At 71.9% G+C, this 57,671-nt stretch carries 42 protein-coding genes and 1 pseudogene (1 of these 43 running past the window's edge); 36 read left to right on the top strand and 7 right to left on the bottom strand.

Annotation, left to right across the window (positions count from 1 at the left end; translation table 11 throughout):
- The 32 genes and pseudogenes from ACH34S_RS25915 to ACH34S_RS25760 all read left to right on the top strand — a co-directional run.
- On the top strand, positions 1 to 462 hold the 3' portion of the coding sequence (locus ACH34S_RS25915) for an ACP S-malonyltransferase (RefSeq protein WP_395955390.1). Its footprint begins 492 nt before the window's first position; 462 of the gene's 954 nt are visible here — the last part of the coding sequence; its start codon lies off the left edge, out of view; it ends in the stop codon at positions 460 to 462.
- Positions 463 to 499: 37 nt separating this feature from the next.
- A complete protein-coding gene (locus ACH34S_RS25910; RefSeq protein ID WP_395955389.1) occupies positions 500 to 1,804 on the top strand; it encodes an NAD(P)/FAD-dependent oxidoreductase in 1,305 nt (434 codons plus the stop codon).
- Positions 1,801 to 2,910, top strand: coding sequence for an amidohydrolase family protein (locus tag ACH34S_RS25905; RefSeq protein ID WP_395955388.1), 1,110 nt, complete (start codon positions 1,801 to 1,803; stop codon positions 2,908 to 2,910). Before ACH34S_RS25910 ends, ACH34S_RS25905 begins: the two co-directional genes overlap by 4 nt.
- Positions 2,907 to 3,236, top strand: a complete 330-nt coding sequence (locus tag ACH34S_RS25900; protein ID WP_395955387.1) for a Dabb family protein — start codon at positions 2,907 to 2,909, stop codon at positions 3,234 to 3,236. Before ACH34S_RS25905 ends, ACH34S_RS25900 begins: the two co-directional genes overlap by 4 nt.
- Positions 3,233 to 4,021 (top strand): SDR family NAD(P)-dependent oxidoreductase, encoded by a 789-nt coding sequence (locus tag ACH34S_RS25895; protein ID WP_395955386.1) that lies wholly within the window; start codon positions 3,233 to 3,235, stop codon positions 4,019 to 4,021. Before ACH34S_RS25900 ends, ACH34S_RS25895 begins: the two co-directional genes overlap by 4 nt.
- The gene (locus ACH34S_RS25890) at positions 4,014 to 5,045 is read left to right on the top strand and encodes a methyltransferase domain-containing protein (protein WP_395955385.1); all 1,032 of its coding nucleotides are present in this window, start codon (positions 4,014 to 4,016) and stop codon (positions 5,043 to 5,045) included. Before ACH34S_RS25895 ends, ACH34S_RS25890 begins: the two co-directional genes overlap by 8 nt.
- Positions 5,042 to 6,316 (top strand): beta-ketoacyl-[acyl-carrier-protein] synthase family protein, encoded by a 1,275-nt coding sequence (locus ACH34S_RS25885; protein ID WP_395955384.1) that lies wholly within the window; start codon positions 5,042 to 5,044, stop codon positions 6,314 to 6,316. Before ACH34S_RS25890 ends, ACH34S_RS25885 begins: the two co-directional genes overlap by 4 nt.
- Complete coding sequence (locus ACH34S_RS25880) at positions 6,313 to 7,527, top strand: beta-ketoacyl synthase N-terminal-like domain-containing protein (RefSeq protein WP_395955383.1); 1,215 nt, start codon at positions 6,313 to 6,315, stop codon at positions 7,525 to 7,527. Before ACH34S_RS25885 ends, ACH34S_RS25880 begins: the two co-directional genes overlap by 4 nt.
- A gap of 59 nt (positions 7,528 to 7,586) precedes the next feature.
- On the top strand, positions 7,587 to 7,817 hold the full coding sequence (locus ACH34S_RS25875; protein WP_395955382.1) for an acyl carrier protein: 231 nt from the start codon (positions 7,587 to 7,589) through the stop codon (positions 7,815 to 7,817).
- Between the two features lie 55 nt (positions 7,818 to 7,872).
- Complete coding sequence (locus ACH34S_RS25870) at positions 7,873 to 8,370, top strand: aromatase/cyclase (RefSeq protein WP_395955381.1); 498 nt, start codon at positions 7,873 to 7,875, stop codon at positions 8,368 to 8,370.
- Entirely contained in the window at positions 8,370 to 9,134 is a 765-nt protein-coding gene (locus tag ACH34S_RS25865; RefSeq protein ID WP_395955380.1) for a cyclase family protein, read from the top strand. Before ACH34S_RS25870 ends, ACH34S_RS25865 begins: the two co-directional genes overlap by 1 nt.
- A gap of 32 nt (positions 9,135 to 9,166) precedes the next feature.
- Positions 9,167 to 9,751 (top strand): annotated as a pseudogene (locus ACH34S_RS25860) (TIGR03086 family metal-binding protein); the annotation flags it as partial.
- Positions 9,746 to 11,143: an adenosylmethionine--8-amino-7-oxononanoate transaminase gene (locus ACH34S_RS25855; RefSeq protein ID WP_395955505.1), complete on the top strand. Its 1,398-nt coding sequence runs from the start codon at positions 9,746 to 9,748 to the stop codon at positions 11,141 to 11,143. The pseudogene ACH34S_RS25860 and the gene ACH34S_RS25855, both read left to right, overlap by 6 nt.
- A 204-nt stretch (positions 11,144 to 11,347) precedes the next feature.
- A complete protein-coding gene (locus ACH34S_RS25850) occupies positions 11,348 to 12,592 on the top strand; it encodes a cytochrome P450 (RefSeq protein ID WP_395955379.1) in 1,245 nt (414 codons plus the stop codon).
- A 39-nt stretch (positions 12,593 to 12,631) separates the two neighbouring features.
- Entirely contained in the window at positions 12,632 to 13,855 is a 1,224-nt protein-coding gene (locus ACH34S_RS25845; protein ID WP_395955378.1) for an MFS transporter, read from the top strand.
- Positions 13,856 to 13,862: 7 nt separating this feature from the next.
- Positions 13,863 to 15,140 carry a cation:proton antiporter gene (locus tag ACH34S_RS25840; protein WP_395955376.1) on the top strand — a complete coding sequence of 426 codons (1,278 nt, stop codon included), beginning with the start codon at positions 13,863 to 13,865 and terminating at the stop codon, positions 15,138 to 15,140.
- 25 nt (positions 15,141 to 15,165) lie between these two features.
- Positions 15,166 to 15,780: a disulfide bond formation protein DsbA gene (locus ACH34S_RS25835; RefSeq protein ID WP_395955375.1), complete on the top strand. Its 615-nt coding sequence runs from the start codon at positions 15,166 to 15,168 to the stop codon at positions 15,778 to 15,780.
- 188 nt (positions 15,781 to 15,968) lie between these two features.
- The gene (locus tag ACH34S_RS25830) at positions 15,969 to 16,661 is read left to right on the top strand and encodes a VWA domain-containing protein (protein ID WP_395955374.1); all 693 of its coding nucleotides are present in this window, start codon (positions 15,969 to 15,971) and stop codon (positions 16,659 to 16,661) included.
- Positions 16,662 to 16,685: 24 nt separating this feature from the next.
- Positions 16,686 to 18,137: a hypothetical protein gene (locus ACH34S_RS25825; RefSeq protein ID WP_395955372.1), complete on the top strand. Its 1,452-nt coding sequence runs from the start codon at positions 16,686 to 16,688 to the stop codon at positions 18,135 to 18,137.
- The gene (locus ACH34S_RS25820; protein ID WP_395955371.1) at positions 18,134 to 21,550 is read left to right on the top strand and encodes a DEAD/DEAH box helicase; all 3,417 of its coding nucleotides are present in this window, start codon (positions 18,134 to 18,136) and stop codon (positions 21,548 to 21,550) included. The genes ACH34S_RS25825 and ACH34S_RS25820 overlap by 4 nt, the downstream gene beginning before the upstream one ends.
- Before the next feature lies 1 nt (position 21,551).
- Positions 21,552 to 23,165 (top strand): hypothetical protein, encoded by a 1,614-nt coding sequence (locus tag ACH34S_RS25815; RefSeq protein WP_395955370.1) that lies wholly within the window; start codon positions 21,552 to 21,554, stop codon positions 23,163 to 23,165.
- Between the two features lie 5 nt (positions 23,166 to 23,170).
- Positions 23,171 to 25,600: an AAA family ATPase gene (locus tag ACH34S_RS25810; RefSeq protein ID WP_395955368.1), complete on the top strand. Its 2,430-nt coding sequence runs from the start codon at positions 23,171 to 23,173 to the stop codon at positions 25,598 to 25,600.
- Entirely contained in the window at positions 25,597 to 27,732 is a 2,136-nt protein-coding gene (locus ACH34S_RS25805; protein ID WP_395955367.1) for a DUF2357 domain-containing protein, read from the top strand. Before ACH34S_RS25810 ends, ACH34S_RS25805 begins: the two co-directional genes overlap by 4 nt.
- A 167-nt stretch (positions 27,733 to 27,899) precedes the next feature.
- Complete coding sequence (locus tag ACH34S_RS25800; protein WP_395955366.1) at positions 27,900 to 28,358, top strand: hypothetical protein; 459 nt, start codon at positions 27,900 to 27,902, stop codon at positions 28,356 to 28,358.
- A 65-nt stretch (positions 28,359 to 28,423) separates the two neighbouring features.
- Entirely contained in the window at positions 28,424 to 31,108 is a 2,685-nt protein-coding gene (locus ACH34S_RS25795; protein WP_395955365.1) for a tetratricopeptide repeat protein, read from the top strand.
- Complete coding sequence (locus tag ACH34S_RS25790; protein ID WP_395955364.1) at positions 31,105 to 36,132, top strand: CHAT domain-containing protein; 5,028 nt, start codon at positions 31,105 to 31,107, stop codon at positions 36,130 to 36,132. The genes ACH34S_RS25795 and ACH34S_RS25790 overlap by 4 nt, the downstream gene beginning before the upstream one ends.
- Positions 36,129 to 36,584 carry a hypothetical protein gene (locus tag ACH34S_RS25785; RefSeq protein WP_395955363.1) on the top strand — a complete coding sequence of 152 codons (456 nt, stop codon included), beginning with the start codon at positions 36,129 to 36,131 and terminating at the stop codon, positions 36,582 to 36,584. Before ACH34S_RS25790 ends, ACH34S_RS25785 begins: the two co-directional genes overlap by 4 nt.
- Before the next feature lie 28 nt (positions 36,585 to 36,612).
- A complete protein-coding gene (locus ACH34S_RS25780) occupies positions 36,613 to 38,754 on the top strand; it encodes an Hsp70 family protein (RefSeq protein WP_395955362.1) in 2,142 nt (713 codons plus the stop codon).
- Entirely contained in the window at positions 38,751 to 40,646 is a 1,896-nt protein-coding gene (locus ACH34S_RS25775; RefSeq protein ID WP_395955361.1) for an Hsp70 family protein, read from the top strand. The genes ACH34S_RS25780 and ACH34S_RS25775 overlap by 4 nt, the downstream gene beginning before the upstream one ends.
- A gap of 159 nt (positions 40,647 to 40,805) precedes the next feature.
- On the top strand, positions 40,806 to 41,996 hold the full coding sequence (locus ACH34S_RS25770; protein WP_395955360.1) for a hypothetical protein: 1,191 nt from the start codon (positions 40,806 to 40,808) through the stop codon (positions 41,994 to 41,996).
- The gene (locus tag ACH34S_RS25765) at positions 41,993 to 42,478 is read left to right on the top strand and encodes a hypothetical protein (protein WP_395955359.1); all 486 of its coding nucleotides are present in this window, start codon (positions 41,993 to 41,995) and stop codon (positions 42,476 to 42,478) included. The genes ACH34S_RS25770 and ACH34S_RS25765 overlap by 4 nt, the downstream gene beginning before the upstream one ends.
- Positions 42,479 to 42,485: 7 nt before the next feature.
- Positions 42,486 to 44,708: a hypothetical protein gene (locus ACH34S_RS25760; RefSeq protein WP_395955358.1), complete on the top strand. Its 2,223-nt coding sequence runs from the start codon at positions 42,486 to 42,488 to the stop codon at positions 44,706 to 44,708.
- Here the strand turns inward: ACH34S_RS25760 and ACH34S_RS25755 are convergent.
- Genes ACH34S_RS25755 through ACH34S_RS25740 form a run of 4 tightly spaced genes read right to left on the bottom strand, consistent with a single transcriptional unit; the run spans position 44,705 to position 49,924 of the window.
- Complete coding sequence (locus tag ACH34S_RS25755) at positions 44,705 to 46,051, bottom strand: hypothetical protein (protein WP_395955357.1); 1,347 nt, start codon at positions 46,049 to 46,051, stop codon at positions 44,705 to 44,707. The two genes, ACH34S_RS25760 and ACH34S_RS25755, sit on opposite strands and share 4 nt — an antisense overlap.
- Positions 46,048 to 46,923: a protein phosphatase 2C domain-containing protein gene (locus ACH34S_RS25750; protein WP_395955356.1), complete on the bottom strand. Its 876-nt coding sequence runs from the start codon at positions 46,921 to 46,923 to the stop codon at positions 46,048 to 46,050. Before ACH34S_RS25750 ends, ACH34S_RS25755 begins: the two co-directional genes overlap by 4 nt.
- Positions 46,920 to 47,609 (bottom strand): hypothetical protein, encoded by a 690-nt coding sequence (locus tag ACH34S_RS25745; protein ID WP_395955355.1) that lies wholly within the window; start codon positions 47,607 to 47,609, stop codon positions 46,920 to 46,922. Before ACH34S_RS25745 ends, ACH34S_RS25750 begins: the two co-directional genes overlap by 4 nt.
- A complete protein-coding gene (locus ACH34S_RS25740; protein ID WP_395955354.1) occupies positions 47,606 to 49,924 on the bottom strand; it encodes a GTPase-associated protein 1-related protein in 2,319 nt (772 codons plus the stop codon). Before ACH34S_RS25740 ends, ACH34S_RS25745 begins: the two co-directional genes overlap by 4 nt.
- Positions 49,925 to 50,408: 484 nt before the next feature.
- On the opposite strand from ACH34S_RS25740, the gene ACH34S_RS25735 reads away from it, so the two are divergent.
- From ACH34S_RS25735 to ACH34S_RS25720, 4 genes are all read left to right on the top strand, one after another.
- Positions 50,409 to 52,127 (top strand): substrate-binding domain-containing protein, encoded by a 1,719-nt coding sequence (locus ACH34S_RS25735; RefSeq protein ID WP_395955353.1) that lies wholly within the window; start codon positions 50,409 to 50,411, stop codon positions 52,125 to 52,127.
- The gene (locus ACH34S_RS25730) at positions 52,121 to 53,347 is read left to right on the top strand and encodes a sensor histidine kinase (RefSeq protein WP_395955351.1); all 1,227 of its coding nucleotides are present in this window, start codon (positions 52,121 to 52,123) and stop codon (positions 53,345 to 53,347) included. The genes ACH34S_RS25735 and ACH34S_RS25730 overlap by 7 nt, the downstream gene beginning before the upstream one ends.
- Positions 53,344 to 54,084, top strand: a complete 741-nt coding sequence (locus ACH34S_RS25725; RefSeq protein ID WP_395955350.1) for a response regulator — start codon at positions 53,344 to 53,346, stop codon at positions 54,082 to 54,084. The genes ACH34S_RS25730 and ACH34S_RS25725 overlap by 4 nt, the downstream gene beginning before the upstream one ends.
- A 92-nt stretch (positions 54,085 to 54,176) precedes the next feature.
- The gene (locus tag ACH34S_RS25720; RefSeq protein ID WP_395955349.1) at positions 54,177 to 54,665 is read left to right on the top strand and encodes a hypothetical protein; all 489 of its coding nucleotides are present in this window, start codon (positions 54,177 to 54,179) and stop codon (positions 54,663 to 54,665) included.
- Here the strand turns inward: ACH34S_RS25720 and ACH34S_RS25715 are convergent.
- The 3 genes from ACH34S_RS25715 to ACH34S_RS25705 all read right to left on the bottom strand — a co-directional run bounded on the left by ACH34S_RS25715 (position 54,592) and on the right by ACH34S_RS25705 (position 57,487).
- Positions 54,592 to 55,377: a BTAD domain-containing putative transcriptional regulator gene (locus ACH34S_RS25715; protein ID WP_395955348.1), complete on the bottom strand. Its 786-nt coding sequence runs from the start codon at positions 55,375 to 55,377 to the stop codon at positions 54,592 to 54,594. The genes ACH34S_RS25720 and ACH34S_RS25715 overlap by 74 nt on opposite strands.
- A 191-nt stretch (positions 55,378 to 55,568) precedes the next feature.
- Positions 55,569 to 56,837: a DEAD/DEAH box helicase gene (locus ACH34S_RS25710; protein WP_395955347.1), complete on the bottom strand. Its 1,269-nt coding sequence runs from the start codon at positions 56,835 to 56,837 to the stop codon at positions 55,569 to 55,571.
- A gap of 446 nt (positions 56,838 to 57,283) precedes the next feature.
- Positions 57,284 to 57,487, bottom strand: a complete 204-nt coding sequence (locus ACH34S_RS25705; RefSeq protein WP_131964235.1) for a cold-shock protein — start codon at positions 57,485 to 57,487, stop codon at positions 57,284 to 57,286.
- Positions 57,488 to 57,671 lie beyond the last annotated feature (184 nt).

The raw sequence follows: 57,671 nt of genomic DNA, 5'->3' as shown, positions 1-57,671 counted from the left end.
GCCAACTACAACGCCCCCCGGCAGACCGTCATCTCCGGCGACGCGGCGATCGTCACGGAGATCGGAGAGAGCATCCGGGCGGAGGCGATCGGCGCCGCCGAGCCGCTGCCCGTCGCGGGAGCGTTCCACTCACCGCTCATGCGGCCCGCGGAGAAAGAACTCACGGACACCATCGCCGCTCTGCCGCTGCGCCGCGGTCACACGCCGATGGTCAGCAGTATCACCGGCGAACCGATCAGCGACCTGGAACGGTACCGCGACGCGCTGGCCGGTCAGATCACCGCACCCGTGCACTGGACGCGGACGGCCCGGCGGATCGTCGCCCACCGGCCGCGCCGTGTCGTCGAGGTCGGTCCCGGAACCACCCTGTGCGGCTTGATCCGAAAAATCGATCGTCGGCAGAAAGCACATTCCTGCGGGGACACGAGCAATCTTCGTGCTCTCGCCGGCACGTACGCCTGAGGCATGACCAGGAACTCCACCGAGGGAGACAACTGACATGACCAAGACCTACGACGCCATCGTCATCGGAGGAGGGCCCTCCGGTACCACCACCGCCGGCCTGCTCGCCAAGGCCGGGCACGACGTCCTGATCCTGGAACGGGAGCAGTTCCCCCGGTATCACATCGGGGAGTCGCTCATCCCCGGGCTGAACTCCGTCATCGACGAGCTGGGCGTCCGGGACACCATCGAGGCCGCGGGATACATCCGCAAGGCGGGGATCTCGCTGCTCTGGGGCGCCAAGCGCGAGCTCTGGAGCATCGCCTTCGGGGAGAGCGGCCCCTACGACTACACCTGGCAGGTCAAGCGCGCCGAATTCGACCACGTACTGCTGGAGCACGCCCGCAAGCTCGGAGCGATGGTCATCGAGCAGGCGTCGGTGCGCGAGGTGACCACCGACGAGGACGGCCGGGCCACCGGCGTCACCTACACGATCGGCCGCGGCACGGAGCCGATCCGGGCCGAGGCCCGCTTCATCGTCGACGCCTCCGGCCAGTCGAAGATCCTCGGACGGAAGTTCGGGCTGGTCGAGATGCACGGGGACCTCAAGAACCTGGCCGTGTGGACCTACTACCAGGGCGGCGAGCGGCTCCCCGACAAGCTGAACGGGAACATCCTCGTCGAGAACCACCCGGACGGCTGGATCTGGGTCATCCCGTTCTCCGACGGTACCCAGAGCGTGGGGTTCGTCGGCCCGCACGACCGCATCGCCCAGGACACCCGGCCCGACCTGGAACTGCTCGAACAGAAGATCGCCACGTCGCGCGAGGCCAAGAAGCTGCTGCGGAACGCCACCCGGGTGGCGGGGTGCCGCACGACGAAGGACTGGTCCTACACCTGTTCCCAGTTCTACGGGCCCGGCTTCCTGCTGGTCGGTGACAGCGCCGCGTTCATCGACCCGCTGTTCTCGACCGGTGTCACGCTCGCGATGAAGGGCGGCAGCTCCGCCGCGGCGACCGTCTCCGCGATCCTGAAGGAGCCCGGCCGCGAGGAGGAGTTCGCGAAGGCCTACGACGACGGCATGCGCAAGTTCCTCGGCGACGTCCTGTCCTTCGTGCGCTTCTTCTACGACGCCAGCAAGGACGTCGAGGCGTACTGGGCCAAGGCCAAGGAGATGATCGACCCCATCGGCTGGATGACCGCCCGGGACGACTTCATCATCATGGTCTCCGGTCTCAACGCCGAACTCCCCGTGATGCAGCCGCACGAGGACGCGGCCCCGGACGGCGTCGCGGAAGGCCGCAACGCCAGGTCCCGCAACCGGGGCATGGAGTGGGCCAACGTCGACACGGTGAAGCAATGACGGTCGTCGACACGCACGCCCACGCGCTGCCCTCATGGGTTCAGGCGGCGTTTCTGGACTGGCTCGACGAGTCGGGCTCGACGGCCGAGGGGCCCCCGGGCCTCTGGCGGTCCCCCGCCTTCGACGAACCGGACCGGCACGTGGCCGACGCGCACCGGCACGGCATCGACATCACCGTGCTGACGCACAGCTCGAACGCCGTGGCCGCGCTGCACTCGGCCGCGGTGCGCGGCGCGCGGCGGCGCGGAGCCGCCGACACCATCGCGGCGGTCAACGACGAGATGCGGACATGGGCCACCCGGACCGGCGGCCGCCTCCAGGCCGCGCGCTGGGTCGACCCCCGGCTCGCCGGCTCGGCCGAGCGGGAGATCGAGCGGGCCGCCACCGACGGCGGCATCCCCGCGATCTCGATGAACACCGCCTACGCGGACCCGTCGACGGGCGAGCTGCGCTTCCTCGACGACCCGGCGTTCGAGCCGGTACTTGCCGCCGCGGAAGCGAGCGACGTCGTCGTGTTCGTGCATCCATCGGCGAAGTTCCGCCTCAAGGTCGAGCCGGCGTTGCCCGGCCCCGCGGAACATCTGCTGACCGGCACGCTGTCCATGCTGGTCGAGTCGACGGTCTGCATCTCCCGGCTGGTGCTGCGCGGCACGCTGGAGCGGCACTCCGCGCTGCGGACGGTGTTCGGCCAGCTCGGCGGCGTGCTGCCGCTCGCGCTCGGCCGGTTCGACCTGATCCACCAGCTCATCGCCGATTCGGACGGCACCGCCGTGCGGGCCTTCGGCGCGCTGCGCCACCTGCGCGACTACGTCGGCAACGTCTACGCGGACACGCACTCCGCCGACGCCGCCGGGCTGGAGTGCGCCCTCGCGGAACTCGGCGAGGAGCGGGTGCTGTTCGGCAGCGACTTCCCCGTGACGCCCGGTGTGCTGGGGCGTGCCGGCGCGCTGGAGACGCTGCGCAAGGCGTCGCTTCCCGCGGCGACGCTCCGCGCCGTCGAATCCGGCAACGCCCGGTCGCTGCTCGGGCTCGCCGGCGACCTGACCGGCCACGACTCGCCCGCATACGACAACTCGCCCGCATACGACGAGGGGCCAGCGGCATGATCGCGCACGTCGTCCTCTACCGGTACCCGGAATCGATGTCCGAGACGGACCGCGCCCTGTTCCGCGAAGACCTCGCCAAGGCCACCCGGAGCACGGGTGTGGTCGAACGGTTCACGGCGGGGCAGCACGTCCCGCTGCCGGCCGATGACGTGGCACCCGAGTCGATGTACTCCGTCGCCGCGCGCTGGGAGTTCACCGATCTGGAACAGCTGCGCGCCTTCTCCGAGCATCCGGCCATGAGCGGCGTGGTGGACGTCTGGGTCCGCCGGCACGGCATCGGCGTCGCTTTCGCGAACACCTTAGATGAACTGGAAATCCCGACATGACCGACTCCAATGATCTGACGGGCTCCATAGACCTGACGGGCTCCATTGACCTGACGGGCAAGGTCTGTCTCGTCACCGGCGCCGCCTCCGGGATCGGCCGGGCGACCGCCCGCACCCTCGCGGACGCCGGCGCATCGGTGGTGGCCGTCGACGTGGACGAACCGGGCCTGAAGTCCCTCGACCAGGAGACGACCCTGCTCGGCTTCCGCCACCTGGACGTCGCCGATCCCGACGCGGTGCGCGACGCGGTCGCGGAGGTCGTCGCCCGGGCGGGCCGGATCCACGCCTGCCTGACCTTCGCCGCCGTCGTCGACAACTGGGGGCCACCGGCCGAGCTCGACGACGCGCTGTGGACGCGGGTGCTCGACGTCAACCTGCGCGGCACCACGGCCGTCTGCCGCGCCGCCATCCCCTCGATGGTCGCGGGCGGATCGATCGTGACCTGCTCCAGCATCGCGGGCGGGCTCAAGCCCAGCCCGTCCCGGGCGCCCTACACCGCGGCCAAGGCCGGAATCGTCGCGCACACCCGGGACCTGGCCGTCGCCTACGGCCCGGCCGGAATCCGGGTCAACACCATCATCCCGGGATTCGTCGACACCCCCATGTCCCGAAAGCTGGTCCGCGGGCACGAGGCGCAGGCGGAGGCCGAGCAGGGCCGCATCCCGCTGCGCCGCCTCGGCACCGCCCAGGAGGTCGCGAACGTCGCCCGCTTCCTGGTGTCCGACGCATCTTCCTACGTGACCGGCGCCGCACTCGTCGTGGACGGAGGCCTGAGCCTTGTCTGAGCAAAGCACCCTCTCCGAGAAGACCACCACACCACCCACACCCGCCCGGATCTTCGATTTCGCCTGGGGGCTGGGGCGTACCGCCACCCTGGTCACGGCGCTCGACCTGGACCTCTTCACGGCCATCGCCGAGGGCAGCGACACGGTGGACGACCTCGTCCGCCGCACCGACGCCAGCAGGCGCGGCATGCACGCGCTGCTCACCGCGCTCCACGCGTCGGGGTTCGTGCACCGCGACGGCGACCGCTACCGGCTGGCCGACGACGCCGCGATGTACCTGGTGCGCGGCTCGCGCGCCTATCTCGGGGACATGCGGCACATCCACCGGCAGCTGAACTTCAAGATCTGGCCGCAGCTGACCGAGGCGGTGCGCAGCGGCGCGCCGTGCAAGGAGATCTTCGCCGAGCAGGCCGACGACGTCTGGGCCAGGATCACGCCCTACCTGGACGCGCTCGCGGTGGGCGCCGGGCGCTGGATGGCCGGCGTCGCCGGTGACCTGGTCCCGTCCCGGCCCCGGATCCTCGACGTGGGGTGCGGCTACGGCGGTTCCGGCCGCGCGCTGGCCGAGGGCTGGAACGGCAGCGTCGTGGGCATCGACCGGGAGATCTCTGTGACCGCGGCCCGGGACCTCGCCCGCGAGGCGGGCCTGGCGGACCGCACCGAGTACCGGTCCGGGGACGTGTTCGACACCCCCTGGGGCGGGCCGTACGACGTGGTCCTGCTGGGCAACCTGCTGCACGGGTACCCGGTCGCGGAGGTACGCGAGATCCTCGCGCGGTCCGCGGCGGCGCTCACGGACGACGGCGTCCTGCTGCTCTACGAGATCGTCCCCGACGACACGGAGACCGATCCGGTCGGCGCGTTCTTCTCCCTCCAGATGCTGATGACCAGCGAGGGCGTCGCCCACAGTCTGGACGACTACGACCGGTGGCTCGCCGAGGCGGGCCTGCCGGTGCGGCGCCGGCTGCGGTCGCCGACCGGGCCGGGCACGCTCGTCGCCGCCACGCGCGGGGCGCCGTCATGAGGCGGGTGGCTGTCACGGGGCTCGGAGTCCTGGCCCCGAACGGCGTCGGCACGAAGGACTTCCTGGCCGGGCTCTGCGCGGGCCGCTCCGGGGTGATCGAGGCCCGCGAGTTCGACACCTCCCGGCTGGCCTCCCGGATCTACGGCACACTGCCCGAGTGCGAGCTGCCCGGCCTCCCGGCCGAGCACAGCGCCGGAGACGACCGGGTCGTGCGGATCGCGATGCGGGCCGCCCAGGAGGCCGTCGCCTCCTCCGGCCTGCTCGACCACGACATGGACCCGGAACGGGCCGGGGTCGTCATGGCCAACGCCATCGGCGGCACGAAGTTCATGACCGAGCACTTCCCGGAGCTCACCGGCGACGGCACGACCGAGATCGACGTGGCCGGGGCGCACCCGCGATTGCACGTCGCGGCCACGTTCAACCGGCCCGTGTCGGCGATCGCCGACGCGTTCGGGTTACGCGGGCCGGTGACGACCCCGGTCACCGGGTGCACCGGCGGCAACGACGCGGTCGGCTTCGCCCTCGACACGATCCGGCGCGGCGAGGCGGACGTGGTGATCACCGGCGCCGCCGAGGCTCCGCTGACGCCGTTCGTCGTGGCCTGCTTCGACGTGATCGGGGCCCTGTCCACGCGCAACGACGAGCCGCAAGGCGCCTCCAGGCCGTTCGACGCCGACCGGGACGGGTTCGTCCTCGGTGAGGGCGCCGGGGTGGCCGTGCTGGAGGAGTGGGAGCACGCCCGCCGCCGCGGGGCGCCGATCCTCGCCGAGGTGCTCGGCTTCGGGAGCACGTCGAACGCCTACCACATGACGGATCTGGCCAGCGACGGGACGCACCTCGCCCGGTCCTTCCAGCTCGCGCTGGAGGACGCCAGGTGTCCCGCCACCAGCGTCGGCTACGTCAACGCCCACGGCAGCTCGACACCGCAGAACGACGTGTGCGAGACCAACGCCATCAAAGCGGCGCTGGGCGAGCACGCCTACCGGGTCCCGGTCAGCTCGATCAAGTCGATGGTCGGCCACGCGCTGGCCGCGGCGAACTCGCTGGAGTTCGTCGCCTGCGTGCTGGGCCTGGAGGAGGGCGTGATCCCGCCGACGATCAACCACCACTCCCCGGGCGAGGGCTGCGACCTCGACTACGTCCCGAACGACGCGCGGGACGAGCGGGTGGGGGTCATGGCCAGCCTGTCCAGCGGCTTCGGCGGCATCCACTCCACGGTCGTGCTCGGCAGCCCGGACGCGACCCGCTCCGGGGAGGTCGGCCGATGACCGGCACGGTGATCACGGGCATGGGGCTCGCCCTGCCCGGTGCCTCGACTCCCGACCAGCTCTGGCGTTCGGTGACCGGGGGCCGAAGCGCCGTGCGGCCCATCGACAGGTTCGACACGGATTCCTATCCGTGCCCCAACGCCGGCTTTCTGGGCGAGGAGACCGAGCGGGAGACGATCGGCACCATCAAGCCCAGGGTGCGCAAGCGGATGGACCGCTTCTGCCAGCTGGCGGCCTCCGCGGCCCGGTCCGCCGAGGACGAGGCCGGGATCGCGCCGGGCACGGGCCCCGGGCCGGGCACGGACCCCGAGCGGACCGGCGTGTACGTGGGCAACATGTTCGGTGGCTGGGAGATCACCGAGGCGAGCCTGCGCGGCCTGCTGGACCAGGGCTACACCGGGGTCAGCCCGCACATCGCCTCGGCGTGGTTCCCGACGGCGCCGCAGGGCCAGATCACCATCGGGCACGGCCTGACCGGCTTCAGCAAGACCCTGGTGGCCGACAGCGCGAGCGCCGCGGTGGCCATCGGCTACGGGGCCCGCGCGGTGGCGGACGGGAGGGTCGACGTCCTGCTCGCGGGCGGTGCGGAGGCGCCCGTCACGCCGTACACCTACACCTTCTGCACCACTTCGGGACGGCTGTCGCCCACCGGGACCTATCGCCCGGGCGACGATCAGGCGGACGGGTTCTGCGTCGGCGAGGGCGCCGTGATGTTCGTCATCGAGCGCGAGGAGCTGGCCCGGGCGCGCGACGCGATACCGCTGGCCCGGCTGGCCGGTTTCGCGGTCCGGCATGTGCCGGAGGAGGAGGTGTTCGGGCCCGCCGGTTCGGCGGCGCTCGCCACGGTCCTCACCGCGGCGCTGGACGAGGCGGGCACCGACCGCGTCGACTGCCTGGCCCTCGACGCTCAGGGAACCTCCGACGCGGACGAGTCGGAGCTGTCCGCGATCCGCTCGGTGCTCGGCTCGGTCCCGCTCACCACGGCAAAGCCGGCGACCGGGAACCTGCTCGGCGCGGCGCCCGCCGTCGACGCGGCGGTCGCCCTGCTGAGCCTGCGCCACCAGACCGTCCCGCCGGTGGCGGGCTGCCTGCGGCCGCGGGACGCCGGGATCGTCGTCGGCGCGCCGCGCGAGGTGCCCGTCGGCACCGTCGCCCTGCTCGCTCGGGGCGCCGACGGCACGATCGCCGCGAGCGTGCTGCAGGCCGTTTGATCCGTCTGATCCGTTCCGTCTGATCCGTTCTGATTCGTCGACTGCGAAAAGAGGGAGTCATGACCGTTCCCAAGACCGCCTACGACCGGCTGCTCGAGGTGCTCGTCGAGGTCGGCCTCGAGCCGTCGGAGATCAGCAGCGAGGCCGTGCTCCGCGCCGACCTGGGGGTGGACTCGGCCGAGCTGGTCGAGATCGCCACCAAGCTGGCGCCGGGCAAGGCGGACGGCAAGGCGTTGAAGTCCGTGGTGACCGTCGCCGACCTGGCCGACTTCGTGGAGAACCGGGCCTGATCGGGCCGTAGCACTCACGCCGAATCACTTACGAGGAGTCCTTGAGGAGCCCCCCATGGAGCACACCGAGCACACCGTGACCGCACAGGCCCCGCAGAGCGTCGTCTGGGAGGTGCTGACCGACATCGAGAACTACCCGAACCTCTTCGACGCCACCAAGTCGGCCCGCGTCGTCGAGCGGGGCGACCGCCACGAGATCGTGCGGCTAGAGGTGGACGTCAGCGGGCAGGTGCAGGCCTGGACCACCCGCCGGGACCTGGACCCGGACCTGTGTGTCGTCGCCTACCGCCAGCTCGAGCTCGCGCCGATCGTGGCGCACATGAGCGGGGAGTGGCGGGCGCTGCCGTGCGGCCCGGACCGCACCCAGGTCGTCCTGACCCATGACTTCGCCGCCAAGCAGGAGGGGGCGGACGGCAAGGTGGCCGGCCAGTTCACCCACGCCGAGGCCCACGAGATGCTCGCGGGGGCCGTCGAGCGCAACAGCACGTCGCATCTGCAGGCGGTACGCGAAGAGGCCGAGCGCCGGGCCGCGCAGGCGAAGAAGAGCGCCTGATGCCCACGCTGATCGACCTCAGCGTGCCGACCGGGCCGTCCGCGAGCGAGGCGACCCCGGTGCGGATCGACACCCTGGCGCACGAAGAGGGGCCGGAGGTGCTCGGGCTGAGCCCGTCCGACTTCCCGGACGGCATGGCCATCTCCAACGAGACGATCACGCTGACGACGCACACCGGAACCCACATGGACGCGCCGCTGCACTACGGCCCGTACAGCGGCGGCGAACCGGCCCGGAGCGTCGACCGGGTTCCCCTGGAGTGGTGCATCGGTCCGGGCATCCGGCTCGACGTGCGGCACATCGAGCCCGGTGCGGAGATCGGCGCGGACGATGTCGCCGAGGCGCTGGACGTCGCCGGCCACACCGCCGGCGCCGGGGACATCGTGCTGCTGTGGACCGGCGCCGACAAATGGTGGGGGAGCAGCGAGTACCTGACCACATATCCCGGTCTGTCCGGTGACGGCACCCGCTTCCTGGTGGAGCGGGGCGTCCGGGTGATCGGCATCGACGCGTGGGGCCTCGACCGGCCGATGGCGAGCATGATCGCCGACTACCGGCGCACCGGGGACCGGGGAACGCTCTGGCCCGCGCACGTGTACGGGCGGGAGCGCGAGTACCTGCAGCTGGAGAAGCTGGCCAACCTCGGGCGGCTGCCCGGCCCGACCGGCTTCACCGTCATGTGCTTCCCGATACCGGTGGTGGACGCCGGCGGCGGGTGGACCCGGGTCGTGGCGGTGACCGGCCGGCTCGTCGATTCCGAATAAGAGCCGCGCACCACGAGAAAGGAGCCGTATCCATGAGTAACGCCGCACCTTCCGCGCCCGTCCAGACCGACGCGCCACCGCAGATCGGCACGGCGCTCGCGGAAGCCGTCAACCTGTTCGACGAGACGCTCGCGGGGGTCCCGGACGGCGGCTGGGAGGCCACGTCCCCCTGCGAGGGCTGGTCCACCCGCGACGTGGTGGGGCACGTGATCGGCACGCTGGGAAAGATCGCCCTGATGGCCCGCGGTGCTCCCACGCAGGCCGCGCCGTCGCAGCCCGGCGACGCCGCCGAGGGCGACGCCGCGGCGGCGTGGCGGGACGCGGCGGCGGCGGCGCGCAAGGCCGTCTCCGCCGCGGATCCGGAGCTGGAGGTCGCCACGCCGTTCGGGCGCCAGAGCCTGCCCAGGGCGCTGGCGTTCCCGGTCGCGGACGTCGCCGTGCACGCCTGGGACATCGCGGCGGCGACCGGCCAGTCCGTCCGGCTGCCCGGCTCCCTGCTGGCCCACATCGTCCACACCTGCGCGCAGGTGCCGGAGGAGGCGCTGCGCGGTCCGGGCCGGATCGGCGAGGCGCGGACGCCGCCGCCGGGCGCCGACGAAACGACGCGGATGATGGCCTGGCTCGGCCGGGACACGGACCGGTGGAGCGCTAATGGCGACTCCCGGGCGCGGCAGGCGAGCCGGGCCGAGGGTGCGGAGACCGCCGACCTGCTCGCCTTCGACCGCGACCATGTGTGGCATCCCTACCGCCCCATGCCGGACGTCAACGACCTGCTCCTGGTCACCGGTGCCGAAGGTGTCCGGCTGTCGCTCGCCGACGGCCGGGAGCCCATCGACGGGATGTCGTCGTTCTGGGCCGCCGTGCACGGCTACCGCAACCCGGTGCTGGACAAGGCACTGGCCGATCAGGCGGTCCGGTTCGCGCACGTGATGTTCGGCGGTCTCACCCACGAGCCGGCGGTCCGGCTCGCGAAGACGCTGGTGGAGCTGACGCCCGGCGGCCTGGAGCACGTGTTCTTCTGCGACTCCGGGACGGTGTCGGTCGAGGTCGCGCTGAAGATGTGCCTCCAGTACTGGAGCGCGGTGGGCCGCGGCGAGAAGCGGCGGATCCTGACCTGGCGCGGTGGCTACCACGGCGCCACGCTCCACTCGATGAGCGTGTGCGACCCGGACGGCGGGGTGCCTGCGCTGTGGCGGGGCCTCCTGCCCGAGCAGGTGTTCGTTCCGGCGCCGCCCGCGTCGTCGTACACGAGCCTGCGCAACTCCGGCGGACCGGCCCATGCCGGCGACGAGCAGCTCGACCCGGACTATGTCGCCACGCTGGCCCGGACCGTCGCGGAGCACGCCGGCGAGCTGGCGGCCATCATCGTGGAACCGGTGGTGCAGAGCGCCGGGGGGATGCGCTTCCACCATCCCGGATACCTGCGGGTGCTGCGCGAGCTCGCCGACGCGCACGACATCCTGCTGATCTTCGACGAGATGGCCACCGGGTTCGGCCACACCGGTGCCCTGTTCGCCGCGGACCACGCCGGCGTCACGCCCGACGTGATGTGCCTCGGCAAGGCGCTCACCGGCGGGTACATGTCCGGGGCCGCGACGCTCTGCACGCCGCGCGTCGCGGACGGGATCGGGCGCGGCAGACCGCCGGTGCTGGTGCACGGGCAGACGTTCATGGGCAACCCGCTGGTGGCGGCCGTGTCCAACGCCTCCCTGAGCCTGCTCGCCGGCGGTGGCTGGCGGGGCGAGGTGTTCCGGATCGAGAAGGCGCTGCGCGAGGGGCTGCGGGAGGCGGTCCATCTCGACGGCGTCGTCGACGTCCGGGTCCTCGGGGCCATCGGGGTGATCGAGCTCGACCGTCCCGCCGACCCGCGGATGGCCGCCGCGGCGCTCGACAAGGGCGTGTGGCTGCGCCCCTTCCGCAACCTCGTCTACTGCCTGCCGCCGTACGTCTGCACGGACGACGAGATCGCCCAGATCTGCAGCGCGATGGTCGCCGCCGCGGGCGCGTGAGGCCCTGAGCGGCTGCTTCCGCAGGTCATATCGTCTCCGTCGCGGATTGACAGCGACAGAAATCATCAGCGATACTGAACATATGCGTCACCTCGGTCGGGGAGAAGCCCGGGTTCGACGGCGTTTCTCCATCCATTGGAACCGAGCCGTCACAGGGTGCGCGCGTGACCGTGCGCGGCTCGGTTCACGAACGATGAGGACACGATGACTACCCATACGCAGCTGGCGACCTCGGACGAGGTCGACGGCATTCTCGGCGAGCTGTTCACGAACCCGGCGTGCGCCGCCGACCCGTACCCGACCTATCACCGGCTGCGCGAGATCGCGCCGGTGGCCCGCAGCCGAGCCGGTCACTGGGTCCTGAGCGGCTACGCCGAGGTGGTCGACGTTCTCCGATCGTCCGAGGCCGGAAAGGACGTGCAGAGCTTCATCCGCGCGCAAGGCGTCAAGGACTGGGAAGAGCACCCGTCCTACACCCGGGTACTGGAGCACCTCATCTGGGCGAACCCGCCGAAGCACACCCGGCAACGGAAACTGATCAGCAAGGGCCTCACGCCGCGCGCCATCGCCGCGATGGAGCCCAAGGTCGAGCGGCTGGTCGGCGAGCTGCTGACGCCGCTCGCCGAGGAGGCGGGCGAGGTGGACATCCTCCGCCGGTTCGCCTTTCCGCTGCCGGCCTCGGTGATCAGCGAGATCATCGGGGTGCCCCGCGCGGACTGGCCCCGCTTCCAGCAGCTCTTCCGGGACGTGACGCTCGCGATGGAGCCGAGCCCGCAGCCGGCGCAGCTGGCCATCGCGGACGCCGCGGCCGTGGAGATCGACGCGTACTTCGAAGAGCTGGTCGACAGGCGCCGCAAGCACCCGGAGGACGACCTCGTCTCGACGCTGCTCGAAGCCGAGGACGACGGCGAACGGCTCAGTCACCGCGAGCTCATGAGCCTCGTGCAGTTCCTGTTCGGGGCCGGCTTCGAAAGCACGACCAACCTGATCGGCAACGGGCTCCTGGCGCTGCTGCGCCATCCCGGTGAGATGGACGCCCTGCGCCGCGACCCGGAACTCGCCGCGGGCGCCGTGGAGGAGCTTCTGCGGTACGACGCCTCGGTGCAGCTCAGCCCCCGGACGGCGCGCGGCGATCTCCGGCTCGGTGACGTCACGATCCCCGCCGGCGAATCGATCGTGGCGCTGCTCGGCGCGGCCAACCGTGATCCGAGCCGGTACCCCGACCCGGACCGCCTGGACGTGCGGCGGCCCGACGTGAAGCCCGTCTCCTTCGGCGGCGGCATCCACTTCTGCCTGGGAGCGGCTCTCGCCCGGCTGGAAGGCCGCCTCGCCGTGCAGGGGCTCGTACGCAAGTTCTCCCGGATCGAACTCGCCGCCGAGCCGGTGTGGAAGCAGTCCTTGACGCTGCACGGGCTCCAGGGACTTCGAGTCGACCTGACGCCCGCCTAGACCGGCGCGCCGGCACCAGAACAGGAACGAGGCATAAGAGTGAATACCACAGAGGTCAGAGAACCCGAGCGGAATGGCTCCGTCCCGTTCATGAGGCTGCTGCTGCCGCTCGCCGTGGCGACCTTCGCGGTCGGCACCGACGCGTTCGTCATCGCCGGCCTGCTCCCGGCCATCGCCGCCGATTTCGATGTCGGCATCGCGGCCGCGGGCCAGCTGGTGACGGTGTTCGCCGTGACGTTCGCCATCAGCGCACCGCTTCTCGGCTGGCTGCTGAGCTCGCTGGACCGTCGCACGGCACTGCTGCTGGCGCTGCTGGTGTTCAGCCTCGGCAACGCGGCCACCGCGCTCAGTCCCGACTACACGCTGGCGATGCTCGCCCGCATCATCACGGCCATCGGGGCGGCCACCATCACGGCGACGGCTTCCAGCGCGGCGGTGGCGGCCACCTCGGAGGAGCGGCGGGGACGTGCGATGGCGTTCGTCATCGGCGGGCTCACCGTGTCCACGGCGCTGGGCATGCCGCTGGGCAACATGATCGGAAACATCGACTGGCGCCTGACGCTGTGGGCGGTGGCCGCTCTCGGGGTCATCGCGGCGATCGGCGTGGTGGGGGGCCTGCCCAAGATCACCGTGCCGGCGCCGGGCCTGGCCGCGCGGCTGGCCCCGCTCCGGCAGCCGAGGATGATCGTCACGTTGCTCGCGACCCTGCTGGTGATGGGCGGGCACTACACGGTCTACACCTACATCGGGGTGATGACGAAGGACGCCACGGCCGGGAGGTTCGCCCAGGCGCTGACCCTGATCCTGTTCGCCTGGGGCATCGGCGCGGTGATCGGCAATGTGATCGCGGGCTATCTCGTGGACAAGCTCCCCGTGGTCCGGGTGGCGGTGACGGCGCTCGCCGCCGCGACGGTCCTGCTGGTCGTCAGCCCGCTGGCGGTCAACGGGCTGGTCATCTGCATCGTCTGGGCCGTCATCTGGGGCGTGACGGACGGCGCCCCGTCGGTGATCCAGCAGTACCGGCTGGTCAGCTTCGCGCCCGCCTCGGCGCCCATCCTGTTCGGTCTCAATTCCTCCGCGGTCTTCCTGGGCGTGGGCCTGGGCGGCGCGTTCGGCGGGATCGCGCAGGACTGGATGTCGGTCACGCTGCTCGGCCTCCCGGCGGCCGGACTGGCGCTGCTCGCCACCGTGATCACCGTCGTCCACGACAGGTGGCCCCAGGCGGAGGAATCCCCGGCGGAAGCGGTCCACGCCGGCCGGTAGTGACACCATGGCGGATCACATCACCGGAATCGTCCTCGCCGACTTAGCCGTCCTGCTCGGCGTCGCCTACGTCTTCGTGAAGCTGGCCGGGCGGCTGGGCCAGCCCGCGGTGATCGGGGAGATCACCGCCGGGATCGCGCTCGGGCCGAGCCTGCTCGGGCTCCTGCCCGGCGACCCGTCCGCGCTGCTGTTCCCCGCCGAGGCCCGCCCGTACCTTCAGGTCCTCGCCCAGTTCGGTCTCGTGCTGTTCATGTTCGGGGTCGGCTACGAGCTCAGCCCGACGGCCATCCGCGACCACGGCGGCCAGGTGACGCTGGTGTCGCTGACCTCGGTCGCCGTGCCGTTCGCGATGGGCATGGGCCTGGCGGTCGTGCTGTATCCGTGGTTCGACCGGTCGCAGCTGCGCGTCGACGGGGTCCTCGGGCCCGCACTGTTCCTCGGCGCGGCCATGTCCATCACGGCGTTCCCGGTGCTGGCCAGGATCATCACCGAGCGCGGGCTGCACCGAAGCAGGCTCGGTTCGATGGCGCTGACCAGCGCGGCGATCCAGGACTTCATCGCGTGGTGCGTCCTGGCCGTCGTCGTCGCCCTGGTGGGCTCCGGCGGGCCGGCGGGCCTCGGCCGGGTCGCGGCGGGGTCGGTCGCGTTCCTGCTGGCCATGCTGTACCTGGTCCGTCCCGCGCTGGCCTGGGTCCTGGCCCCGGAGCGGACGTGGGCGGGCAACCGGACGGTGGCCCACACCGTGGTCGTGTGCGGCGTGCTCACCTGTGCCTGGACGACCGACCTGATCGGCCTGCACGTCGTGTTCGGCGCGTTCCTGTTCGGTGCCGTCGTGCCCAGGGACTACATCGGGGCGCTGACCCCGGAGGTCCCGGACCGCGTCCAGCAGACGAGCCTGCTGCTGATGCCCGCGTTCTTCACGGTGACCGGGCTGTCGGTGGACGTGGGCAGCCTGGGCGGCCAGGGCGCGCTGATGGTCGTCGCCGTGGTCGTGGTGGCGTGCGCCGGGAAGTTCGCCGGCGCGGGCATCGCCGCCCGGCTGACCGGGGCGACCGGGCGGGACTCGGCCGTGCTCGGCGTGCTGCTCAACACGCGGGGCTTGACCGAACTGGTCATCCTCAACGTCGGGCTGGAACTCGGCGTGCTCGACTCGCGGCTGTTCACGGCCATGGTCGTCATGGCGCTGGTGACCACCGTGATGGCCGGGCCGCTGCTGACCCGGCTCGTCCCCGCGGAACCGCCCGTCCGGTACGACCCCGTGCCGCAGACCCCCCTCACCCGGTGAAACGCATCAGGCCTAGGAGGCTGACATGTCGCAGAACACCCGCACGCCGGTGGACTTCTGGTTCGACCCGCTGTGCCCCTGGGCGTGGCTCACGTCGCGCTGGATCCTCGAGGTGGCGAAGCTGCGCCCGATCGAGGTGCGCTGGCACGTGATGAGCCTGTCGGTGCTCAACGAGGGCGGGGACGTCTCGGAGAAGTACCGCCAGATGCTGGCCGAAGGCTGGATGGGGGTCCGCGTGTGCGTCGCCGTCGAGGAGAAGTACGGCGCGGAGGCCCTCGGGCCCTTCTACACCGAGCTGGGCACCCGCCGCCACCACGAGAAGGCCCCGTTCGGCCGCGAGACCTTCGAGGCCGCGCTGACCGCGGCGGGCCTGGACACGGCCCTGGCGGCCGCCGCCGACTCCACCGAGCACGACGAGGCGGTGCGGGCCTCCCACGGCAGCGGCATCGCCCGGGTGGGCGAGGAGGTCGGCACCCCGGTGATCGAGGTCGGCGGGAACGCGTTCTTCGGCCCGGTCATGTCGCCGACCCCGCGCGGCGAGGCCGCAGCCGAACTGTGGGACGGCATCGTCGCGGTGACGAGCGCCGACGGCTTCTTCGAGCTCAAGCGGCACCGGACCCGCCCGCCCATCTTCGCCTAGCTCGATCCGCAACCCCTGGTGTTTATGGCACTATATGGCGGGCTATGCGGCGTATAGCCTTTTGCTCCGGGTAGTTCTGTTGACTTTTCCACGCAGCGGGTCGAGATCGGACGAGATCACCGCTTTTCTGCTTGGATGGCATCCCAAGTGGACAGCGGCGACATTTCCGATCAAGAAACGTGCGGCCCATGTCAGATGAGCAGTCCGGAATGCCTTTCGCGCAGGTGCAGCGGCCCCGTCCGCTGCCCGTCCTCGTGCTCGCGGACGTCAGCGGCAGCATGGCCCAGGACGGCAAGATCGAGTCCCTCAACGCCGCGCTGGACAGCATGATCAAGGCGTTCGCCGGAGAGCGCTCGGCGCGCGGAGAGATCACCGTGGGCGTCATCACCTTCGGCGGGAACGGCGTGGACCTGCACCACCCGCCGCTGCCCGCGTCCGAGCTCGAATGGACGGGCATGACCGCGGCGGGCGGTCCCAGCGGCACCCCGATGGGCGCGGCCTTCGAGCTGGCGCGGGCGGTCCTGGAGGACGAGGAACTCGTGCCCGCCCGCGCCTTCGCGCCGACCCTGGTGCTGGTCTCCGACGGGATGCCGACCAGCCCGTGGGCGGCGCAGCTTGACGAACTTCTGGCGTGCCCCCACGCCGCCAAGGCGCTGCGGCTCGCGGTGGCGATCGGCCCGGAGGCGGGCTCCCGGGCCTACCACGTGCTCGAAGCCTTCGTGGGCGACCCGATCTACCCGGTGGTCCGCGCCGAAGAGGCCGCGCGCGTCACCGAGATCTTCAAATACATCACGCAGAGCATCAGCGTGCGCGCCACCAGCGCGCGGCCCGAGGAGATCGCGGTCTTCGACCCCGACGAGCTGTACGACCTGAGCGACTGACAAGAAGGCTAAGGCGAGGACGTGGTGGCAACTCCGTTCAGGACGCCTCCGCCAGGGCGTCGCGTCCGCGCTCGGCTCCGGCCGGGCGACATCCTGTACGACGATCGCGGCGAGGCCCTGGAGTTACAGGCGGAACTGGGCGGCGGCGGCCAGGGCCGGGTGTGGTCGCTCACCGGGGGCCGCGCCGCGGTGAAGATCCTCAACGCCGAGGGCAGCGACGGCCCCGGCGAGCTGCGCACCCGCCTGGCGGTGGTGCGGCGGTTCGACCTGGCGGGCATCCCGATCGCGCGGCCGCACTCCCTGCTGACCGGCGAGCACGCCGGCTACACGATGGAGCTTCTGGACGAGCTGGCCCCCGTCGGCGCGCTGGCCGCGGTCCCGGCGAGCCGGCCGGGAGCCTGGTTCCAGGAGACGGGCGGCCTGGCGCGCCGCCTGCGCCTGCTGTCCCTGGCCGCCGAGGCGTTCGACCGGCTCCATTCGCGGGGCATCGCCTATGGCGACATCTCGCCCGGGAACATCCTGGTGTCGGCGAGCAGCGACCACGACCAGGTGTGGCTGATCGACCCGGACAACCTGTCGGTGGAACGAGGGCACGGCGGCAGCGCGTACTTCACCACGGGATACGGCGCGCCCGAGGTCGTCGCGCGGACGTCGGGTCAGGACACCCTCACCGACGCGTTCTCCTTCGCAGTCCTCGCCTTCCAGGTTCTGGCCCTGGCCCATCCGTTCGTCGGCGACGACGTCTACCGGTACCCGGACCGCCACGAGCCCGCGGCCTTCGCCGGCCGCCTGCCGTGGATCGATCACACCGGCGACGAGCGCAACCGGACGACGCAAGGACTGGATCGAGAACTCGTCCTCACCAAGGGCCTCCGGATCCTCGCCCGGCGTGCGTTCGAGGACGGGCTGCATGCCCCCGAAAAGCGGCCGAGCATGCGGGAATGGCACGAGAAACTCGAGCAGGCCGCGTTGATGATGGTGCCCTGCCCCGAGTGCGGGGGCACCTTCCACGCCGCCCTCGCGCTGTGCCCATGGTGCAGGAGAAGGGAACGACCGCCGATTCTGCGCTGTGACGTGCATGGCCACGTCCCCGCCGGGCGGGTGCCGGACGTCGACGAGGACACGGAGACCGATCGGCTCCAGACGCTGGTGCTGGCGGCCCGGCAGCCGCGGATCGTCCGGGCCCGCGGCGCGCTGCTGTACCTGGACCGCGGGCCCGCCGACATTCCCATCGACCCCGGCGAACCCGTGGCCGAGTTCGACTGGGACGGCCGGGAGCGGCTGCTGGTCCGGCGCGTCGGCAGGCACCCCGTCTGGATGGTGAACCGGGCAGCCAGGCGAGTGGTGGAACTGAGCACCGGAGAGGCGTGCCCGATCGACGTGGCCGAGGCGGGCCGCTGGACCGTCCACTTCGGCAGGCGCCACGAACCGCACCGCTTCATCAAGCTCCTGCTGCCGAGGACGGGTGCGCGATGAGCGCCGCCGAGACCCCGGACGAGCCGGGCCGCCTCGCCGGCGCGATGCCCGGCAAGCCCGCGTTCGTCTGGGTCGAGCTGCCCCGGGAGGTGCCGCCGGACGGGCTGATCGGACGCGAGGTCGTCCTCCTCCGGCTGGGGAACGTGGTGATGGTCACCCACCACGGACCGGACGGCACGGACCGCGAATACCCCGCCAGGCCCCGTACCGATGACGACAAGGTGGGCCTGCTCTCCCGCGTGACCGAGGACTCGCAGGTGATCGGCTTCGCCCAGGAACTCGATCTCGGGGAGCCGCCGCGGCGATGGCTCCGGCTGCGGATCCACGAGCTCGCGGGCAGCCACGACTGGCCCCCGATGCGGGTGGGGGCGGACGAGGCCGTTCTCGGCTCGGCCCGGCGCATCGCAGGTCAGGAGCAGGCCGGTGGGTGGGCGAAGGCGCTGGCGTGGGTGAACCGCACCCTCGTGTTCCCGGGCCCGCCGGGCGGGGACCGCCGCCGCCTGATCGCACTCGTCGCGCCACGGCAGGATCTGTCGCAACCGGCCTCGTGCCTGCTGCGAGGTGACGGCATCACCGCGACGCTGACCCGGATCGACGGCGAATGGCGGCTGAAAGGGCTGCACCGGGGCGACCGCGACACCGAGAAGTGGACCCAGGCCGCTGTCGTCCATGTCGACATCGAGCTGTACAACGCCACTGTGAAGGCCCGGCTGCGCGGCCAGATGCGGGAGGAGATCGCCAGGCTCGGCGACCAGGAGAAGCAGAACAGCTTCCTGGTGACCTGGCAGCGCTACCACGAGATGGAGAACCGGTACGCGCTGCGCCGCCTCGCCGATTCCGGCTACCTGGAGTACTCGGGATGGACGCACCTCGACGACCTCGAGGACGTGGTGCGGTTCGCCGTCGTCGGCGGCATCGGAGAGCTGGCGCAGCGGCTGCGCGACGAGCTGGACGCCGGCCGGGAGACCGAGCTCGAGTGCGCCACCGAACTGCCCGAGGTCCTCGGCGGCGCGGCCCGGACCGGCGAGCCGGCCGGGCTGCTCGACGCGGATCTCGCGCGCGGGAATCAGGTCGGCGTCGTCACGCACGTCGACGTCGCGGCGGGCGTGGTCGACATGAGGATGGTGCCGCGGCACCGGGGCCTCTCCGACGTCCAGGCCGACCCCCCGCACGCCGGGTTCCTGCACATCGCCGTCTCGGGCGACCGGCGGCGGCTGGAGCGCCGCCATCGCGCCCTCGACCGGCTGCTGGCCGGACGCATCCCGCTGCCGCAGCTGCTGTCCCTGCTGCAGGACGTCCCGGCCCGGGGCAAGGAGCGCGGGCGGCGGCTGCCGGCGATGTCGGAGGCCGCGGGCGCCTGCTTCAAGAAGCCGCCGAACGAGATGCAGGAGCTGGCGCTGGAGACCGCGCTCAACACGCCGGACGTCGCCGTCATCCAGGGACCGCCGGGCACCGGCAAGACCCAGCTGATCGCGGCGTTGCAGGTCAGGCTGGCCGAGGAGCAGCGCCCGCACGCCGTCGTCAGCCGCAGCATGCTGCTCACCAGCTACCAGCACGCGGCGGTGGACAACCTCGTCGAACGCACCCTGGTCTGGAACCTGCCGTCGGTGAAGATCGATTCGCAGAACCGTGGCTCGACGGCGCACATCGATCGCTGGCGCAGGGACACCATCGCGGCGCTCAAGGCGGACCTGGCCGGCACCGCCGAGGGCCGCCTCGCCCAGGCGATCCGTTCCGTGGCGCGCACGACCACCGGGTACTGCCGGGCTCCCGTGGCGGCCGAGAAGCTGGTGACCCTGCTCCAGGACGTGTCGCGGCAGGTCTCCGGCCTGGTCTCCGGCGAGCTGCGCGACCGGCTGCACCACAAGGAGACCGAGCTGCGCGCGGCCGGGAGGGTGGCCGGGCTCCAGACCGACCACCGGCGGGAGAGCGCGCTGCGGGCCGTGCGGGGCATCCGGTACCTGCCCGTCTCCTTCTCCGACGACGGACCGCAGATGGCCGAGGCGGCGCTCCAGCAGCTGGAGCGGCTTCCCGCCGCCGACCAGGCCCAGCTGGACCTGCTGCGGCGGGCGGCCGACTGGGGCGAGGACGGGCCGCCGGACGAGCCGCCGGATTTCCTGCCCGAGCTCGGCGGCGCCCGGGACGAGCTGCTCGACCGGCTGACCGGCGGCCCCGGCCGGCTCGTGCGCCCCGCGGCCCGCGAGGACGTGGTCGACCTGCTGAACGCGGTGATCGACGACCTCGACGCGCGGCGCCGCGCGAGCCGCGAAGGGGCCGAGGCGGCGCTGCTGGAGTTCCTTGAGGAGCTGGAAGGCGACCCCGAGGCCGTGCTGGCCACGCTGCGCCTGTACACGACGTCGCTGGCGACCACGTGCCAGCAGGCCGACTCGCGGGCCGTCCAGGAGGCCAAGGACGGCGAGCGGCTGTTCGACACCGTGATCGTCGACGAGGCCGCGCGGGCCAACCCCCTCGACCTGCTCATCCCGCTCACCCTCGCCGCCGAGCGGGTGATCCTGGTCGGCGACCAGAACCAGCTCCCGCACATGCTGGAACCCGACGTGGAGCAGGAACTGCGGGTGGGCGAGAACCAGGCCCTCGGCGTCCTGCGCGAGAGCCTCTTCGGCAGGCTCTTCTCGCTGCTGCACGATCGCGACACCACCCCCGGGCCACGCAGGGCGGTGCGGCTGAACGAGCAGTACCGCATGCACGAGACCCTCGGGGAATTCGTCGCGCAGAACTTCTACGGCGGAAAGCTGAGCTCGCCACGCGGGGCCGAGGGCTTCGAGCACGAGCTGCGCGGCTACGAGGGCCGTCCGGCGGCCTGGCTGAGCGTCCCGCACGCCGCGGGAGGCGAGTATCGCGGCCAGAGCAAGGCGAGGCCCGCCGAGGCCCGCGCGATAGCCGCCGAACTGCAGCGGCACGTGCTCGCCCACCCCGGGCTGACGTTCGGTGTGATCAGCTTCTACAGCGCCCAGGTCCGGCTGATCTGGGAGCAGCTGGTCCGGGCCGGCCTGGCGGAGCGGGCGGGCACCGGTCACCGGCCGGTCCCCGCCCTGGGCGACCGGCTCCATGTCGGCACGGTGGACGCATTCCAGGGCAAGGAGTTCGACGTCGTCTACCTGTCGGTCACGAGGTCGAGCCCCGTCCCCTCGTTCGAGCCCGCCGACCTGAGCGGGGAAGGGCCCGGTCATGAGCGCTACCAGCGCTGGGCCCGGCGGACGTACGGTCACCTGCTTCTCAGCAACCGGTTATGCGTGGCCATGAGCCGCCAGCAGCGCCTGCTCGCCGTCGTCGGCGACCCGGCGCTGTTCACCGCCGACGTCGCACCGGCCGAGGTCAGGCCGCTCGCCGAGTTCCACCGGCTCTGCGCCGAGCCGGCGGGGCCCGACCTCCGCCTCGCGCCGCGGAGCTGACATGTTCCACGTCCGCCGCGGAGTCCTGCTGCCGCACCAGCCGCCGCACCAGGGTGAGCTGCGCTTCCTGTGCTGGCCGGTGCTGATGTACCGGGTGACGGCCCCGGTCGTTCGCGTCCGCCATCTGAACATTCTGGAAAAGGTCGTCCTGGCCATGTGCGTGGCGGGTGTCCGGCAGCCGTCCGCCATCGCCGGGCGCATTCACCAGGACGTGGAACTGTGCAAATACGTCCTGAAGCAATTGCGTGCGGCGGGCCGGCTCGACATGGCCAACGCGCCGACCGACGCGGGCCACGAGACGCTCCGCACGACCCGGCTGGGCGAGGAACCAGAACTGATCATCACCCATGTCCTCCAGGACCCGGTGACGGGACGGCTATGGCCACGGAGCGTCGACGAGCCGTCCTACCAGCAGGTGCAGCGGGACCGGGGCGCCCAGGCCGACCTCCGCCTGAACACGGCCGGGTCGCCGCGCAAGGTGACGGCGCACGTCGTCCCCGGTCCGCCCGGTGCCGAGGCGACACCGCCGCCCACCCCGCAGCAGATCATCGACGCGGTGGCCGCGCAGCGGCAGGCGGAGAGCCGGCGGCGGGCGGCCGAGTTCGCCGACGCGCGCGGCGGCCGCAGCCCCGCGGCACATCTGGCCGAGCAGGATCTGCAGGCGCTGACCACCGAGCTGACCCTGCCCTCGGACGGGGCGGTGCACCGGGTGCTCGACATCGGCCCACCGATGCCCGAGTACCTGCTGGTGTGGCTCCGCGAGGACGACCCCGCCGGCGGCGGGCCGGGCTGGCGGGCCGCCGACCCGTTCGGGCTGGATCCCAACCCGATGGCGCAGCGGCTGGTCACGGAGCGGATGCGGGACGACCCGGACGTCGCCGGGTGGGTGACCGGCTTCGCGGACCTGTCCGACGAGCGGCGCAACAAGGCGTACCGCGCCAAGGGGCAGGAGGTGCGCAGCGCCGCCGAGCGCAGGCTGGTCCAGCTCCTCGGCGGTGAGATCCGGCAGCGCCCGCAGGCCCTGAAGCTGTTGCTCGGCCTGGAGGACGCGGCCGCCAGGGGCGGCGACAGCGGGGTGGAGGACGCGGCGCGCGAGGCGTACCGCCTGTACGAGTACCTGTTCCGGCTGCTGGCGGCCGAGTATCCGGTACCCGCCGCACCGAGCTGGGACGCCGGGCACCGGCCGCCGTCCATCGAGGTCGTCAAGGCCGCCCTCGAGACGGCGGCCAGGGACCTCGGCTTCGACTCGCTGCCGCCGGAGTTCGTCAAGGACGGTCACGCCGGCAAGGTCAGGAACTACCCCAAGAACGTGCGCGAGGGCAAAGAACCGGTGAGCATCGCGCACGCGTACGTCGTCAACCTCGTCCCCTTCCTCCTCGTCGCCGCGGCGGACCAGGCCAGCCCGCATCGCACCGATCACCCCCTCCGCGATCTCGCCGGGCGGCGGCCCGCGCTGCTCGGTGATCTCGAGGAACTCCGGATGCTCCGCAACCGCGGCTCGCACGCCGAGCGGGACGCCACGGTCGAGGACGACATCCGGTGGTGCCGCGACCTCGCCATGGAGGCCGCCCGGATCGTCGTGTCCGTCCCCCAGCAGGCCCCGGAAAGGACCTAGTACGCATGCCACCGCGAAACAAGAAGAGGCAGCGGGACACCGCGCAGCGCAACAACACCGCGCAGCACAACAACACCGCGCAGCGCAGCAACACCGCGGCCGGTGATCTCGGTGAGCTGGCGAGCGAGGCGGCGCGGCTCGCGGCGGCCGAGGAGCAGGCCACCGAGGAGACCGCCGCCATGCTCGCGGAGGAGGGGCTGCCCGCCGCGTCCGAGGACGGACAGGCCAACGGCACCGAGGCCACTGGCACCGAGGCCACGGGCGGCATCGACGTGGAGCAACTGCGCCAGGCCATCGTCCAGGCCAAACGCGCCCACACGCTCGGCGATCGGCGCGCGGCCAATTTCACAGCGGCCAAGACCGAGCTGGAGAAGAAGCACCGGGCGGAGATGGATCGCCTGGCCTCGGGCGTCGACAAGCTGGCCGCGGACCGCGCCGCGCACGAGGCGGAGGTCGCGAAGCTCGACGAGCGCGAAAAGGCCCTGGCCGGCCGGGAGAAACAGGTGGCCGAGCGCGCGCAGCGCGTCCTGGAACAGGAGGCCGAGGCCAAGAGCGGATTCGCGGGGTTCAGGGACGAGCAGCTCCAGCGGCTGCGCACCGAACTCGACGGGCGGCGGACCGCCTTCGACGACGAACTGCGCGAAAAAGAGGATCGCCAGGCCAAGCGCTTCGCGGAACAGGAGAAGCGGCTCTCGGAACGGACGGCCGAACTCGAAGAACGCTCCGCCCAGCTCGACGGAACCGGCCTTGAGCAGCGGCGCATGGGACGTCGCCTCGAGGCCCGCGAGGAGTTCCTGAACCAGGAAGTGGACGACCGCGTCAAGGATCTGCGTTCCAAGCACGCCGCCGAACTGGAGCTGGAACGGCAGAACGCGCTCGGCTGGCAGCAGCGCTACGAGAAGGTGCGCGAGCTGGCCGAGAAGCGCGCGCAGGAGCTGGCCCGGCATGAGGCGGCGGCGGTCGAGCTGGGCGGGCGCGCCGCGCCGGAGGTCAAGGCCGAGCTCGACCGGCTCCGCACGGAGAACGCCGAGCTGAAGGCCAGGGTGGTCGCCGAGCCCGCCGGCAACGCCGAATACGTCGCCGGGCTCCAGGCCCGCGTCCACGACCTGACCGTCGAGCACGGGGAACTGCTCCAGGCGAACGCCGACCTGCGCCGCCACGTCGCGGCGGCGAAGATCTCGGCGGTGGAGCGGGAGAACTCCCGCATGATCAACCAGGCGCTGGAGCGGCTCAACCGGACCCTGTCCGACGAGATCCACCAGCACACGGTCAAGCTGGAGCAGCTCCAGGCCGACGCCCAGGTGAGCTCGCCGTTCCCGGCCTGCTTCGGCATGGACGCCGACCGTTCCCTCGCCTACCGTCCCGACCTGCCGGACCGGCTCGTCGACCTGGCGGAACTGGTCGGGCTCGTGCGCCGGCGGATGGCCGCCGCCCTGGGCCTGTACTACTCCGTGCCGGACATGAGGTGCTTCCTGGCCGGGCTGGCGGCCAGCCGCCTGCACCTGCTCCAGGGGATCAGCGGCATCGGCAAGAGCAGGCTGCCCGAGGCGTTCGCCCGCGTCATCGGGGCGGGGTGCGAGATGGTCGCGGTCGCGGCCGAATGGCGCAGCCCGCAGGACCTCCTGGGGTACTACAACCCCTTCGAGCGCAAGTTCTACGAGACCGACTTCACGCAGGCGCTCTACAAGGCGCAGCTTCCCCTGTACAAGGACAAGCCGTTCCTCATCGTGCTCGACGAGATGAACCTCTCCCATCCCGAGCAGTACTTCAGCGATCTCCTCTCGGCGCTCGAACGCAAGGAGGGCGACCCGGCCGAGCGGCCGCTGATCCGGCTGATGACGTCCCGGGTGGATCCCGCGCCTGCCCTGCTCCGGGACGGCCGGGCCATCGAACTGCCGGACAACGTCTGGTTCATCGGCACGGCCAACAACGACGAGACCACGGTCAGGTTCGCCGACAAGACCTATGACCGGTCCCACGTCCTGGAACTGCCGTCCAGCCCGGTGCGGTTCGAGGTGGACGAGCCCGAGCCGCTGCTGCCCGTTTCGCTGAAGAACCTGCAGAGCTCGTTCGACCGGGCGGTGCACAAGCACAAGGGCGAGACCGACCAGGTGCTCGAGTTCTTCGACAAGGAGCTCGGGCCGCGGCTCCGGGACGAGTTCGGCGTGTCCTGGGGAAGCCGGTTGCAGCGGCAGGCGCGGCGGTTCGTCCCGGTGACGGTCGGGGCGGGCGGGGCGGCGGGCGAGGCCGCCGACCACCTGCTCGCCACCAAGATCCTGCGCAAGCTGTCCGGGCGGGTCGACATCCCGGTCGGTGACCTGCGCGCGCTCGAAGGGCTCATCCAGGCGCGCTGGACGGCGGCGTTCGCGGGTACCGACCCGTCGCGGTCGCTGCGGGCGCTGCGCGCCGAGATCAGGTCGCGGGGGACCGCATGAGCGAGGGTCCCCCGCTCTGGGACCGCGTCACCGGTGCGGTGGTGCCACTTCCGTCCTCGCCGGTGCTCCTGGGGCGCTATCAAGTTCCCCTGGACGAGCACGGGTACAGCCTGGGCAACAGGACGTTGAGGCCGGGCGACTACCTTGCGTCCGGCGGTACGCGATGGACCCTGCGCAGCGCCGGTGCCCGCTGGACGACCGGCGACTTCGGCACCGCCCCGATCCCGGCCCCGATCACGGTCGAGAGCGTCACCGCGGTCGCCGGCGAGCTGAGCGGCCTGGAGCGGGACGGGAAACCGCTGGCGGAGTGGATGGCCGTCCTGCCGATGGTCGACGGCGTCGAGGAACGCCTGACGCCGCATCCCCTGGAGGACCGGCTGCGCGTCGAGTTCGGTCACCTGCGCAAGGTGTGCCACGATCCGCACGCCCGGCTGCGCACCGAGCACGTGCTGGTGCCGGTCAGCCAGGCGCGGCGGATCACCTGGCGCACGGTGACCTACCTCGCGGGTCACAGCGAGACGTGGGCGACCCGCAGGCTGCGCGGCGTGGAACCGGCCCGGCTGCTGACGCCCGTCCAGGCCGCCGATCACGACCTCTACGAGAACCGGGTCGTCGCGACACTCGTGGAACGGCTGTGGGAGCACGTGCTCACCAGGCTCGCCGAGATCGAGTCGATCGAGGAGATGGTCGGGCGGGCGCCGGACCTGCTGGACGAGGTCGAGAAACGGAAGCACTGGCGGGAGCGGAAACGGCTCTACGAGATGATCGGCCGGCTGGTGGAGGACGACGGCCTGCCGGAACGCATCCAGGCCGTCCACGGGAAACTGGCCCACCTGCGTGACGCGCTGGCTCCGCTGCTCGATTCGGAGCTGCGCAAGGGCGTTCGCGGACGGTACGCGGGCCCGCCCCGGCTGCGGCCGACGAATCTCTGGGACAACCATCCCGACTACCGGCACTGCCGAAGCCTCTGGGACGCCGAGGTCGCGGCCCGGCAGGGCGGGGACGGCACGGAGAAGTCCGCCGAGGCCGTGGCGGCGTGGTGCGAGGACTTCGCGAGCTACGTCCTGCTGCTCGTGCTCCGCGCTTTGGAACTGTTCGGCCTGGACGCCGCCAGATCTTCTGCACCCGCACCCGTGGCCGGCCGTCCGGGCGCCCGCTTCCAGTACCGCGGTCACCTGGCCGGCCTCGACCGTTCGCCCGACGACACGTTCGCGCTCCTCCTTGATGAGCGTCCGGTCCTGCGGGTGGTGCCGCTTCCGCACGCGCTGACGAGCGCCGCCGGGCAGGTGCCGTTCGACCGGATCGCGGCCGGGCTGGGGGTGCCCGACGGTGCGGCGGTCATCGTCGTCTATCCCGGTGAGATCGCCGAACGCAAGGATCTGCCGGTGGGTGCGCGGCTGGCCTCGCATGAGGCGCGCGGCAGGGGAACGACGCCCGGGATGGTGCCGGTCAGCCCGTCCGACCTGGGCAGTATCGGACGCGTCGCGAGAGCGCTGCGCGCCGCGCTGGACGGTCAGATCATGCGCGGCTATCCCGTCCGGATCGCCACCAGGATCTCCGGCACGAGGGAGTGGGCGGACCGGTTCGACTGGATCGAATGGCGTCCAGGGGAACTGCTCGTCACTCGCCCGGCCGCCCACCCCGAGGTCCAGAAGATGCGGGCGTCCCTGGCCGATCTGCGCACCCGCACGGACAAGGCCCGCCACCAGGGAGACAACCGGGACGAACTCAAGGCCCTCGAAGCCGGGCTGCTGGCCGCCGTGCAGACCGTCAGGTCACTGACCACCTGTCCGGTGTGCCTTCGCGAGGCGCCCGATCCGGTCCGCGCCTTCTCCCGGTGGAAGGACGAGACGTACCGGTGCACATGCCACCATTGCGGCACCACGACATGGGAACTCAGGCGCTGCCCGAAATGTAATGATCGCTATCCCGTCCTGACCGTAAGTGGCCTGTCCGAACGCACCGGCGGCGACGGCGACCATCTCGACCGCCTCTTCTCCCGGGACCTCCTGGCGCCGCCATGCTGGGTCCGCGATTCCAGTTACCTCTGCTGGTCCTGCGGCCACTGCCCGGAAGTCCGTTCGGAATCGGCCCCTGAGGCGTGTACGCGCTGCAATCTCCAATCCCCATGAACGGAGTGCCGGATGTCCCGTACCGCAATAGGTGATCGTTTAGGCTTTTGTCGGTCCAGGGGAACCGGCGGGCCCTATGCTGCGTCATATTCTGTAATACGTGCGGCACGCAGCGGAGGGCGGGTCTGCGCGGAAACTTTCTTGGGTGTTACGGAGGGGATGCGGCCATGCCGCTGCGCGCCGAGCTTCTGATCAGCAGAGAGGTTTCCGAGGAGCGGCAGCGCGACATTGTCGGAGATCTCACGGGTTTCGAGCTCGACGTGCGGATCAGGCGCCCCATCGATTCCCGCGGGCTCGGCGACACCGAGTGGGTCCTGCTGCTGTCGTTGCCGCTGCAGGCGTTCCTCGCGGGGTTCGGTTCCGTGGTCGCCGAAGATTTCTATGACGGCATGAAGCGGCTGGCCGGACGCGTGCGCAGGCGGGAGGACGGCGAGGCCGCCGACCCGAGGCCGATGGTGCTGCACGACCGCGAGACCGAGCTGGAGATCGTGCTGGAGCCGGATCTCCCGGTCGCGGCGTACGCGCAGCTCTTCGAGCTCGACCTGAGCGGCTTCCAGAGCGGGCCCCTCCATTTCGACAGGGCCCGAGGATGCTGGCGATCCGTGTCCGACGAGATCGTCGGCTGAGGGCGCGGCACGGTTCGCCGGACGGGCGGCCGGGGCAGAAGTCGGTACGGAGCAGGGCTTGGAGCATGGAGACGAGCAAGGAGGGGCCGGCCGACGCCTACGCCCGCATCCGGATGGGGGAGATCGACGGCCCCTTGGCCGATCTCAGTGCGGCGATGCGGCACCGGACGCTCGACTCCAGCGACCTGTGGGTGATGGCGTGCATTGCGCTGCGAAAGGGTGCGTGGGGCTCCGCCGAGACCGCTCTTTGTGAACTGGTCGACGACGACCCGTCCCGTTCCGCGCTCGCGCACGGCATGCTGGCGTTCGCCCTGGAAATGCAGGGGAAATCTGCTGAGGCTCTGCGGTATTACCGAGTGGCCGTCGAAGGGGGCCAGGCCGGCGACGCGGTGTTTTATCACCACGGTTTGGTCGCTTATCGGCTGGGCCGTTATGACGAGAGCGTCGCATCGTGGTCCGTCCTGCTGCAGCGGCACCCCGGCCATTCCGAGCTGAACGAGTTAGTGGCATATGCCCGTTATGCCGCGGGTCGTGTCCTGATAGAGCGCGAGAACTACGAGGCCGCGATCCAACAGCTGGCAGCTTGTGAAAAGTCCCCGGCGGTCGCCGTGCCGAAAGAGGCCCTCGCAGAACTGCATCTGCATGCCGCGGCGCAACTGCTCTCCGGCCATGACCCCGACAAAGACCAGCGCGCCTGGCGGCATGTCGTCGAGGCGAGCAAGCGGCGGCCCGGTGACCCGCGGGTGCTGTACCGGCTGGCTCTGCGCGAATACGCCGTCGGCGCACATTCGCGGGCGGACCAACTGCTGGCCAGGGCCGCGCAGGGGCGCCCCGACGACCCGCGCATCCGCTACGCCCAGGCGGTCTGCCGCGTCCGGTTGGGCGAGCAGGACGACGCGGCGCGCGAACTCACCGCACTCCATGAAAAGGAAGGCGGCGAACGGGTCGCGCTCGCTCTCGCCGCGTCGCACATCCGGGCCGGACGGTGGGACGCCGCGCGGACGCTCCTCCTGACCTGCCCGCAGGATCCGCGAGCCGAGGCACTGCTGGCGGAATGCGACTACCGGTCAGGGCAGCCGGCTGGCGAAGAGGCAGGGCCGTGGTCCGCGGCCTGCCAAGTCCGCGAGGGACGCGTCGAGGCCGCGTCCGAAGTCATCCGGCGCGCCGATGCCGATCCATCGGGCAGGCTCCAACGGGAACTGGCGCTGCTGTTGCGCCGCGCGGCTCTCGCGGCGGCGGAGAACGCCGAGACCGATGGCCTGAGCAGAGCGGCCGACCTGCTTGAACAGAGCCAGCGGCTGGCCGCGGTGCCGACCGGTTTCGCTCACCTTCACGCGATCGTGCTGGCCCTGGACGGCCGGTTCCCGGCGGCCGTGCGGATGCTCGACGCCGCGTGCGAAAGGGACCCGGCCGACCACAGGCAGGCGCACACCCTCGCCCTGATCCTGCTGACCGCTCTCCGCGCGGAGGCGGTCCCGCCGAAGCCGGGCTGGCAACGGTGCGTCGCGGCCTGGGGCGCCGTCCTGCACGACGAGGCGTTCTGGGCCTACCGCCGCGCGGAGGCCGAGCGCCGCTACGGCGAGCCGGTTCCCCAGGCCCTGGTCGCCTCGCTGCCCATCGAGCTGCAGCGTCACCTCGAAGGGCTGCTTCCCGCAGCCGCGCACGACCGGCACCGCATCACCGTGCTCTCGCTCCTCCAGCGCGAAGCGGAGGCGGCACAGGCCCTCGCCGACACCGGAGGGCTTCCGATCCGGCATGACGACGGCCGGCGAGCAACGCTGGTCTGCGGCCCGCTGCGGCTGGTGGAGCTGGGGCGGACGGAACTGTTCGGCTCGTTCCTCGACGCCCAGACCGACGCGCCGCCCCGGCTGACGCGCCTGTTCTCCCAGCTGGGCTTCGCCGAGACGCGGCTGGCCGCCGGAACGGTCAGGGAGGCGCTGGACGCGGCCCTCGACCTGCGCTGTCCATCATGCCGAGGCCACGCGCCCGATGCGTCGGGGCCCGACGCGGCACGCCGGCCCCGGCTCTGCGGGCCCGATTGCTCGACGTTCGGTGCGTTGAACCCCGCCTACGCCGCGGCGCCCGCCCGCCCCGCCGGCCCTGGCGGCCCTGGCGGCCTGGCCCGCGACGCGCACGCGCTCGTCATGGACATCTGGCTGCTTCTGGGGCGCAACGCCTTGAGTGCGGCGAAGCCCGACCTCCGGTGGGTTCATGAATGCCTGGGGGCCGCCATCGTCCTGAGCCTGGAGACCGATCGCTACTGGGACACCCAGCAGGCCATCGTCACCATGGTGCGCGAACGGGCAGAGGGCATGCGCGACAACGACCGCCTCGACGAGGCGGTGGCCCTCCTGGAGATGGTGCACACCAAGACGGGCGCCAACCATCGGGAGCCTCTGGCGGGGCTCCTGTCGGCCGTCCTGACCGACCGGGCCATCATCGCCGTCAACGGGAACGCCGAGCGTCTCGACGGCCCGGCCGACGACCTGCGCCGTGCGGTGCGGCTCAATCCCTACCGGCTGAACGCGCAGGTCAGCCTTGGTGCGGTGCTGCGGATGCTGGCCCACCGCAAGAGGTTCGCCGGAAGTGCCCAGGGTGCTCGGCGGTGCCTGCGGGAGGCGGAGACCTGCCTCGCCGCGGCGCTGGCGCTGTGGCCCGGCGAGCAAACCCTTGAGGACCTGCGGAAGGGCGTGCAGGACGATCTGGCCTACCTCGCCGACCTGCTCGGCCCCGGGGACGACGAGGGGTGAGGACGACGCTGGAGTACGAAGAGCTGCGGATCCGCGTCCGGCGCCTGGGCACCGGCCGCTACCTGGTGGCGGTGAACGGGCCCACGTCGATGGCCGGGGTGCTGGAACCCGGCCCGGACGCGGCCGGGTTCCGCGCGAAGCTGGACCGGCTGATCACCGTGGAGCTGGGCGAGGCGCCCACGAACGACGATCACATGGCCAACCGGCTGCGCGAGCTCGGCCGCGAGCTGTTCCAGTGCCTGCTCGGCGGGCCGGTCGCCGAGGCCGTCGACGAGGCGTTCCGGCGGGTCAGGCGGCAGCGGCCGCAGCGGGCGCTGCGGCTGCGCTTCGATCTTCCGCCGGAGCTGGACGAGCTGCCGGTGGAGGCGCTGGCCACCCCGTCGAACCAGGCGCAGGGGATGCTCGCCCTCAACTACGACGTGTCACCGGTCCGGTCGTTGCCCGGAGATCTGCCATGGTCGCGGCTGCCCGACCCCGCGTCCGAGCCGAGCCACATCCGGCTGCTGGTGGCGGTGGCCTCTCCGGCGGGCACCGGCCTTCCGCCCCTCCAGGCCGGGAAGGAGATCGCGGAGCTGCGCCGCGAGCTGCCCGAGGCCGTCGTCAAGAAGCGCGTGGTGCTCGGGGTGACCCGCAGGAAGCTGGAGGACGCACTCGACGATCAGGCGGACCACCCCACGGCCGTCCTGCTCATCGCGCACGGGAGATACGACCCCGAGCGCGGTGAGGGCGTGGTGTTCCTGGAGACCGAGGACGGCGGGCCCGACCCGGTCCCCGCGCAGCTGCTCAGCGGGATCCTGGCGAAGGCGCGGCAGCTGCGGCTGGTGGCGCTGAACATCTGCGCCGGCGCGGACGGTGCGCGGCTGGAGCCGTTCTCCGGCCTGGCGCAGGCGCTGGTCGGACGTGGCGTGCCCGCCGTGGTGGCGATGCGGGGCCGGATCAGCGACCTGGCCGCCGCGCGGTTCAGCCCGGTGCTGCTGGACGGCGTGGCGAAGAACAAGACCATCGACGAGTCGGTCACCACGGCCCGCCGCTACATCTCCGACCTGCCCGGGCACACCACGATCGAGTGGACGACGCCCGTCCTGTTCGTCCACGAGGACTGCACCCAGGGCCGGCTGTTCAAGGCCCGCGAGATCCGTGCCGGCCGGGAGCCGACGACCGACCCGTTGCGCGAGGGCAGTGCCGCCCTGCGGCATGTGCGGGATCTGGACGGCCACCTCAGCCCCGATGACTTCATCGCCGCCGCGAGGTTCCTGCGCGCCCAGGGCAAGTGGGACGACGCGCGCGAACTCCTGCAGCCGGCGGACCTTCGCGAGCTTTCCGAAGAACACCAATGCCTCTATGACGAGGCCTTGGTCGAGCTGTCGTGGCCCTCGGTCGACGCCCTGTGCTCCGCGGTGGCGACGGAACAGAACGAGGAGGAGGCCGGACGCAGGCTCGACGAACTGCGTGCCACCACTGACGAGCTGTGGAACACCACCGAGGGCGAGAAGCACCCTTATCTGTCGTGCCTGGCCGCTGAGGTGGACGCCCTGCGACGGCTGACCGGCCTGCTCGAAGAGGCCCGCAAGGCGGAGTCCTGCGAGGACTGGTCGGCGGCGCTGCGCTGCTATGGCGAGGTGCTGGCGGAGCGCCCGCTCGGCTTCAGGGACGTGCGCGAACGCCAGGCCGCGGCCCACGAGGCTCTGCGGCGGAACGTCCACGAGCAGGCGAGGAGGGCGGAGGAGGCGGGGGACTGGCCGGCCGCGATCGCCGCCTACGAGCAGGCTCCGGACGTGCCCGGCTCGGCGACCCGGGCGGTCTACGCGCGGGGCCGCGCAGCGGCGGCGGACGGCGACTGGCCGGGAGCGCGAGACGCCTTCGTCCAAGCCGTGGACCTCATCGATGACCCGGACGGCGACGACCGCGCGCTGTGGGCGGCCTGGCGCGACTACGCCGCCGGCCGTGCGGCGGAGCACGATCGCCTCTGGGACGAGGCCGCCGCGCTTTATGAACAGACGTCCGGCTTCCTGGATTCGGCGGACCGGGTGCTGTACGTGCGGGGCAGGAAAGCCGACGCGTGCGGGGATTGGCAAGGCGTCATCGACGGCTTCGCCAGGCTGGGCGACCCCTTCGAGGATGGCGACGTCGGCCGCAGAAGGCTGTTCGCGCGGGCTCGTCTCGCCGTCGGGCGCGCCGACTGGGCGTCCGTCCTGGCCCTGCTCGCCGACATGGCGGACGCCGACCGCGACGGCGCCGTGGGCCTGCTGCGCAGGAAGGCCAGGGCCGGGCAGGCCGAGGCCGCCGGTGACTGGGGTGAGGCCGCCGCGTTGTACGCCCCGTACGCCGACTCCGCCGAGTTCCGGGATCCGCACCTGTACGCGCGGGCGCGTGCGCACGAAGCCCATGAACGCTGGGACGAGGCCCTGGCCGCGTTCGAGGAACTGCCTGACGGCTACGAGGACGCCCCTCTCCGCCGCGGCTATGTGCGGGCCCGGCTGGCCGAGCAGCACGCGTCGGCGGAGCCTGACTGGCGAGCGATAGCAGACGCGTACAAAGAGCTGCCGGAAGATTTCGCGGACGTCCCCAAGCGGGCCTGCTACGCGCGCGCACGGTCGGCCGAGCTCAAGGGGGATTGGACGGGCGCGGCGGAAGAGACCGACGCGCTGGGCGCCTACCGCGACGCCCCCGTCCTGGGCGACTACGCGCGCGCCCGGCTGGCGGAGGCCGATCATGACTGGCCGCGGGCGGCGGACCTGTACCGGCGCTGTGCGGGACGCCGGGACGCCGACGGCCGCGGGGCCTTCGCGGAGGGCCGCGTCCTGGAGGCGGCCGGGCGGTGGAGCGCGGCCCTGGACGCGTACACGAGGGTGCCCGGCCATCTCGACGCGGGCGAAGGGCACGGGGAAGACCTCAGAGGGCGCGCCGAGGCCTGCGTGAAGCGGCTGCGGTGGCTGCTGGACGGCGTGCCCTGGGCGGACGGCCTGGCCGACATGCCCCTCATCCCAGACCCGTGCGCGTTGCGCGACCCGACGTTCCCCTATCTGGCCCTCAAGAGCGCGGGCATCAGCGCCGGCTCGTCCACCGACGTCGTCAACGACGCCGCCTTCGCGCTGCTGGAACGCGGCGCGATGACCTGGCCGGCGCGGGTGGCGTGGGACGAGCTGCGGCTCCCCGCCAAACGGCTGCGGCTGGACGCGATGCTGTACGAGGTGCGCGATCCCCCTCGGTTGCGCGAGCGGCTGGCGGAGCTGACGCCGGACGACGGGCCCGACCTGCTCGACGTGCTGTGCCGCCGCTCGCCGGACGAGGTTCCGCTGCTCCTCCTGCTGGCGCGCGGGCGCGACGACGCCATCGCCGCCTGGGAGGAGCGGCTGCACGATTCGCCCGGCGACATGACGCTCGTGCACGCCCTCGCCGTCGCCCACCTGTGGCAGGCGCGCGAACTCGATGAGAGCGGCGCCTGGGAACACTCCGTGCGCGCCTGGGAACAGTCGCTGGCGTACTGGGCGACGGTGCTCTACGACGACGCGCACTGGGACCGGTGGATGCGGGCACGTGCCGTCAGCTACGAGCGTCCGGTGGCGTCCGGCGACGTGGCGCGGCTCCAGACCGTCGTGGAGAAGGCCCTGTTCGAGCTGCTGGCCGGATACGAGCGGCGGCACGCCCAGCAGGGGCAGACCGAACAGGGCCAGGCCTACCAGGCGCTCATCGACCGCCTGGAGATCGAGCTGCGCGCGGCCCGGGAGCTGAAGGACGTCGGCGGGCTGCCCGCCGGCCGCCTGGCCGAACCGCTGGTCTGCGGCCCCGGGTACCTGCGGATGGCGGGCCTGGAAATGCCGTTCGCGGAGTTGCTCAGGCGGCTCGACCGCGAAGCGGAGGAAGGCCGCGACCCGGGCAGGTACGCGGTTCGCATGCTGCGCTGGTTCTTCTCCGAGCTGGCGACGGCGTCGAGCTTCTTCTGGCAGCACCGCTTCGATGACGCCCTGCGGGCACTGCCGGTCGCGCCGGGTTCGCTGACCGATCGTCCCGGCGACTGCGCCGGCAAGGCGGCGGCGAGCGCGGCGCATGTGCGGTCCTGTGAGCATTGCGGCGAGTTCCTGACGCGCAGCCCGGCCTACGCGCTCCTGTCCAGGCGCCGTGCCCGCCTGATCCAGGACTCGGCCGACCTCGCCGTCCGCGCTCATCTCGCCCTCGCCCAGATCGCCATCACACGCGCCGACCTGGAACGTACGCTCAGCGAATTCGCGGCGGCGCTGCGCGTCTCCCGCGGCGCCGGCATGGAGGTCCGCACCCAGCGGGCCGCGGCCCGGATGGTCCTCGGCAGGATCGAAGCCCTTTCCGGACAGCGCGGCAGCAGGCGCGGCGCCGGCCTCGACGAGGCCGTCACATTGCTTGAGCGCGCCAAGCCGGTCATCGGCTCGATGGACGGCGACCTGCTCGCGCGGTACGAGGCCGGCTATGCCGAGGTGCTGGCAGAGCGGGGCGTGTGGCGCGGCTCCGAGTGCACGCAGTACGACCAGGAAGCCGATCCGGTGAGCGGGGAAGACGACCTGCGGCGGGCCCTGGCGATCAACCCCACCAACGCCTACGCCCGCGACAACCTGGCCCGGGCCCTGGTCTTCAGCCTCGACGGCCGGCGCGACGGCGCGGGACCCGCCGAGAAGCTGGCGGTGCTGCTGGAGGCGCTGGCGATCCTGCACGCGGGGCTCCTCGCCATACCCACGCACCGCTGGTTCGTCCGGACCCTGGGGCGGGCGCTGGAGGCGCTGGAGACGGTCGCGCTCGGCGAACTCGACTACGACCGCCTGTCCGGCCTCATCCAGGAGGTCGGCGGCGACCTGGACAGCGTGGACGACCGGACCGAGCGGGCCTGGGAGCTCATCCGCAAGGCCGGCCGGATGGCCCGCCACGGCGATCAGTGGGGGGCGCTGTACCAGCTGATCCGGGCGGTCCGCCTGGCCCCGGACGATGACGACGTGCGCGACGCGCTGCTCACCCTGCTGCGGACCCGGCAAGAGCCCGAAGGGACGGACGCATCATGATCATTCCTCGGGGTTCCGGCGCCTGGCCCGGGCCGTTCCCCTACGACGTGCTGGCCTGCGCCGGCGTCACACCCGACACCTCGCACGCCGCCATGCAGGACGTTCCGTTCGATCTGCTGGCCCGGCGCGCGATGACGCCAGAGGCCCAGCAGGCATGGAACGAACTGCGGACGGTGCGCCGCCGGATGCTGGCCGACCTCATGCTCTACGACGCGGACCCGGCCGCCGACCTCGCCGCGGCGCGGGCCGAGGTCGAGGCGGCGCTGCGCGACCCCGGCGAGCCGCCCGGCGTGGCCCGCTGCCTGGAACTGGACCCGCCGCTGTCCCCGGACCTGGCGGCGGAACTGGACGAGGTCGTCCTGGACCCGCCGCCGCCGATCCCCGCCGTGCGGGGGTTCGACGACCCCGTCCCGCCCGGGTTCCTGGACGACCTGATCCGTTCCGACGACTGACCGCCGCACCCGACCCCAGGGGACAGAGATGACCCAGACGACAGCGATCGGCATCGACCTCGGCACCACCAACAGCGCGGTCGCCCTGTACGACCCGGACCGCACCGAAGCCAAGATCATCAGCAATGCCGACGGGGGCGGTCTCACCCCGTCGGTGGTCTACCGGCGCGTCCGGGACGAGCGGGAGTCCGTGCTGGTCGGCGCGGGTGCCGTCAAGTACGTGGCGATGGAGCCGCGGAACACGGTGGTGTCGGTCAAGCGGCTGATGGGCCGCGACTTCGAAGATCCGGCGGTGCGCGAGACGCGCGACCGGCTCGGCTACGAGATCGTCGGCGGCCCCGACGGCGACCCCCGCGCGCACGTCCGGCTGGCGGGCGCCGTCTACCGGCCCGCGCAGATCTCCAGCATGATCCTCCGCAAGCTCGTCCAGGACGCGTCCCGCACGCTGGGGCGGGAGGTCACGCAGGCCGTCATCACCGTCCCGGCCTACTTCCGGGACTCCCAGCGCGCCGCGACCCGCGAGGCGGCGGAGGAGATCGGGCTGCGGGTCAAGAAGATCATCGACGAGCCCACCGCGGCGGCGATCGCGTTCGGCCTGAGCAAGCGTCCGATGGAGCGCAGCCGGGTGCTGGTCTACGACCTCGGCGGCGGGACGTTCGACATCTCGATCCTCAACACCGTCAAGGACCACGACGGGCACGGCCAGTTCCAGGTGCTGGAGTTCTCCGGCGACAGCTGGCTCGGCGGCGACGACTTCGACATGAAGATCGTCCAGCGCATCATCGACTGGGTCAAGGCCACCCACGGCGTCGACCCGTCCGGCGACAAGGAGTTCCTCGCGGTGGCCAAGCGCGCCGCCGACGAGGCGAAGCGGCAGCTCAACGAGGACTCCGAGACCGAGATCATCATCCCCGCGGCCTACCGCGCCGAGGGGCTGGTGGTGGATGTGAAGATGCCGCTCACCCGCGACGAGTTCGACGAGATGATCGAGCCGATGGTGGCGCGGACCATGACGCTGGTCGACCAGACCCTGGCCCGGCAGGGCCTCACCCCCGGCGACATCTCCGACGTGCTGCTGGTCGGCGGCGCGACCCTGACCAGGAAGGTGTACGAGTCGGTCGAGGCGCGGTTCCGCCGCGACAAGGTGCGCCGGAACATCAACCCGATGGAGTGCGTCGCCCTCGGCGCGGGGATCCTGGCCGGGACGCTGCACGGGGTCGCGTGCCCGGCCTGCGAGGCGATCAACGAGGACGACGCGGGCACCTGCGCCGCCTGCGCGCAGAGCCTGGCCAACGCCCGCACCGTCGGCGACACCGGCGTGCACGAGGTGACCGGGATGTCGCTGGGGATCGCCGCGGTCAGCGGCACCCAGCGCGACGTCTTCGTGCCGATCATCCCGCGGAACACGCCCTACCCGCTGCCCAAGCCGCAGCGGCAGTCGTTCTACGCCACCGACAGCAGGCTCATCCGCGTCCCCGTCTACGAGGGCGACGACCCGGTGGCGAGCCGCAACCACGAACAGGGCGTGGTCAGGTTCGAGCTGCCCCGGGAGATCGACGTCAACAGCCGGGTGGACGTGACCTTCAACTACACCGCCGACCGGATCGTGACGGTGCTGATCAGCGTGCCCGGCACCGACATGGTGAAGGAGACCACCCTGGACCGTGCCGCGCCGCGCACGCCGCCGCCCGCGGCGCCCGAGGAGGCACCGGACGAGGCCGACGACGCGCAGGCCCTGAGCCGCGCCGAGGCGCAGGCCAGGGACTTCGTGACCAGGTACGGCGAGCACATGAACCACGCCCAGGTGACGAAGATCAACCGGGACTGCGAGCGGGCGCTCGACGCGCTGCAGAACGGGGACAGCACGGACTACCGGCGGCTCGCCGACATCCTCTACACCGACCTGCTCGACTCCGGCATCGCCAGCGAGCTGCTGGTGGCCGAGGTCGCGACCAACAACGCCGCACCCGAGACCGGGCGCCGCATCGGCGAGAGCATCAAGGCGGTGCAGCAGTGCCTGCGGGAGGGCCGCCAGGAACAGGCCGAGGAGCAGGCCCGGATCCTCAAGGCGCTCGTGGCGAAGGCGCGCAAGGACCGCGTCCAGGCCAACCACGGCGCCCAGAACTACGACGGGCTCCTCAAGGTCATGAAGGGCGCGCTGGGCGAATGACCTCACGGAGGACGACGTCCCTGTCCGGTCGTGCCGCCCTGGGCGTCGACCTGGGCAGCACGCGGCTGCGGGCGGCCTACGCGTTACCCGACGGGGCCGGGCGGATCGTGCCGACGGACGCCGTGGACTGGCCGTGGCCGCTGTGCGAGCCCGCCAGGGGCGGCGAGCTTCCGTTCTCGTTCCCGAGCGTGAAGTCCCTGCTCGGCGACGAGCGGCCGGTCCGGTCAGGCGGCACCACCGGCACCCCCGCGGAGCTGGTGACCCGGGCGCTGCGGGGGCTGCGGGAGCGGGTGGCGGAGGAGACCGGTGCCGGCATCGGTCAGGTCGTCATCAGCGTCCCGGCATGGCTGGAGTCCGCGCGGCGGACCGCCCTGCTGGAAGCCGCGCACCGCGCGGGGCTGACCACGGTGCGGCTGATCAGCGACTCGCTCGCGGCCGTCGTGGGGCACACGGCCGGCCGGGAAAGCGGCACGTTCCTGGTGTACGCCATGGGCTACAGCGGCCTGGAGCTCGGGCTGGTCCGTGCGGCACACGGGCACTTCAGGGCGCTCGCGTGCGAAGGGACGGCGTCGTGCGGAGGGTCCCTCTTCGACCGGGACGTGCTCACCGCGTGGACCCGGTTCCTGCGCCACCATGGGCGGTTCTCCGTAGTCGGCGACGAGTCCGCGTGGCGGCTGCTGCGCGTGCGCGCCGAACGTGTCAAGGAGCGGCTGGCCGCTCCGGACGGCGACGAGCTCGTGGAGCTCAGCCTCGGTGAAGCCGCCGGCGGCTGCGGGATCGGGCGGCCGATGTTCGACGAGTACATGCGCGGGCACGTCGGCTGGACGCTGGAGCGGCTGCGGGCGCTGTTCGACCAGTCGGGGCTCCAGCCCGCCGACGTGGACGGGCTGCTCCTGGCCGGCGGCAGCACCCGGATGCACCAGATCCGCACGAGGGTGTCGGAGCTCGGAATGCCCTGCGTGCCGCTGCCGGACGACCAGCTCGCCCGCGGCGCCCTGCTCCATGCCGAACGGCTCAGCGGGACGCCGCAGCCGCGACCGGACGATCTTCAGGTGGGAACGGCCGTCGAGGAGCGGGCGGGGGAGGCGGACGTCCCGGGCCTGATCGCACTCCCCACCGTCCATGGCGGTCCGGCCGGTGCACGGCTCGCCGCTCCGGCTCCGGCTCCGTCTCCCGGTCTCGCGGAGGCCCGCCGCCTGATCGAACGCGGCGAGCACGACGCGGCGGCCGGCCTCCTCCACGAGATCATCGTGGAGGCCCAGGCGTTGCTGAGCACCGTGCAGCGCGCCTCCGCAAAGCGCGCCGACACACCGGATGCCGACGCGAGGGGCACCGGCACGCCCGGCGCCGGCACGCCCGGTGCCGGCACGCGGCGCGTTCGCACCGCCGTCGAACCACCGGCGTCGCCGCCCTCGTCGACGCCGCCTTCGGCTTCGGTTGTGCGGCTGAAGCGGGCGCGTTCGCTGCTGGAACAGCGGCGGTACGGGGAGGCGGTGGAGGAGTCGCACGCCGCCTGGGCGGGGCAGTCGGGTCCGGACGGGCCGGACGTCTTCGAGGCGATGATCGAGATCCACCGCGCGGCGGCGATGGCGGAGGACGACCCCGCCCCCTTCCAGGACGCCGAGCGATGGCTGCGATGCGCCTACCAGCTCGACCCGACCAACACGGGCCTTCGCGAACTGCTGGCCGAGCGCACCTACCGGCACGCCGTGCAGCTGGACGCGCAGGGACGGCGGGCCGACGCGCTCGCCGCCCTCCGGGCGGTCACCAAGTGGGATCCGGACCACGCCGAGGCCCGGACCATGCACCGGCGGCTCGACGACGACGGCTCACCTGACATACGCGACGGACCGGGAGGACGTACCCGCAGAGGTTACGATTCGGCGAAATAGTGAAATGACGCATCTATCCCAAGACAAAATCAGCAACGGCACTCCGGAGCCGATTCGAATGCGCGCTACGTAGGGGGCGGGGCATTGCCGCAGAAAGCCCAGCAAGCCGGTCCGCCGGGGCCGAAACAGCTCGCCGTGAAGTTGACCAGGCTGTCGAAAGTGCCGGCGCTCGCTCCGCGCAGCGCGGAGCTCCGGCTTCTCGCGGGCGACCTGGAAAACGACGACCGGCGCCTTGAGCAATGGGCCGAACTCGATCTGGTGAACACGTTCGTCCGGCCGGAGAGCCTGACCGTCCCGGCTCCGCCGGCGCCGACCTCGGTGCTCGGCCGGGTGCGCCGCTATCCCGGCCGCGAGCACGCCCTGGAGATCGCGCTCGGTGCGATGATCTTCGTTCCGCTGCTGGTGACCTGGTTCGGCCTGTGGGAGGCCATTCGCGCCTACGGCGACCTCGCCAGGAAGAGCCCGGAGCAGGCGACCCGCCCCTTCCTGCAGTTATGGCAATCGGGATTCGGTGGTGAACTGTCGGGTTTTGCGCGGTTCGAGAACATCGCACTGACCGCCGTATTGATCATTTCCGGGCTGGTGCTGCTGTCGATCCTGCATATCCGGACCCGCGCGCAGACCGAACGCACCGCGGTCGTGCGGCACGTGGAACATACGGCGCTGTTGGGCGAGCTGGCCGCCGTCCTGACGAACGTGCAACTGGAACTGGTGCCGCACCGGAGCGTCTCCCCGGACCGCTTCACCACGGTGCTGACCGACGCCGCGACCAAGCTGGACGACGCCATCGCCGAGAGCGAGGAAAGGCAGCGGCTGCTCACCGACACGGCCACGTCCACCGGGAAGGCGACCCAGGAGCTGAAGGCGGCCACCACCGTCCTGAAGGACGCGGCGGACGCCCTCACCGCGGGGATCCAGCCGCTCACCGGCGCGGCGGACCGGATCGAACGCGCGGTCCAGTCGGCGGAGCAGGCCGCGGCACTCGCGGCGAAGGACGCCTCCACCGCCGCACTCGCCATGGCCGACCGCCTCAAGGACACGATCGACACGCTACGCACCGCGCTCGACGGCCTTGCCACGTCCCAGAAGGCGCTCACGGACCGCTCGCAGTCCGTCGTCGACGCGGCCGACCGGGCCGCCCAGGCGCTGGTGGGCAGCGGAGACAGCACGGACCGCGCGGTGACGGGCATGGTCGCGGCCACCGACCGGTGGGACGCGGCGGCCGCGCACTGGGAGGACGCCGCGGCCAGGCTGGACTCCGGCGTCCGCGCGCTCATGGACAGGCTGTCGGTCCTGGGGGCCGCCGGTAACGGCGCCGCGACGCGGACCGACCCCGGGGCGGACCGGTGAGCCCGCCGCCCACGCCGCGCCGTGGTGTGGGACCGCTGGGGATCGTCTCGCTGGCGGGCTGGCTGTTCGCGGACCTGGTGCTGGTGCTGGCGGTGGTGACGATGGCCGACCGGCCCGACCCGCTGGCCGTGACCGCGGCCCCGTCGAGCAGCCCGTCGCCCACCGCGTCCCCGACCCCCACGGGCCCCCGGTCGCTGGTCAAGAAGGCCGTGAAGTTCGAGGTGCGGGGCGGCGACTCGGGCGCCATCGTCGACCAGCTCACCGAGCGGACCGAGACGTGGTCCGGCCGGGAGGCGGCGCTGGTGATGACCTTCGGTGGCGGCAGCGCCGGCAACTCCTACGCCCGCCGCGTCAACTCCCTGCTCGGCAAGGCGCGGCCGTCCATGTTCACCGCCCAGACCGCGACGGAGGACTTCCACGACCTCAACAGGTCCGCCAACACCGCCACGCTGACGGTGTACTTCTACACCTCGCGGAACTGACGGCGTGATGGCGGCGTGGCGACCGGGAGATCCTCCCACCACGGGCGGCGACCTGCCGTCGCCCGTCCTGCCCGGCCTTCCCGGCGTCGCGGACTACGGGTCCCTGGACGCCACCATCACCGGCCTCGGCTTCCGGCATGCCGCGCAGCTGCTGGATCCGCGGTGGGTGCCGGGAGCGAAAGGCGCCTCCCCGGCGGGCGAGGGCTTCCTCGTCCTGGACGGCCTGTGGTTCCCCCCGGAACGGGGCTTCCTCTGGCAGCGGGTGGATCAGGCGTTCGTCGCCGGCATCCGCGCCCGGTGGGCGGCCTCCGGGGACGTCCGCGCGCGGCCGGTCGCGGAGGCGCTGGAGACGCTGGAGGGAGTGCAGCGCGACGACCCCATGGGGCTGCGCCGTCTCGTCCTGTGGCAGCTCGGCTGCCTGCTCAAGGACGGGGACGAGGGGGCGGTCGAGGCGGCCGCGCGGCGGCTGGGCGTGCACGGGTCCGAGGCGGGCCCGCTGGCGGCGGCGGTCGCGGCGACCTTCCCGGCCGCCGGTCCCGCGCGGCACGCCGCCGAGACGATCACCGAGGTGGTGGCGGCCCGGCGGCTGCGGGAGGCGGCCCGGCTGGCCGCAGACCTGCCCGCCGCTTCCCCCGACCATGTGCTGAACGGCCTGGTCACCGGCCTGCGGTCCGCGGCCGCGAAGGCGGACGGGCTGATGGCGGAGGCGGCCCGCCGCCAGCGGAGCGGAGATCTGCGGGCGGCGGGCCAGGCATGGCTGCGCGCGCATCGGCTCATGCCGGACGACCAGCGCGCCTACGCCGGCCTGCTCGGCGCCGCCGTGCTCGCGGCGGACGCACCGCAGCGGCCCGGTGACGTAAAAGTGGACGCGACGATCGCCGCGGACACGGTCCGGCTGGACTGGCGCCCGCCCAGCTCGAGCGAGATCACGTTCAAGGTGCTGCGGTTCCCGGAGCGGGACCCGCTGGAGGCGGTGGAGGTCAGGGGCCCCGACGCCGCGCCGTCCGCGACGGACAACGACGCGCCCGCGGGCGTGCCGCTGCGCTACTGCGTCATCCCTCTGCGCGGTGACCGGATCGGCGGAGTGCCGCGCGCCACGTCTCCGGTCATGCTGCCCCCCGAGGTGGCGCGGCCCCGCGCCGTGCAGGTGCCGGACGGCGCACGCTTGTCCTGGCTGCCACACCCCGAGGCCACCGATATCAGGGTCATGCGTTGGGCAGAGGACGGCGGGTCGTCCCCCGTGCTCGTGCCCTGCGACCGCGACGGGCTCACGGACCCGTCCTTGGAGCCGGGGCAGTACCGCTACACCATCACCTGCGGTTACACCGGGCTCGACGGACGGCCCGTGCGGTCACCGGGACGGCAGGTGACCATCAAGGTGGCGCAGTGGCCAACCCCCGTCGAAGAGCTGACCGTCCGCCGGGTCGGTGACGGTGGACGCGTCGCCCTCGCCTGGCCGCGGCCCGCGACGGGACAGGTGTGCCTCGTGCGGTGGCCGTTCGGCGCTTCCCCGCCCGGCGAGGACGTCTCGGAGCTGTTCAACAGGTTGCCGGGAGAGGCACGGCAGGCGCACCAGCTCGTCGGCACCCCCGGCACCCCCGGTTCTCCCAATCCTTCCGGTACGGAGGCGTTGGCGGAACTGACCGCGCCTCCCCGGACGACCGTCCGGCTGGCCGCGGTGAGCGTGCTCGGCGACCTGGCGGTGTCCGGCCCCTCCGTGGTGATCGAGAATCCCGGTGCCGTCGAGGGGCTGCGCGTGCGACGGCTGGCACCCGACCGCGCCGAGGTGCGGTTCACCTGGCCGGAACCCGCGGTGCTGGTCCTGCTCCGCTGGCAGCGCGGCGACGTCCCGATGGAGGCCCGGATCCCGCGCAGCCGCTTCCTCGCCAGGGGCGCCTTGGTGATCCTCGTGTCCAGGGAGCAGAGCGAGATCACGGTCACCACCGTGCCCCGTCCGGATGCGGTGCACATCGCGGCCGCCGTTGCCACGGCGATCCTGCCCGCCGTGCCCACGCCCGTCCTGCCACCGCTCCGGCGCCCCTGGCCCGGCGCCCGCCCGGACGCGACGATTCCGGACGCGGCGACCGGGGCACCGGACGCGGCCTGGGCGGCGGGGCCGGAGGCCGTCATCTGGACGGCGCCGCCGGTCGGCCCGAGCCATGACCAGGGGCGGCGGTGGCGACGCTGGCTGCGGCGCCTCAACCCCTTCGCCAGGCGCCGGAAGCCCTAGTTCTCGAAGACGGCCTCCGTGCCGCCCCCCAGCTCCAGGAGCAGACCCGCCTGCATGCTCACCGTCCGGCCAGGCGGCACGTTCTGGAGAGAACCGTCGGACTGCCGCGCCGTCCACGTCCGGTCGGTCCGGTTGGTCAGCCCGAACAGGCCGGGCTTCCGGGCGTGTTCGGTGACCTCGCCGACCACGTCCGTGAAGTCGTGCCGTTCGGGCTCGTCGACGAGGTGGTGCCCGTACACGCGCACGTGCGGATCGAGATGGACGACCCGGCTGGTGCGCAGGCTGCCCCGGTGCGTGGTGATCCGCAGCCGGACGGGCATCGTGACGGAACGGCCGCAGCTCCAGCAGTCGGGCGGCGTGCCGCCGGGCTGCGTCAGGTTCTGGCTCCCGCACGCGGTGCAGGCGGCGATGGCGTCCAGCACCTTGCTCAGCGCGTCCCGCCACTGCGTCTCGCGGGCGCGGCGTGACGGCTGCGACAGGCCGACCGTGAACGTCGTGATGAAGAGGTCGCGCAGGATCTGCGGCAGGGCGTTCCACGTGGCGATGACCGTCGCCTGTTCACCCGGCACGGGACGGTTGCTGCCGTTGTTCGGGTCGTAGAGGAACACCGGCTCGGTCCCGTACAGCTTGCGCTTGGCGTGCTCGTCCATGCACCGGATCCGCAGCGCCTGGGCCCCCTCGAACGGGTGGTGGTTCATCAGCAGGTGGAACAGCAGGACGGCGAGCGAGTGCAGGTCGGTCTGGATGTTCGGCCGGACGCCGTGATCGCCCCGCACGAGTTCGGGCGCCATGAAGTCCATGGTGCCCTCGACGGACGTGGGCTCCCCTTCGACCACCGCGTTGTCGTTGTCGCACACCAGCACGTCGCCGGTCTTCGGGTCGAAGAAGATGTTGCCCATGTTGATGTCGCGGTACGCGATCCCCTTCGAGTGCAGGGTGCGGTACGCCTCCACCGTGTGCAGGGCGGCGATGACCAGGGTGCGCATGGTCGTGGCCGACACCGACTTGTCGCGCCGGAACAGCGCGGGCAGGTCCCGGAACCGGGCGGGCCGCACGTCCATCAGGTAGCCGAATCCCGGCCGCCCGGACTTCGCCTCGGTGACGATCGCCTGCGGCCACAGGAACCGGTCGTCGTCCCAGCCGCGGTCGATGAGCCCTTCGAGGATGCGCCGCTGCCGGTCGTCCGCCAGCTGGGGGTAGTACCACTTGAGCGCGCGGCGCCCCTGCGAGGTGTCGACGAGGTAGACCTCGCCCTGCCCGCCCGAGCCGACCAGGCTCTTGATGGTGACCTTGCCCCCGGCTTCGGTCACCAGCGACCGTCCGGCCTCCAGCATGCCGTTCATGCCGTCCCGTCTCCCCTGTCAAAGATCATGGTGCTGTCGTTGCGCGGCGCGAACACGCCCACGAGCGTGCTGTCGTCGCCGGAATACCGCGCGGCCTGCCCCAGCCATCCGGGAAGCTCCGACCGCACGTGGTCCGCTCCTCGCCGCACGACCAGATCCCCGACGTCCTTGGCGAAGTCCAGGAACCCTTGGTGCTCGGCGAAGCTCTTGGAAAGCCCGTCGGTGGACATCAGCACCCCGCGGAACGAGCCGTCTCCGGTGAAGGGGTGCCAGTGCGACCGCATCAGCCGCCACGCATCCCGATGGCAGAGCGAATCGGTCTCGTCCCCGATGTCCGGGCCGGTGGAAAGGGGCGCCATGGGCGGGCTCTCGTCGGCGAGGAGGACGACGTCTCCGTCGCCGAGCTGCCAGCACACCAGCAGCCACTCGGTGACGACCGCCCCCAGCAGGGTGCTGCCGTACACGGGCAGGACGCGCTCCAGGTCTTCGGCGGACCGGGCCGCCCGCCCCCCGTGGGCGGGGGAATTGCTCTCGTGCAGCAGCACCCGTTCCCGCCACCGATGCACGACCTGCTGCGGGAGGCTGTGGACATGGGCGCGGAGCACGGACCATTTGGACCTGTCGCCCCCTAACCGCACCGCCTCCTCGGCGAAGCCCTCGGCGTACCCGAGGAACTCCTCCACCGCCCACCGGGCCCCGAGGTCGCTGCGGAAATGCGGCTTGGAGCCGTGGCCGTCCGCGACGGCGAGAACTATGGCCTGGCCGTCCACGGCCGGACGGGCCGCGCAGTGATCCTGGCTGTGCGGCTTGCCGACACCCTTGACGGACCCTTCGAGCAGACTCCACGGCACGGTGCCCGAAGGCACGGTCACCAGACGACGCCCTTGCCGTCAACGTCGTCGAAGTCGTCCATGGGCGGCGGCGCGGGGGGCTGCTGGTCGCCCTCGGTCTTCGGGGTGGACGCGTTCTTGATCGCCACCGTCGACGCCCAGCGGATCGCCGCGACGAGCTGCCTGGGGTTCTTGGCCAGGATCGGTTCCAGCTCCGGGTTGGCGAGGAACTCCTTCAGCATGTTCCGGTCGGCGTCGTCCCCGATGGCGATGGCGACCCGCACCGCCTTCTTGCCCCAGGGCGTGGCGTCGATCGCGCGCATTCCGGAACGCCAGTCATCGGTGGGCTGGCCGTCGGACACCAGGGCGAGCACCGGGCGCAACGCCCGTTCGGGCATCACACTGGTCTCCAGTTCCTTGGCCGCGAGCCGGAACGCCGCGCCCATGTCGGTGATCCCGTAGGTGTGCACGTCCTCCCACGTGAATTCCTCGATGGGCGTCGGCTTCCGGATATGCCAATCCGCGCCGCTGGCGAACGTGATGGCGCGGACGACCAGCGCGGCGGCGGGGTTGTCCTGCGCCGCCTGCTGCATTTCGGGTATGGCCTCGCGGATCGCGAAGTTCAGCTGGCTGATCTTTCCGTTCATGCTCATCGAACCCGAGCAGTCGAGCAGCCAGATGAAGTGCAGGGGACGGAAGGCCATCCGGTCACCGATGATGCCGCTCACGCTGGTCCTCTCTGGTATTTGGTGCCGCTCTGCGGCTGGTCGCCCACATTAGTGTGACGCGTCTGAGACGCGCGCCAGTTCGTCCAGGTTTCCTGCCAGCCGCGCTCGATATTGGCGAAAAGATCGTCCAGCTCCCGCCGGCGGCGGTCGTCCATGCGCTGCCAGACCGCACCAATGATCTTTTCTAGAAGCTCCTGGCATACCTCCCCCCAGGCGGGGGTGGCGGCATTCAGGTGGCTCCAGGCGCAGAACATGAAGTGCGCCTTCCGGGGGTTGTAGACCAGCCGGTTAATGTGTTGTTCTATATCGGCCATTACGGCCTTGCGGTAATGGTGGGCGAGACCGGGGTCCTGCTCCCCGCGAAGCAGCTCCAGAACCCGCGGCTTGCAGAATTCCTCCGGGTCCGCCTGGGCCAGGCCCGCGGCGAGTTTGCCGAACACGCCGTCAAGGAGGGCCGGGGTCGGGTCGGCTCGTGACCGCCACTCCATCAGCCTGCCCACCGCCTCGACGAGGGGAGGCATCCCTTCCGCGAACTCACGCGCGCACAGCAGCAGCTCTCTCGTGGCCTTCTCGCGCGGGTTCAGGACGGTGCTCCCCAACCCCGCCGCGAGCTCGATCAGCTTGTCGTCGAACCGCTCCGCGTTGGTGAGCCAGGGCAGGAACCACCGTTCCAGCCTCGCCTCGAAGATCAGGGGCAGCGGGCAGATGCGGGCGAGCTCCGGCAGGTCCTCGATGCCGGGTTCGGCATCGCACCACACCAGCCACCAGGCGAACTCCAGCGCCCGGACGTCCTGGACGCCGCCGCCGGGCAAGTGCTCGAAGAGGTGCGCCAGCAGGCCGGGACCGGTCAGGTCGTCCCGCCGGAACGCGACCTCCGCGAGCCGGAAGGGCAACCAGGTGTCGTCCTCGATGGCGCTGCGCAACCACTCCCCTTGGAAAGCGGCCAGCCTGACCGCCAGCTTGGGCGCGGCCCACGAGCGCGTTTCGTTCTCCAGCCTCCGCAGGACCTCGTAGGGGATGCTCGTGTCGGTCACGAGGTTCAGGAAGGCCAGTGCCTGGTCGCGCTCATCATCCGCGGGACCGAGCAGGAGATCGGCGAGCCGGTCGGCGGCGGCCTGGCCCAGAGCGTCCGCGACCGGCCCTCTTCCAAGGAGGAATTCCAGGTCGGGCGCCCAGGTCCCGATCGGTCCGCCCAGGTGGCGCAGCAGATCCTGTTCGATGCGGGGACCGAACTCGCGGTAGAGATCGTCTCGCTCACGCGTGCCGAGCGGCAGGTCGGCCAGGAACGGCGGGCCTTGCGCCGCGGAGAGGCGATGCTGCGCGATCGCCATCGCCAGCTCGGCGGCGGGAATGTCTCGCTCGGCCAGCCGACGGCAGAGCCACGTCAGCGAGCCGAACGGCGGGTCGTCGCCCCGCACCACCGTGGTCAGGATCCCCGCCAGGCCGTGCAGCAGTTCGTCGCTCAATGACTCCAGCCGCCATAAAGCATCATTGTCGAACGGCGCATGCAGGAGATAGGTCGCCAAAGGGCCTGGATCGAAGCCGACCGTGCCGGACGACACCTCAGCGGGAGGCATTCCCGCCCACCACAGCCGAGCCGCCAGCTCGTCCCACAGATCCGTCACGGGCGGGCTGCTCTGGCCGCCGAGGGCGTCGTGGACGCGGTACAGGTGATCGATGGTCGCCGGGTCCGACCGGTCGAAATCGACGTCCGGGCCGATGCCGAGGATCTGCTGCGGAGCGCGATGCGGGTAGGCGGTGCGCGTCGTGAACGTCAGCGTGCGCGCATGGTCGCCGGGCAGCGAGGCGCAGGCGAGCGCGATCCAGTGGGCCACCGCCTCGGGCCGGGACTCGATGAGGACGATCTGCCGTCCGGCGGGCGAGGCGAACAGGCGCCGCACGTCGGCGAGAAACGGCGCCACCCGCGACGCGTTGTCCCGGGCGAAACGCGCCAGCGCCTCCCGCGAGATGCCTTCCCCCGGCTCGGGCGCGACGGCCTGGCCACGGCTCCACGACGGGGAGTGCCAGGTGTCGATGGGCAGGAGATCGCCGACCCCACCGGCGAGGTATAACGCTTCGACGCGTGCGTCGTCCGGGCTCGTGGCGCACAGGAGCGCGCCACCGTCGGGAAGCCTGCTGTGACTCAGCGCCCCCTCCAGCGGCGGCCAGCAGGTGAGAGCGACGACCCCGTTCAGCCGATGCTGCAGATCCTGGGGAAGGACTGGGCCGACGACCCGCGGAGACGAATTCCGCTCGCCATCCCCGCCTTCGTGATACGCGAACCGCCAGAGTTCACCTTCACGTACCTCGTCCATCACTCTTGTGACCCATCGTCCAAGACCCCACGAGACCCGTCCATTCTGGCAATATCCACCCCCCGCCCGCAGGAGAAGCACGATTACGCATGGCGCGCCCCCGCTTCCAGCAAGTCACCGGCGCGGCGCCCGACGCTGCCAGGCGGTCCCGTCGACCGTGGCGATCAGCAGAACCATGCCGACGAGGACGTCCCGTCCGGCGTGTCCCTCGCGGCGTGAGCGTGGAGTGTGCGTTTTGCCACCGGTGGTGACCGTGGTTGCGTTTCTGGACGGTGCGGACAATTACGTTCGGTCCGTAAATGGCGCTGGGTGACGTGATCAGCGGAGATGTGATTTCGCGGCCGGGTGCGCCGGGCATCTGGGCGGAATTCGGGATTGTCCGGATCGCTACAGTTATGGTTGCGCTCAGCTGACAGAAGTGGGTCGAGTGCCCGTTCGGTCCGCGGCGCCTCCGGCTTCGGGCTCCCAGCACCAAGGACGGCTCATGATGCATGCGACCACCGCGCGATCACATGCCTCCCGGCGCGACCGGATCAGCGTCGCCGCGGCCATCGCGCTCGGGGCCGGGCTCGTCCTCGGGGGCGGCGGCTGGGCGCTCATCGCGAGCGGCGAGGAATGCGATTCCGGCGGCGCGACCCTGGTCGTGAAGGCCGACCCGGCGATCGCGCCCGCGGTGTCCGCGATCGCCGCGCGGCAGGAGAGCGGACGTTGCGCCGGTGTGCGGATCGTGCCCGAGGAGTCCGCCGGCACCGCGTCCGCGATCGCGGCGGGACGAGGCGTCCCCGACGTCTGGATTCCGGACTCCGAGCTGTGGCTGGACCTCGCCCGGAGCGGCCCGTCGGGACGCACGGTCCTCGGACGCTCGACCTCCGTGGCCGTGTCACCCCTGGTGTTCGCCTTCCCCACGGCCGGCGCTCCGGGGGAGAAGGGCCGGACGTGGGCGGGCCTCCTTCCCGGCGGGACGGGCGGCGATCAGGCCGATGCGGGGCACGACGTCCTGATCCGGATTCCCGACCCTGCGCGGACGTCCGTCGGGATGGCCTCCCTGCTCGCGCTGCAGAACTCCATCGGGAAGGAGCAGGGCGTCAGCGCGCTCAAGAGGTTCGCGAACACGCTGCGCACGGTCGAGATCCTGGAGCCGGGACAGGATCCCGCCGCTGCGCTCGACGGGTCCGCGCGGGGCGCGTCCGCCCAGGTCGCCGTCGTCTCGGAGCAGCAGGCACTGGGCTGGGGCGCCGCCGGGCGGGCCGGGGCGCCCGCCACGGTGTACCCCTCGGCCGGCACGCCCGCGCTGGACTTCCCCTTCACCGTCACCACGGCGGACCTCGGCAGGCAGCGCCGCGCGGACGAGTTCCTCCGGGCGCTCCGCGCACCGGCGGGCGTCGCGGAGCTGAACCGCCGCGGCCTGCGCTCGGCCTTAGGCGGCGCGGGCGGTGCGGGCGGTGCTGCGCAACGGGGGCTGTCCACGCCGCTGCCCCGGATCCAGGCGGTGGCGAGCCCGGGTGCGGCGTCCTGGGTCCAGACGACGTGGCGGAGTTTCACGCAGGAGATCAACGTGCTCGCGCTGGTCGACCCGTCCGGTCCGGCGGGCGCGGCCATGACCGGCGCGGCCTGGCGCGGCGCGATCGGCCCCGGCGGGACCCGCCTGGACGCCATGCTCGTCTCCCTGAACAGGGGCCTCAACCTGGTCGGGGACGACTCGGAGTTCGGCCTGTGGACGACGTCCGGCGGGCCGGGGGCGCGCCGCCCGTACCGTCCGATGGTCGGGATCGGCGAGCTCGGAAGCCGTACCCGCACGGGCACCACCCACCGGCTCTTCCTGGAGAACCGGCTGAACGCGATCCGGCCGCGGACCGGCGGCGGGGACGCCGTCTACGACTCGGTGGTCGCGGCCTATCAGGGGATGAAGCGCCGCTACGACGCCGATCAGCTCAATGTGGTGCTGGTGCTCAGCGCGATGGGTGCCGACGGCCGCCCGTCCACCCGATTCGGAAAGGCGCTGGCAAGGCTGCGGCAGCAGGTCGATCCGGCGCGTCCGGTCGTCTTCGTGGTGGTCGGTTTCGGCGCCGGAATCGACCCGGGGCTGAAGCAGATGACCGAGGCGGTCCAGGGGCACTCGTTCCAGATCAGGAATCCAGAGGGAATCGAGGAACTGTTCAGGAATTCCGACCTGATGCGCGTCTGCAACCCGCCCCAGTGCTGACCGTCAGGGAATCCGGCGACGCGGGCGCGACCCCCGACCGCGAGCGGCTCGGCGTCGCCTTCCGCGTGCTGCTGGTGCTGCGCGGGCTGGTGCTGGCCATGACCGTCATGCTCGTCCCGGACGACTGGCGCGACGCGTCGCTGATGCTCGCGGTCGCGGCCGTGGGCGCGGGGACGGCGGTCGCCTGCCTGGCCTGGCGGCGCGTCCTGTCCGTCCTGCTGCGCCATCCGACGCTGTGGTGCCTGGACGCCCTGCTGATGTGCCCGGTGCTGCTTTCGGGAGGGGCTCTCGGCCCGTACTTCCTGGTCACCGTCCTCACGTCCGCCATCGCCGGGGTCCTGTACGAGTGGCGGACGGTGCTGGTCATCTGCGCCGCGCAGACGGCCCTGTTCTTCGCCACCGCGGCGGGCGGGGCCGGGCAGGAGGCCGCGGACGGGGCACCGGTCCTGGTCGGGCTGCCCGCGTTCTATCCCCTCGCGGCGTGCGCCGGGGTGGCGCTGCGCCGGTTCCTCGACGACTACGCCGACCTCGAAGAACGGCACCGGCGCGGCGCGGCGGCGCTGTCGGCGGCGGAGGAGCGCGCCCGGCTGGCCCGCGAGATGCACGACTCGCTCGCCAAGACGCTGCAGGGGATCAGCATGTCGGCCGAGGCGCTGCCGGTGTGGGTGCGCCGGTCCCCGGAGCAGGCCGAGGCGGACGCCCGGGCCATCGTCGCGGGGCTGCGGGTCGCGGCCGGCCAGGCCCGCGGCCTGCTGACCGACCTGCGCGACGACGTGTACCGGCAGCCGCTCGACGGGGCGCTCGCCGCCGTCGTAGCGGAGTGGAGCGCGCGGACCGGCATCGCGGCGGTGACCCGGCTCCCGGGTGGGCCGGACGGCGGCGACGAGACGGCGGCGGTGCGGTACGAGATCGTCTCGATCGTCCGGGAGGCGCTCGCCAACGTGGAGCGGCACGCGGACGCGCGGCACGTCACGGTGAGCCGCGACGCCGCCGCCTCGACGCTGGTCGTCCGCGATGACGGGCGGGGCTTCGTCCCTCCCGCGGGGGACCGGCTGGACCTGCTGGCGCGGGACGGCCACTACGGCCTGATCGGCATGCGCGAACGGGCGCACCGGATCGGCGGGCGGCTCACCGTGGACGGCGCGCCCGGCCGGGGCACGACCGTGCGCCTCCTCCTGCCGGGCACCGGCCGGCCGGCGGTGCCGGGAGCATCACGGTGAGCGTGCCCCCGCCGAGGCCCGGGGCGGCCCCGCCGATCCGCGCCCTGGTCGTCGAGGACAACCCGATCGTCCGCAGCGGGCTCGTCACGCTGCTGCGGGCCGCCGGCGTGGAGGTGGCAGGCGAGGCCGTGGACGGACGGCACGCGATCGAGCTGGCGGAGCGCCTCCGCCCGGACATCGTGCTCCTCGACGTGCGCATGCCGGTGCTGGACGGTGTGGCCGCCGCCGGGCCGCTCAGCCGGATCGCCAAGGTCCTGATGCTCTCCTACGACACCGACGCCGCGGTGATCGGCGACGCGATCCGCAACGGCGCGTCGGGCTACCTCGTCCACGGCTCCTTCGACATGGACGAGCTCGTCACCGCGATCCGCGACACGGTCGGCGGACGCAACAGCCCGCTGTCGCCGCAGGCGAGCATGGCCGTCGTGGCGGCGATCCGCCGGACCCCGCCCGCCGATGCCGCCGACCCCGCCGAGCCGCCCCGGCCGGAGCACGCCGGGACGCCCGCGCCGGGCCGCGCCGGATTCGGGCTCACCCCGCGCGAGTGCGCGGTCATGGACCTCATCGCCCGGGGCCGCACCAATGCCGAGATCGCCGCCGAGCTGGTCATCTCCGAATTCACGGTGAAGAACCACGTGAACCGCATTTTCGCGAAACTCGCGGTCGGGACGCGCGGCGCCGCCATCGCCCGCTGGCTGCGCACGGACGAGCCGCCGCCGGCGCCGACAGATCCGTGAAAGAACCGGGACAGCGCACGAACAGAAATGGGACAGGACGGTTGGCAACACTTCTCGCGTACGTCGGTTCACACGCGAGAAAGGTGTGCGAGATGCAGTATCAGAAGCTCGCCCGAATGGTGGCCGTGCCTGGACTGGCACTCACCATGATGGCCACCCCGGCCATGGCCGCGACGGCCCAGGCCGCCCCGGCGGCGCCGGCGCCGCAGACCGCGGTCAAGCAGGCCGACGCCGCGGCGCCGACAGCCGCCCTGGCCGCCGTCAAGCGGATGAGCAGGAAGTGCTCTAAGCCCAAGGGCAAGAAGCTCAACATCTCCTTCGCGCCGGGCAGGCAGTCCACGACCTTCTACTTCAACAATCACTGCAGCCACAAGGGCTACATCAAGGTCCGCACGTGGACCACCGGCAAGCCCAATTACAAGACCACGTGCATCCGCGTCAACGCGAAGACCAAGGGCAAGAAGAAGGTCTGGCACGTCGGCGGGCATGCAAGGCATCGGCCATCGCTCAATCGAGACGGGCGATCGGCGATGCGACGGACGAGAGTTCGCCATGCAGAATGCTTCGATGAAGCCGGCTGATCGAGGCCCCGGGCTCCACGCCTAGCGCGGCGACCAGTCGCGTCCGGACGGTCGTGTAGCGTTCGAGCGCTTCGCCCTGCCGCCCGCTGCGGTACAACGCGACCATCAGCAGGCTCGCGATCTGCTCATCAAGGGGATGTTCCTCGGCGAGCCCGGCGAGAAGCGGCACGGTCTCGTCGTGCCGCCCTAACCGGAGCCTCGCCTCGGCGCAGGCGAGCGTCGTCGTCAGCCTCTCCTGGTCCAGCGTCATGCGGACCCGATCGGCCCACGCGCCGGTGACCCCGGCGAGCTGCGCGCCCCGCCACATCCCCATCGCACGGTCGAGAAGGCGGACGGCCATCGCGTCCTCGCCGTCCCAGACACGCTCGCGAGCCTGGCAGACGGCGCTGCGGAAGCGATGGACGTCGATGTCCTCGGGGGCGGCGAGCAGCACATATCCGCCGTACCGCCGTCCCACGCGCTCTCGCTCGGCGGCGTTCCCCGACGCCTCGGCGAACGCCGCCCGCAACCGCGCCGCGAGGGTGTACAGCGCGGCCTGCGGATGGCGGGGGAGCGACTCGTCCCAGATCCGGTCGATCAGCACGGCGTCGGGAATTGTCTGGTTCGGTTCCCAGGCCAGCATCGCCAGCAGCCCCCGGGCCCGTCCGGACCTCAGGACCGCTTCGCTTTCCCCGAACCGCGCGGTCACCGAACCCAGCAGTCGCACTTCCACGGCCCACTCCCCACCACTCGGCAAAGACAAGGCCCACCCTGACGACCGCCCTCCAGGACGTACAGGTGCCAGAGGTCTATCTCGTCGCAGGAAAAACCGGCCCGTAGTGCCGCGGCACTACGGGCCAGATGCGGAAGCCCGGCTACGCCAAGCCCGCAGGAGATGCTGGGGAAGTGGGCCTCGGCCTCACGTCAGGTGTTGAGGGACGAAGCGCGGCGGCGCGGCTTGCGATTGGGGACGACATGCGCGTCTGCGTGACGGGGGCCGGACGTGCGGGGGCGCGCTTTCCGCGGTGTGGTGGTCTTCGAAGTGGTGGTTTTCGAAGGCGCGGATTTCGGCGCGGTGGTCTTCGGAGCGGTGTCGCCCTGTGGTGCGCGGGCGCCGGTGATGCGGGTCAGGTCCTGGTCACCGGGGTTGAGGCGGGTGGTGTGCGCGGTGACGCCGGCCTTGGTCATGAGGTCGTTCATCTCGCGGCGCTGGTCGGGGAGGACGAGGGTGACCACGGTGCCCCGGCGGCCCGCGCGGGCGGTGCGCCCGGCGCGGTGGAGGTAGTCCTTGTGGTCGGCGGGCGGGTCGATGTTGACGACGAGGTCGAGGTCGTCGATGTGGATGCCGCGGGCGGCGACGTTGGTGGCGACCAGTACCGTGACGTCCCCGGCGTGGAAGCCGTTCAGCGCGCGGTTGCGCTGTGACTGGGTCTTGCCGCCGTGCAGCGCGGCGGCGTGGACGCCGCGGGAGGCGAGCTTGCGGACGAGCCGGTCCGCGGCGTGCTTCTTGCCCACGAACATGATCACCCGGTCGTCGCGGGCGGCGATGCGCACGGTGGTCTCGTGCTTGTCGGCGTCGGCGACATGGAGCACGTGGTGCTCCATGGTGGTGACGGCCCCGGCGGGCGGGTCGACCGAGTGGGTGACCGGGTCGCTGAGGAACCGGCGGACGAGCTGGTCGACGTTCTTGTCGAGGGTCGCGGAGAACAGCATCCGCTGGCCGTCGCGCGGGGTCTGCTCCAGCAGCCGGGTGACCTGGGGCAGGAATCCCATGTCGGTCATCTGGTCGGCCTCGTCGAGCACGGTGATCCCCACCCGGTCGAGCCGGCAGTCGCCGCGTTCGATGAGGTCGGTGAGGCGTCCGGGGGTGGCGATCAGGACGTCGGTACCGCGCCGGAGGGCGTTCGTCTGCGGGGAGATCGACACGCCGCCGACCACGGTCGTGAGCCGTACGCCGACGGCGTCGGCGTAGGGGGCGAGCGCGCCGGCGACCTGCTGGGCGAGTTCCCGGGTGGGGACCAGGACCAGCGCGAGGGGCGCGCGGGGTTCGGCGCGGTGGCCTGCGGTGCGGGCCAGCAGCGCCAGGCCGAAGGCGAGGGTCTTGCCGGAGCCGGTGCGGCCGCGGCCGAGGACGTCCCGTCCGGCGAGCGCGTTCGGCATGGCCGCGGCCTGGATCGGGAAGGGGGCCGTCATGCCGCGGCGGGTGAGGGTCGCCAGGAGCGGTGCGGGCAGGCGCAGGTCGGAGAACGACTCGACCGCGGGCGACGATGGGAGCGACGTCGCCGGGTCCGCCGCGGGGGCCGAGCGGGGGCCGGATGCGCGGCGGCGGGGACCGGAGCCCGGGCGAGGTTTGGTAGCGCGCCCTCGGGCGGGTGACTGGGGATTGCGGGACAAGGTGGAGCCTTCCTCGAAGCGGTGCGTGTCGAGGAAGTGTTCCGCCGTGCGGGCTCGCGCCTCCCGAATGGAGGGCGGCGGAGAATTCTCAAGAACGAACCGGAGTCGCCCGGCGGCGTACGCGCCGCGGGGGCATGGTGCGAAACTATCGGTGGTCTTCAGGACGAGCGGGCCGGCCGTGGGCCATGGCTCCGGGCGCGTCCCGCCGCGGAGGCCCTTGCGGGCCCCCGCGGCGAACCGGTTGATCAGGACGGTACGATGTTCTCCGCCTGCGGGCCCTTCTGGCCCTGGGTGATGTCGAACGTCACCTTCTGGCCCTCTTGCAACTCGCGGAAGCCCTGCGCCGCGATGTTGGAGTAGTGGGCGAAGACGTCGGCGCCGCCGCCGTCCTGCTCGATGAAGCCGAAACCCTTTTCGGCGTTGAACCACTTGACCGTACCGGTGGCCATGTCGTCTCCTTTTGTTCTGTCCCGGCCGCACACCGTGTGCGGTCGAGGACGCCGCGATGGCCCATCCGGAAGGTCCAGAACAACAAAAAATGCGCCTGAGGTCAGATCCGACAGGCGCATGAACATGTCTATGGGAACCGCAACTACTCGAACACTATCACACGCAACGGGGCCGGGGTCGTGA

The sequence above is a fragment of the Actinomadura sp. 3N508 genome (genome assembly GCF_044326375.1).
Taxonomy (GTDB): Bacteria; Actinomycetota; Actinomycetes; order Streptosporangiales; family Streptosporangiaceae; genus Spirillospora.
The sequence above is the reverse complement of the archived record's forward strand: the minus strand, read 5'-3'. Positions and strand labels throughout refer to the sequence as shown.

Bases quoted from the DNA above. Each gene is read 5' to 3' on its own strand.
- ACH34S_RS25910 (WP_395955389.1), top strand. From the start codon at position 500: ATGACCAAGACCTACGACGCCATCGTCATCGGAGGAGGGCCCTCCGGT.
- ACH34S_RS25905 (WP_395955388.1), top strand. From the start codon at position 1,801: ATGACGGTCGTCGACACGCACGCCCACGCGCTGCCCTCATGGGTTCAG.
- ACH34S_RS25900 (WP_395955387.1), top strand. From the start codon at position 2,907: ATGATCGCGCACGTCGTCCTCTACCGGTACCCGGAATCGATGTCCGAG.
- ACH34S_RS25895 (WP_395955386.1), top strand. From the start codon at position 3,233: ATGACCGACTCCAATGATCTGACGGGCTCCATAGACCTGACGGGCTCC.
- ACH34S_RS25885 (WP_395955384.1), top strand. From the start codon at position 5,042: ATGAGGCGGGTGGCTGTCACGGGGCTCGGAGTCCTGGCCCCGAACGGC.
- ACH34S_RS25880 (WP_395955383.1), top strand. From the start codon at position 6,313: ATGACCGGCACGGTGATCACGGGCATGGGGCTCGCCCTGCCCGGTGCC.
- ACH34S_RS25875 (WP_395955382.1), top strand. From the start codon at position 7,587: ATGACCGTTCCCAAGACCGCCTACGACCGGCTGCTCGAGGTGCTCGTC.
- ACH34S_RS25870 (WP_395955381.1), top strand. From the start codon at position 7,873: ATGGAGCACACCGAGCACACCGTGACCGCACAGGCCCCGCAGAGCGTC.
- ACH34S_RS25865 (WP_395955380.1), top strand. From the start codon at position 8,370: ATGCCCACGCTGATCGACCTCAGCGTGCCGACCGGGCCGTCCGCGAGC.
- ACH34S_RS25855 (WP_395955505.1), top strand. From the start codon at position 9,746: ATGGCCTGGCTCGGCCGGGACACGGACCGGTGGAGCGCTAATGGCGAC.
- ACH34S_RS25850 (WP_395955379.1), top strand. From the start codon at position 11,348: ATGACTACCCATACGCAGCTGGCGACCTCGGACGAGGTCGACGGCATT.
- ACH34S_RS25840 (WP_395955376.1), top strand. From the start codon at position 13,863: ATGGCGGATCACATCACCGGAATCGTCCTCGCCGACTTAGCCGTCCTG.
- ACH34S_RS25835 (WP_395955375.1), top strand. From the start codon at position 15,166: ATGTCGCAGAACACCCGCACGCCGGTGGACTTCTGGTTCGACCCGCTG.
- ACH34S_RS25830 (WP_395955374.1), top strand. From the start codon at position 15,969: ATGTCAGATGAGCAGTCCGGAATGCCTTTCGCGCAGGTGCAGCGGCCC.
- ACH34S_RS25820 (WP_395955371.1), top strand. From the start codon at position 18,134: ATGAGCGCCGCCGAGACCCCGGACGAGCCGGGCCGCCTCGCCGGCGCG.
- ACH34S_RS25815 (WP_395955370.1), top strand. From the start codon at position 21,552: ATGTTCCACGTCCGCCGCGGAGTCCTGCTGCCGCACCAGCCGCCGCAC.
- ACH34S_RS25810 (WP_395955368.1), top strand. From the start codon at position 23,171: ATGCCACCGCGAAACAAGAAGAGGCAGCGGGACACCGCGCAGCGCAAC.
- ACH34S_RS25805 (WP_395955367.1), top strand. From the start codon at position 25,597: ATGAGCGAGGGTCCCCCGCTCTGGGACCGCGTCACCGGTGCGGTGGTG.
- ACH34S_RS25800 (WP_395955366.1), top strand. From the start codon at position 27,900: ATGCCGCTGCGCGCCGAGCTTCTGATCAGCAGAGAGGTTTCCGAGGAG.
- ACH34S_RS25795 (WP_395955365.1), top strand. From the start codon at position 28,424: ATGGAGACGAGCAAGGAGGGGCCGGCCGACGCCTACGCCCGCATCCGG.
- ACH34S_RS25785 (WP_395955363.1), top strand. From the start codon at position 36,129: ATGATCATTCCTCGGGGTTCCGGCGCCTGGCCCGGGCCGTTCCCCTAC.
- ACH34S_RS25780 (WP_395955362.1), top strand. From the start codon at position 36,613: ATGACCCAGACGACAGCGATCGGCATCGACCTCGGCACCACCAACAGC.
- ACH34S_RS25775 (WP_395955361.1), top strand. From the start codon at position 38,751: ATGACCTCACGGAGGACGACGTCCCTGTCCGGTCGTGCCGCCCTGGGC.
- ACH34S_RS25760 (WP_395955358.1), top strand. From the start codon at position 42,486: ATGGCGGCGTGGCGACCGGGAGATCCTCCCACCACGGGCGGCGACCTG.
- ACH34S_RS25755 (WP_395955357.1), bottom strand. From the start codon at position 46,051: ATGAACGGCATGCTGGAGGCCGGACGGTCGCTGGTGACCGAAGCCGGG.
- ACH34S_RS25740 (WP_395955354.1), bottom strand. From the start codon at position 49,924: ATGGACGAGGTACGTGAAGGTGAACTCTGGCGGTTCGCGTATCACGAA.
- ACH34S_RS25735 (WP_395955353.1), top strand. From the start codon at position 50,409: ATGATGCATGCGACCACCGCGCGATCACATGCCTCCCGGCGCGACCGG.
- ACH34S_RS25720 (WP_395955349.1), top strand. From the start codon at position 54,177: ATGCAGTATCAGAAGCTCGCCCGAATGGTGGCCGTGCCTGGACTGGCA.
- ACH34S_RS25710 (WP_395955347.1), bottom strand. From the start codon at position 56,837: ATGACGGCCCCCTTCCCGATCCAGGCCGCGGCCATGCCGAACGCGCTC.
- ACH34S_RS25705 (WP_131964235.1), bottom strand. From the start codon at position 57,487: ATGGCCACCGGTACGGTCAAGTGGTTCAACGCCGAAAAGGGTTTCGGC.